The following is a 56,564-nucleotide window of genomic DNA, read 5'->3' on the forward strand; positions in this document are numbered from 1 at the left end:
TCCGGCGCCGGCTCGGGTTCGCCCTGCTGTTCATCGTCATCGGCGGCATCTTCGGCTGGATCTGGTTCGAACAGCACCTCGGTCCGATCCCGTCGCTCGGCCAGATCATGAACGGGCCGTACTGCGCCATCCCGGCCTCGCAGCGGCTGGGTGGCGACCAGACCGGCTGCCGGCTGCTGGCCACACAGCCGTTCGAGATCTTCATGGTCCGCCTGAAGGTCGGCGTCGCCGCGGGCGCTGTGCTCCTCTCGCCGTTCTGGCTGTACCAGTTCTGGGCCTTCATCGCCCCCGGTCTGTACTCGAAGGAGCGCAAGTACGCGCTCACCTTCGTAGGCTTCGCATCGTTGCTGTTCGCCGCGGGCGCCGTGCTGGCCTACTTCCTCGTGCCGCACGCGCTGGCCCTGCTCGCCGGCTTCGGCCAGGATCAGTTCGTCACCGCACTGACGGCCGACAAGTACATCTCGTTCATCTTGTCGCTGCTGATCATCTTCGGCGTCAGTTTCGAGCTCCCGCTCATCGTGGTGATGCTCAACCTCGTGGGCGTCGTGAAATACCAGCAGCTGCGGCGCTGGCGCCGCGGCATCCTGTTCGCGCTGTTCGTGTTCGCCGCGTTCGCGACCCCCGGGTCGGACCCGTTCTCGATGCTCGGCCTCGCCGCCGCACTCACCGTGCTGTTCGAGATCGCCATCCAGATCACGCGTTTCCACGACCGCAAGCGCGACAAGATCCGCGAAGACGAGGGCTGGGACAAGCTCGACGACGACGAAGCCGCGCCGTTCGACTACACGCCCAGCACCGTCGAGGAAGACGAGCCCGCGACCGCGCCGCGCGGCCACTCGACCGACGACATCACCTAGACCCCAGCGGATGGGGCTCAACGCGGCACTCGCCGTCCACCCGGCCTCCGGCCACGGAGCGGCCGCCCGGATCGCGGACACCGTGGCCGAGCGGCTGCGCCCCGCCGTGGACCGGCTGGACGTCCTCGTCGCCACCAGCGTCGACGAATCCCGTGCCCTCATGCGGTCGGCCCACGCCGACGGCCTCGACGTGCTCATCGTCCTCGGCGGCGACGGCGCCGCCCACCAAGGCGTGCAGTTCTGCGCCGAGCACGACGTCGCCCTCGGCCTCGTCCCCTGCGGCACCGGCAACGACTTCGCCCGCGCCCTCGGCACCCCACCCGACGCCCTCGCCTCCGCCGACACCCTCGCCGAAGCCCTGCGCGCCGGCACCCGCCGCCGCCTCGACCTCGGCCGCATCGACGGCGGCACGGCGGCCGGCGCCTGGTTCGCCACCGTCCTGTGCTCCGGCTTCGACGCCGCCGTCAACGCCCGCGCCAACCGCCTCCGCCGGCCGTCGGGACCCCGCCGCTACGACGTCGCGATCCTCGCCGAACTCGCCGCCTTCCGCCCCCGCCCCGTCACCCTCCACACCGACGAAGGCACCGTCGAGCTCGACGCCACCCTCGTCGCCGTCGGCAACACCCCCTACTACGGCGGCGGCGTCCCCATCTGCCCCCGGGCCACCCCGGACGACGGGCTCTTCGACGTCACCGTGATCGGCGCCGCCGGCCGCCTGCAACTGCTGCGCCTGCTGCCCGGCCTGCGTACCGGCGCCCACCTCGACCACCCCGCCGTCCGCACCCTCCGCACCCGGAAGCTGAGCATCGAAACGGGCAGCGAAACCGGCACAGCACCGGGCTGGCCCGCCTACGCCGACGGCGAATCCCAAGGCACGACCCCCGTCACCGCCACCTGCGTGCCCGGCGCGCTCACCGTCGTCGCCCCGTAACCCCACGGCCACACCCCGGTCGGCACGCCGCGTGCGGACTGTCGGTGCCGTGTGGAACCCTGACGGGGTGGCCACTAGCCCTTCACCTTCCCCGGCCGAGGCCTATGCGGTCTCACGCCGCCGCGGCAAGTACCCCCAGCTGACGCGTTTCGCCGGCGAGGTGTCGTTCGAGTTCGACGACTTCCAGGTCCGCGGCTGCGAGGCACTCGAAGACGGCCACGGCGTGCTCGTGTGCGCGCCCACCGGCGCCGGCAAGACCGTGGTCGGCGAGTTCGCCGTGCACCTGGCGCTCGCCGAAGGCCGTAAATGCTTCTACACCACGCCCATCAAGGCACTGTCCAACCAGAAGTACGCCGATCTCGTCGCCCGCTACGGCAGCGACGCCGTCGGCCTGCTCACCGGCGACACCTCCATCAACGGCAACGCGCAGGTGGTCGTGATGACCACCGAGGTCCTGCGCAACATGCTCTACGCCGGCAGCTCCGCCATCCCCGAGCTCGGCTACGTCGTGATGGACGAGGTCCACTACCTCGCCGACCGCTTCCGCGGCGCCGTCTGGGAGGAAGTGATCCTCCACCTGCCCGAACACGTCCGCGTCGTCGGGCTGTCGGCCACCGTGAGCAACGCCGAGGAGTTCGGCGAATGGCTCGTCGAGGTCCGCGGCGACACCACCGTCGTCGTCGACGAGCACCGGCCCGTGCCGCTGTGGCAGCACATGCTCATCGGCAACCGCCTGATGGACCTGTTCGCCGGCCAGGACGAAGCCGACCCCAACGCCGAGCTGAGCATCAACCCCGGCCTGCTGCGCCGTGCCGAAGAGCTCGGCCGCTTCGCCCCCGCGTCGCTGCGCGGCAACCGCGGAGGACGCCGCGGCGCGCCCCGCCCGCAACGCTTCCGCCCGCCCTCGCGCGTCGAGGTCGTCGAACGCCTCGACGCGGCCGGGCTGCTGCCCGCGATCGTGTTCATCTTCTCCCGCGCTGGCTGCGACGCCGCCGTCGCCCAGTGCGTGCGCTCCGGCCTGCGGCTCAACGGACCCGAACAGGTGGAGGAGATCCGCCGCATCGTCGCCGAGCGCACCGCCGACCTGCCCGAGGGCGACCTGAGCGTGCTCGGCTACTGGGAGTGGCGCGAAGCGCTCGAACGCGGCTTCGCCGGCCACCACGCGGGCCTGCTGCCCGCGTTCAAGGAAACCGTCGAGGAACTGTTCCTGCGCGGCCTGGTGAAGGCCGTGTTCGCCACCGAGACCCTCGCGCTCGGCATCAACATGCCCGCCCGCACCGTGGTCCTCGAGCGGCTGGTCAAGTACAACGGCGAAGCCCACGTCGACCTCACCCCCGGCGAATACACGCAGCTCACCGGCCGCGCCGGGCGCCGCGGCATCGACGTCGAGGGCCACGCCGTGGTCGCGTGGCAGCCCGGCGTGGACCCCAAGCAGGTCGCCGGCCTCGCCTCCACGCGCACCTATCCGCTGCGCTCGTCGTTCCGGCCCGGCTACAACATGGCCGTGAACCTCGTCGCCCAGGTCGGCGCCGACTCCGCCCGTGAGCTGCTCGAACAGTCGTTCGCCCAGTTCCAGGCCGACCGGTCCGTGGTCGGCACCGCCCGGCGCATCGAGCGCAACAAGGAAGCCCTCAAGGGCTACGCGAAGGCCGTCACCGGCGAGTTCGACGAGATGCTCGAATACGTCGAGCTGCGCGCCAAGATCTCCGCCCGCGAGAAAACGCTGTCCCGGCAGAACACCGCCACCCGCCGCGCCGGCACCGCGGAGTCGCTGGAGAAGCTGCGCAAGGGCGACGTGATCGCCGTGCCCGCCGGGCGCCGCGCGGGCCTGGCCGTGGTCGTCGACCCGGGGCTGGACCCGATTCGCGAGCCGCGGCCCGTGGTCGTCACCGAGGACCGCTGGTCCGGGCCGCTGTCGGTCGCCGACTTCCCGGCCCCGGTCGAGCCGCTCGGCCGCATCCGCCTGCCCAAGCACGTCGAGCTGCGGTCGCCCAAGATCCGCCGCGACATCGCCTCGGCCCTGCGCGACTCCGGCATCTCGCTGCCCGGGCGTCAGCGCCGCCGCACCAGCCAGGGCGACGACGCCGAGCTCAACGCCCTGCAGCGCGCCCTGCGCGCCCACCCCTGCCACGGGCTGGCCGAACGCGAGGCCAACCTGCGCTGGGTCGAGCGCTACCAGCGCCTGCAGACCGAGACCGAGCAGCTGGAACGCAAGGTCGCCGCCACCACCCACTCCCTCGCCCGCGCGTTCGACCGGATCCTCGCGCTGCTCGGCGAACGCGGCTACCTCGGCCCCGGCACCGGCGAGGACCGCGTCACCGAACACGGCCACCGCCTCGCCCGCCTCTACAGCGAGTCCGACCTGCTCGCCGCCGAGTGCATCCGTCACGGCGTGTGGGAAGGCCTCGGCGCGGCCGAGCTCGCCGCCGTCGTCTCCACGCTCGTGTTCGAGGCCCGCCGCGACACGGCGGGGGAGCCGCGCCTGCCCGGCGGCTCCGTGCCCAATGCCTGGGAAGAGACCACGAAGCTGTGGGTCGACCTCACCGAGGACGAACGCCGCCACCACCTCGACCGCACCCGCGAACCCGACGCCGGCTTCGCGTGGCCGGTCTACCGGTGGGCCCGCGGCGAATCGCTCGAGAAGGTCCTCACCGCCGCCGAGACCAACGGCCAGGAACTGTCCGCCGGCGACTTCGTCCGCTGGTCACGCCAGGTGATCGACCTGCTCGACCAGATCCGTGACGTCCTCGGCAAAGCCGACCCGGTCGGCGCCGCCGCCGCGGAAGCCGTGCGTGCCCTGCGCCGCGGCGTCGTCGCGGCCGGCGGGGCGTGACTGTTTTGCCTGAACCACAGGTCTCGGCCACAGGGCGTTCGCGGGCAGGCCGAGGTTACCGCTCGGACAGGGTGCGCGTGGACGCGTGTGCTCGGCCCGGACCTGTGGTTGGATCGCGCTCGACACCGTGGGCAGCGACCCCTCACCAGGAGGGCGCTGCCCCAGGCAATCAAGGCGGAGGCGAACGATGAGCACGCCGTATGGCGGCAACGACCCGCAGCAGCAGCCCCAGTACGGGCAGCAGCCGCAATACGGGCAACAGCCGGGCGGCGCCTACCCGCCGAGCGGGCCGCAGGAGCAGCAACAGCAGCCCTACAACCCGCAGCAGTACGGCCAGCAGCCCCAGCAGCCCTACGACTCGCAGCCGACGCAGTGGGTCCAGCCCCAGCAGCAGCCCCAATACGGCCAGCAGCCCGGCGGCTACCCCCAGCAGCCGCCGCAGCAGCCCCAAGCGCCGCAGCAGCCTCAGTGGGGCCAGCAGCCGCCGCCTCAGCAGTACGGCCAGCCGTACGACCCGAACCGGCAGCAGCCGCCCCAGCAGTACGGGCAGCCCGGCGGCGGGTACCCGCAGAGCGGCCCGCAGCAGCAGCCGCTGTACGGCCAGCCGCAGACCGGCCCGCAGGCCCAGCAGCCCTACGGCCAGCCCGCCGGCAACCAGTACGACTACGGCCAGGCCACCGCCGTCACCCAGACCGTCGGCGACCCCGGTGACGAGCCGAAGTCCAAGCGCGGCCTGTTCATCGGCATCGGCGCGCTCATCGTCGTGGTGGCCGTGGTCGCGATCCTCGGGTTCGTCGCCCCCGGCTTCTTCAAGACCGAGGTCTTCAACAACACCCAGATGCAGACCGACGTCGCGAAGCTGCTGACCGACACCTACAAGATCGAAGGCGTCAGCGGCGTCACCTGCCCGGCCGAGCAGAAGGTCGAGGACGGCGCCAAGTTCGAGTGCACCGCGACCATCAACGGCAAGCCGCAGCAGGTCCCGATCACCGTCAAGGGCAGCGACGGCAACTACGAGGTCTCGCCGCCCGCCGCCCAGTGACCGGGTGTGCACCGTGACGCCGGGTAAATCAGTGGCCCGCACCCGGCGGGCCGCAGGATGATCCCCGGCATGAGCGACCACACCGTACGGCTCCTGTCCTCCGCCGACGAGCAGCGCGCCGCCTGGAACCTGTTCCGGGGCGCGCTGCACGTCAAGGCCGGCAGCGACGAGGAGTGGGAACGGATCAGCAAGGCGCTGCAGGAGTCACGCGTGTTCGCCGCGTTCGACCCCGAGCTGATCGGCACCGTGCGCGCCGCCGACCACGAGGTGCTCCTCCCCGGCGGCGCGCGCGTGCCGCTCGCGGCCGTCACCGGTGTCGGCGTCCGCGCCGGCCGCACCCGCCGCGGTGTGCTCAGCGCGCTGCAGACCGCGCAGCTGCAGGACTTCGCCGAGCGCGGTGTCGTGCTGGCGTCCCTGCACGCCACCGAAGGCGCGATCTACGGCCGCTACGGCTACGGCGTCTCGACCCTCAGCCGCAATCTCGTGGTCGACCGCCACCACGCGCGGCTGCGCCCGGAAGCACCGGCCGGCGGCGAGATCACCGTCTTCGGCCTCGACCAGGCCGTGCTGCACTGGCCCGACCTCTACGGCGCCACCGGCACCGTCCGCCCCGGCATGATCACGCGGCCCGCGCACTACTGGCCCATGAACGAGAACCAGGCCCGCCGCTCCGACAGCCCCGTCGAAACCGCCGTGCACCGCGGCCCGGACGGCGTCGACGGCTACCTCGTCTACCACGTCGAACGCGGCGACGCCGACCGGCAGAAACTCACCGTGTTCGAGTTCCACTACACCAACCCCGCCGCCTTCGCCGGGCTGTGGCGGTTCCTGCTGTCGGTGGACCTCGTCGACGACATCTCCGTGATCGCCCGCCCGCTCGACGAACCCGTCGAGCTGCTCTTCACCGACCCGCGCGCCGTGAAGGTCAAGGGCGTCGAGGACGAGACCTGGCTGCGCGTGATCGACGCGTCCGCCGCACTCGCCGCCCGCACCTACGGCCCCGGCGAACCGGTCGTGCTCGAAGTGACCGACCCGCTGCTGCCCGCCAACGACGGCCGCTACCGCATCAGCCCCGACGGCGCCGAGCGCACCGACGCCGCCCCCGCCCTGCGTCTCGACGTCACCTCGCTCGCGATGCTCTACTTCGGAGCGTGGCGTGCCTCGGCCCTGGCCGACACCGGCCGCGTCGAAGTCCTCGACGACGCCGCGGTGTCGCACGTGGACACCTTGTTCGGCACGCGCCGGGCGTCGTGGTGCGGTACTTTCTTCTGACCTTGACCAAGGGCCCTGAACCGGGCATCGGGGGACAGGAGCGGGAATGCGCGCCGTGCTGATGCTGGTGCTGGGGCTGTGCGGTCTCGGAATGCTGCTCGCCACCGGCTGCTCGACCAAGCCCGACCCGGCCGCGCCCGTCAAGACCGTCACGGTCACACCGTCCGCCACGGCACCCTCCGGCACCTCGCCGGGGAGCTCGGGTGCGACGCCGGCGTCGGCCACCGGGCCCGGCCGCGTGTTCGACGCGAAAGCCATGGACGCCGCCGTCGCCAAGATCCTCGCCGACACCTACAAGATCGACGGTGTCGGCGAGGTCAGCTGCCCCGACCGCCAGGCCGTGACCGACGGCTCCACCTTCCAGTGCGTCGTCGACATCGCGGGCGAGCAGAAACACGTGCCCATCACCGTCACCGGCACCGCGGGCGACTACACCGTCGACGCCCCGAAATAAAACGCGTGGCACCCGCGGCGCGGGCTTGGTTGGATCGCGCCATGACCGACTTCGTGGTACGCCCGATCACCGACGACGAGCGCCGGCCCACCTTCGACCTGCTCGGGCAAGCACTGCACAGCCCCGTGGTCTCGGACGAGACGTGGGCGCAGATCGGCGATTCCTGGGCCGGGCCCGGCAAGTTCGCTGCGTTCGCCGACGACCGTCCGATCGGGATCACCAGCGGGTTCGCCACCACGATCGCCGTCCCCGGCGGCGCGGTCCTGCCCGCCACGGCGGTCGACGGCGTCGGCGTGCGCGCCGACTGGACCCGCCGCGGCGTCGTCACCGCACTCATGACCGCGCAGCTGAACGACCTCGCCGAACGCGGCACCACGCTGGCCTGCCTGCACGCCAGCGAAGCCGTGATCTACGGCCGCTTCGGCTACGGCATCGCCACCTCCGGAGCCACCGTCCGAATCGACCACCCCGCGCGGCTGCGCGAAGGCGCCGAAGCCGGCGGCGCCGTCCGGCTGCTCGACGCCGACGAGGCCCGCGCGCAGCTTCCCGCGCTGTACCAACGGATCGGGCTGCACCGGCCGGGCATGATCGCCCGCCCCGACGTCTGGTGGCCCGTCGTCCTCAACCGCCGTCTGAGCCGCGAAGGCGGGTACCGCGTGGCCGTCCACACCGGACCGAACGGTGCGGACGACGCGTTCGCGATGTTCAAGAGCGTGGACCAGTCCACTGCCGCCGACCCCGAACACGGTGTGCTGCTGGAGGTCCGCGACCTGCACGGCGCGACCCCGGAGGCGATCAACGCGCTGTGGCGGTTCCTGCTCTCCATCGACCTCGTCGCCACCGTCACCTCCCGCTTCCGTCCGGTCGACGAGCCGCTGTCCGTGCTGCTCACCGACCCGCGCCGCGCCCGCACCACCGAGATCGAAGACGACCTGTGGCTGCGGCTGGTCGACGTCGCCGGCGCGCTCACCGCCCGCACCTACGGCCCGAGTGAACCCGTCGTGTTCGAAGTGGACGATCGGCTGCTGCCGGCGAACCGCGGCCGCTACCGCGTCGGTCCGGACGGCGCCGAGCGCACCGAAGCCGACGCGGACCTGCGCCTCGACGCCGACAGCCTGGCGATGCTCTACCTCGGCGAGTGGCGGGCCTCGACGCTCGCGCAGGCCGGCCGGATCACCGCGGTCGACCCGGCGGCACTCGACCGCGCCGACATGCTCTTCGCCACCGACACGCGGCCGTGGTGCGGCACGTACTTCTGAGCCGCGCTCACGCCTTCGGCAGCGCCGCCAGCAGCCGTTCGACCGAGCGGCCCAGGTTCCACTGCTCGGCGAGCTCCGCGACCCGGTCCGGGTCGGCGGGGCTCACCGGCACGGCGTCCGAACCGGACTGCACCACCGGCGCGTCCACGGCCACCCGCACCACGGTGGGGGCCACGGCGAGGTAGTCGGCCGCGTCCTTGAGGCGCAGCCGCGTCTTCAGCGGCAGCCGCGAGTCACCCGACTGCGAGGCCGCGATCAGCTCCTCCAGCGACCCGAACTGCGTGATGAGCTTCGCCGCAGTCTTCTCACCGATCCCGGCGACGCCCGGCAGCCCGTCGGACGGGTCACCCCGCAGCGCGGACATGTCGGCGTAGGCGGGGCCCGCGTGGTCGGCCGGCACGCCGTACCGCTCGGCGATCTCGGCCTGCCCCAGCACCTCGGCCTTCGCCCAGCCCTTGCCCACGTACACCACCGACGTCGGCGTCGGCGTCGCACGCACGAGCTGGAAAAGGTCACGGTCACCGGTGATGACCTCGACCGGCGCGTCCTGCTCGTGGGTGGCCAGCGCGCCGATCACGTCGTCGGCCTCGTAGCCTGCCGCCTCCGCTGTGGCGAACCCGAATGCCGCCAGTACGTCGAGGATCATCGGCACCTGCGGCGTGAGCGTGTCGGGCACCTCCTCCACGTCGGCCTCACCCTCGCCGTGCCCCGGCACGGCGACCCGGTGCGCCTTGTAGCTGGGCAGCAGGTCGGTGCGGAACTTCGGCCGCCAGTCCGCGTCCAGGCACGCCACCAGCCGTGACGGGCGCCGGTCGGTGAGGATGCGCGCGAGCGTGTCGGTGAACCCGCGCACGGCGTTGACCGGCGTCCCGTCGGGCGCGGTCATCGAGTCGGGCAGCGCGTAGTACGAGCGGAAGTACAGGCTCGCGGAGTCGAGGAGGGCGAGTGGTCCGGTCACGCGCCCAGCCTGCCACGTCCACCCGCACACCACCCCGCCTGACGCGCCGCCCGGTTTCCACCGGCCCGTCCCGGGTACCCCCGCGGGAAACAGGGAGAAGGGGGAGTGCCGCGTGCGGGTACTGGTCACCGGGGCGTCCGGGTTCGTCGGGAGCCGTCTCGCCGAGGCGCTGGCCGAAGGGGGCCACGACGTGCGGGCGATGACCCGCAACCCGGCGAACTACCACGGGGCGGGCACCGCCGTGCACGGCGACGTCGAGGACAGCCGCTCCCTGGCAACGGCCCTCGCGGAGGTCGACGCCGCCTACTACCTGGTGCACGCCCTCGACGCCCGCGATTTCGAACGCCGCGACGCCGCCGCGGCCCGCGCCTTCGCCCTCGCCGCGCGCGCCGCCGGGACCGGCCGCATCGTCTACCTCGGCGGCCTCGGCGACGACTCCGACGACCTGTCCGCCCACCTGCGCAGCCGCCGTCAGGTCGAGTACCTGCTCGCCGGCACCGGCGTGCCCGTGACCGTGCTGCGCGCCGGCATCGTGGTCGGCCACGGCGGCATCTCGTGGGAGATCACCCGCCAGCTCGTGGAGCACCTGCCCGCGATGATCACCCCGCGCTGGGCCGCCACCCGCGCCCAGCCGATCGCGATCGCCGACGTCGTGCGCTACCTCGTCGGCGTGCTCGACGCGCCGGCCGCGGAAGGCCGCACCTTCGAGATCGGCGGCAGCGAACAGCTGGCCTACCTGGACATGCTCCGCCGGCTGGCCCGCATCGAGGGGCGCCGCCCGCTGATCGTGCCCGTGCCGCTGCTCTCACCGCGCCTGTCGTCGTACTGGCTCGCGCTGGTGACCGACGTCGACGTGGCCACCGGCCGCACGCTCATCGACTCCATGGCCAACGAGGTGGTCGTGCGCGACCCGGCGATCCGCGAAGTCGTACCGTTCGAACCCATGGACTTCGACTCCGCGGCGCTGGCGGCGCTGGCCGAACGCGTGCGGGCGGCGTGATGCGGCGCTCGCTGCTCGGGCTGGTCACCGCGGCCGGCACCGGCCTGCTCGGCTGGTCGCTCTCGACGCCACCCGGTTCGGCCCGCTTCCACGGCCGCACGGGCGCCGTCGCCGCCACCTGGATCGCGGGTGGCCTGGCGGCGGGACCGCCCCCGCGGGGCACCTCGTGCCATCCGGTCGCGGGGCCGGTGGCGGTCGCCGTGGGCGCGTTCGGCGTGTTCTACGGCGGCGCGCTCGTCGCCCGGCGCATCCCGCCGTTGTCGCGGGCGATCGCCGGTGTGCTCGCCTACGCCCACCGCGGTTCCGGGCCCGCCGTCTACGCGACGACGCTGATCACCGGCGCCGCCGAGGAGGTCTTCTTCCGCGGCTCCCTGCAGAGCTCCGTGACCCGTGCGCCGGTGGCGACCTCGACGGCGGTCTACGCACTGTCCACCGTGGCCACCCGCAACCCGGCGCTGGTGCTGGCGTCGATCGTGATGGGGACCCTGTTCGGGCTGCAACGGCGCGCCACCGGTGGCATCCAGGCGCCGCTGCTGACCCATGTGGTCTGGTCCGCGTTGATGCTCACGGCGTTGCCGCCGCTGTTCGAAACTCCGGCCCCGCCCGGGTGACGGGTGCCCGCGCGGGCCGGTACTAGGCTCAGCCGCATGTCGCGCCGATCCCTCCACACGCCCGCCCCGGACGCCGCCGCGCTTCGCGCCCGCCTCGACCGCGCAGCGAAAGCGGCCGCCGCCGCGGACACCGACGCCCTGCTCATCGCCCCCGGCTCCGACCTGCGCTACCTGCTCGGCCAGGCGGGCGGCTCGTTCGAGCGCCTCACCACTCTCGTGGTGCCCGCCGACGGCGTGCCCGCGCTCGTCGTGCCCAAGCTGGAGGCCCCCGGTTACGCCGACGTGCCCACCGCCGAGCTCGGTGTCGAGGTCCTCACCTGGGTCGACGGCGACGACGCCTACCGGCTCGTGGCCGACCGGCTCGGCAAGGCCCGCCGTGTCGCCGTCAGCGACTTCACCCCGGCGCTGCACGTGCTCGCCCTGCGCGCCGCGCTCGGCGACGCCGAGCAGACCCTGGCCGGTCCCGTCGTGCGCGAGCTGCGGATGCGCAAGGATGCCGCCGAGATCGCCGCGCTGCGCGCCGCGGGTGCCGCGATCGACCGCGTGCACGCCCGCGTGGGCGAGTGGCTGCGCGCCGGCCGCACCGAGGCCGAGGTGGGCGCCGACATCGCCGCCGCGATCGTCGAGGAAGGCCACACGATGGCCGACTTCGTGATCGTCGGCTCCGGCCCCAACGGCGCCAGCCCCCACCACGACGTCTCCGACCGCGTGATCGAACGCGGCGACGTGGTCGTGGTCGACATCGGCGGCCCGCTGCCCGAGGGCTACAACTCCGACTCCACCCGCACCTACGCGGTCGGCGAACCCCGCGACGCCGACGTGGCCGCCACCTACGCGGTGCTGCAGCAGGCCCAGCAGGCCGCGGTCGACGCCGTGCGCCCCGGCGCCACCGCCGAGTCCATCGACGCCGCCGCGCGCGAGGTGATCGACGCCGCGGGCTTCGGCGAGTTCTTCATCCACCGCACCGGCCACGGCATCGGCCTCGACGTGCACGAGGAGCCCTACATCATCGCCGGCAACACCCTGGCGCTGGAGCCGGGCATGGCGTTCAGCGTCGAGCCGGGCATCTACCAGCCGGGCCGCTGGGGCGCCCGCATCGAGGACATCGTCGTGGTCACCGAGACCGGCGTCGAGGCCGTGAACACGCGGCCGCACGACCTCGTCGTGCTCGACGCATGAGCGGCCCCCTCGAGCCACTCGACCAGGCCATCGTGCAGGAGCTCGCCGCCGACGGCCGGCGCAGCTTCACCGACCTCGCCGAACGCGTGGGGCTGTCCGTGTCGGCCGTGCACCAGCGCGTGCGGCGGCTCGAACAGCGCGGCGTGATCCTCGGCTACACCGCCCGCCTCGACGGCGAGCAGATCGGCCTCCCGCTCACCGCGCTGATCTCGCTCACCCCCAACGACCCGGCCGCCCCCGACGACTACCCGCAGCGCATCCAGCACATCACGGAGATCGAGTCCTGCTACTCGGTCGCCGGCGACGAGTCGTACATCCTGCTCGTGCGGGTCGCCTCCCCGCTCGGGCTGGAGGACCTGCTGCGCCGCATCCGGGAGGCGGCCAAGGTCTCGACCCGCACGACGGTGGTGCTGTCGACGCCGTTCGAGGGGCGTTCACCGACGTTGTGATCCCCGAGTGGTGGTGCCCCGCCGCTGTGACGGCGGGGCAGCACCACTCACCGGGCGGTCTGGTCTCGGCCCAGGGGGAACACCGCGATCGTGTCGAGCATCGTGCGGACCGCGGCCGGCTCGCCGGCCAGCGAAACGCCGTCGAACCCGCCTTCACGGGCCGCGGGCGGACCGGTCAGGAACTTCGCCAGGGCCTCCCGGGTGGCCGTTACGGTGACGTCCGGGCCGGCGGTTTCGCCTCGGTTCAACGTCCAGCGCACGCCGTCGAAGGCGAGCACGAAACTCTCGTCCACGCGCACCAGCCAGCGCGCGGGCTCGATCACGGCACCGACGTCGTCGAGCATGATCCGCACGGCCCACAGCAGGTGCTCCGGATGCGTCGGCTCACCAGGTGCCGGCGGTCGCGCCGCGTTGCGCAGGCCCCACAGCGCCAGCTGCTCCAGCGTCGGCACGAGGTCCTGCCCGGCCGCGGTCAGGCGGTACCAGACCTCGCGCCGGCCCGGTTCGCGATCGGCGGTGACAATGCCGTCGCGGTCCAGCTCCTTCAGCCGCCGGGTCAGCGTGGTGGGGGTGATGCCACCGAGCGCGGCCACGAGATCGGTGAAGCGGCGCGGGCCGTGCACCAGATCGCGCACGATCAGCAGCGTCCAGCGATCACCGAGCCGGTCCAGGCTCTGGGCGAGCAGGCAGTAGTGGCCGTAGGTCCGGCTTTCCGTCTCCACGTAAGCTATCTTACAGATACTATCTTTGAGATACTGTTGCTGGGGAAGGCGGGCTCATGACCGACATCGACACCCACTACGCGACCGGCCTGTCCCGAGCCGCCATCGAGCAGGCGCTCGTGGCCGCAGGCAAGGACCTCGACCACCTCGCGCCCGCGGACCTCGCCACGCTCGAGGACTTCCACACCATGGGCCGTCTCGCCACGGGTGCGCTGGCCGACTTGGCGGCCGTGACCGCGGCCGATGCGGTACTCGACGCCGGCAGTGGCATCGGCGGCACGTCCCGCTTCCTCGCCGACCGCCACGGCTGCCGCGTCAGCACCGTCGATCTGACCGCCGAGTACTGCGCCACCGCGCGGTGGCTCGACGACCTCGTCGGCCTGCCCGCGATCGACGTCCGCCACGGCGACGTCACCGACCTGCCCTTTCCCGACGCCGCGTTCACGGTGGTGTTCAGCCAGCACGTCCAGATGAACGTCGCCGACAAACCCGCGCTCTACCGTGAAGCCCACCGCGTTCTCGCCCCAGGCGGGCGCCTGGCGATCTGGGACGTCACCGCGGGCACCGCCGAGCCGCTCGACTACCCGCTGCCCTGGGCCGACGAACCCGCCCACAGCCACCTCGCCGGCCCCGACGCGCTGCGTGAGATGGTGGCATCGGCCGGCTTCACCGTGGCGCACTGGACCGACCTCACCGAGACCGCCGCCGGGGTCATGCGGGCCGTGCTGGCGCAGCCGCCGAACCCGCTCGGCCTGCACATCTTCGTGCCAGGCTTCGCGGCGAAGGCCGCCAACCTCACCCGGGGCCTGGCCGACGGCAGGCTGCGGGTGGTGCAGGCCGTCGCGATCGCGTGAACCACCTGCGGGCCCGACCACTGGTACGATAAAAGGTATGGCAACACGTAAGGTCACCCTTTCTCTCGACAGTGGTGCGCTCGAGTTCGCCGAACGAGCTGCGAAAGCGCACGGGATCTCGGTCTCGTCCTGGTTGTCCAAGGCGGCCCGGCGGGAGGCGGTGCGCACGGGCTACACCCCGCAGCAGGCGCCGACCGCGCCGGCGGCCGAGGCGGACGAGGTGGAACGGACGGCGGCGGAAAAGGACATGCGTGCGCAGGGGTGAAGTCTGGACGTACCACCCCCCGACCGAACCGGCGCGGGAACGCACCGTGGTGCTCCTGTCGTCGGACGGGGTGAACGAGTCCGAGCGGCCCTGGCTGCTCGGCACCGAACTGCTCGACCGCGACCCGCAGGACATCCTGGGCGTCGCGATCGACGCGCGGTACTGGGTGTCCACGCTCAACCTGACGCGGCTGTACCGGCCGTGGTTCGACGAGCGGATCGCCGAGATCGACCAGGAAGTGCAGGAACAGATCGACGTCGCACTGCGGGCCGCGCTCGACCTCTAGAGCGGGGCCGGGTCAGCGGTTGGCGACCTCGGGCACGGCGTGGAGCTTGCCGTCGGGCCCGGACAGGCACGCGGCGTTGCCGTCGCGCCCGGCAAGGAACTCCGACAGGCAGTCGGCGATCGCGGCGTGCCCCGCGGCGTTGGGGTGGAACGACTCCTGCAGTGCGTGCTGTGCCCGGTCCGCCTGGCCCAGATCGCTCAGGTGCAGCGTGAGACGCGTGAACCACTCCGAAGCCGGGTTCGCCCCGCCGCTGCACGCCTCGTGGTGCTCACCCGCGCGCGCCAGGTCCAGGAACCGCGCGCCGGACTGCACGGCGGCCTGTTTCAGACCCGCCGAGAGCGTGGTGATGCCCGTGGTCGAGATCCACTGCAGGTCGTCGGTGCGGAACGGGCAGCCGTTGAGGTTCTGCAACCCCGGCGGGACGTCGGTGGCCACGGGCGTGGCGTAGGACTGCAGCACGAGCTGGTAGTCGGCCGGCACGTAACCCGCCTGCGCCAGCACCTTCTTCACATCACCGACGGCGTTGACCACCTTCGGCACCATCGCGTCCACTTTGGACTTCCACGTCTGCCGCAGCGCCACGTTGCACGACGGCGCGCCCACTGTGAACCACGCCTTGAAGCAGTCGGACACCTGCGTGGAGAACTTCGGGTCGTCGTTGGCGCCGATCGCGATCACCACGGCGGCCACCCGGTGGTTCTTCACCACCGCGGCCAGCTGCTGCGCCTGCGACGGCTCACCCCATTGCTTCACGCCACCCAGCGACACCTGCTCCGCCGGCGCCCCCGAACACGCCAGGTTCACCCGCGCCGTGACGTCCGGAATGCGGACCTTCTGCACGAACGCGTTGGCCGACCGGTGGCACCAGTCGCCGTTGCGGCCGTCGGTGTCGGGGGTGTACGCGCCGGCGCCTTCACCGGACACGGTGCTGTCGCCGATCGCGACCACCGTCAGCGGGCCCGTGCCGGGCGGCCCTTTGCGCGGCAGCGGCTGGCCGGGTTTGAGCCCGGGGCCGGAGAACGCGAAGAAGCCCGCGAGCACAGCCACGCAGGCGAGCACCAGGGCTCCCCACCACCACCGGAATCGTCGCATCGCCGCCCGAGTCTAGCGAGCGCACCCGGCTCTGGGGTTTTCCCCGGTCCCGCACTGGGACATTGGTCACCACCCGGAAGGGAGCGGATGCCATGAACGGGCACGAGAAGGACGGACAGCGGCCGCACGAGGCCTTGACCCGCGACGCGGACAAGCGCGCCCGCTACGCGGCCGACACCTACTTCCAGGAGTCGCTCGAGCACCTGCGCGCCCTCACCGGCGACGTCGGACGCTTCGCGAGCGGCCACGGCCTGCTGCTGCTCAAACCCGACGCGATCGCCGCCCGCCGCATCATGTCCACAATGGACTGGCTCGCCGACAACGGCTTCCGCGTCGTCGGCGCCCGCCGCGTGCGGCTCACCCCGGTGACGCTGCGGGCGCTGTGGTACTTCCAGTGGAACACGGCCACCCCGCAGCTGCGCCGCATCGCCGACCACTGCGCCGGCTGCACCGACTCGCTGCTGCTGGTCGTCGCTCCCGCCGGGGACCAGGGCCCGCTCGCGGACCTGCCGGTGCCGGTCCGCCTCACCGAGCTCGTCGGCCCGAGCGACCCCGCCGCCCGCGAACCGGGGCGCCTGCGCACCGAACTCGGTCGCTACGCGCTGCTCAACCTCGTCCACCCCGCAGGAGACCCCGCCGACGTGGTGCGCGACCTCGGCATCTACTGCACCGCCGACGCCCGCGCCGAGCTCGTCGAACAGGTCCTCGCCGGCGCCGACCGCCAGGCCCTCGTGCGCGACCTCGCCCGCGACGTCTACGCCGACAGCCCCGCCCACGACCTCTCCGTCCCGGCCGCGAAAACCCGCCTCCGCCGCGAAGCCGAACGCCTCCTCGCCGGTCACACCCTCACCCCCGCCGCCCGCGCGGCCCTGGCCCCGGCGCTGACGACCGGCGGCGACGAGGCCATCCGCACCATCGTCGAGGCCACCTGGGCCCACCAGCTCGCCCTGCCGGCCTGGGACATCACGGTCGCCGCGGCCGACCTCTACCCGATGACGGTGCCGGGCGCCCGCCCGCTCGTGGCCCCGATGACGGCCGCGGTCTGGCGCCGAGCCGCCCTGCATGCGGTCCGCCACGCCTAGCGAACCGGAAGCGCTCGGTCGCACCGGCGCGGTCGGTACCGCTCATGCGGTGCGCGCTCCGGCCGCTGAGCAGCGTCGACTTCGGTGCTGCGCTGTGGACTCGATCTGAAGCCGTCCGCCGGTATCGGCGCGACCGGAGCGCTCGTCGACCCGCCGCGGTCGGCGTTGGCGTGCGCCTAGTTCTCGGCGACGCCGGCTCGTTTGCGTTCCAGCAGGGCCCGTTCGGCGGCGTTCTCCGTGAGCTCCACTGCCCGGTCGTACGCGGCCACCGCCTCGCCGCGACGGCCCGCGCGTGCCAGCAGGTCGGCCCGGACGGCGTGCCGCAGGTGGTAGCCGTCCAGATCCAGGGCGTCCACCAGAGCCAGTGCCGGCTCGGGCCCGTCGACCTCCGCGACGGCCACCGCACGATGCAGCGCCACCACGGGCGTCGGCGTCAGGAGCAGCAGGTGGTCGTACAGCTGCACGATCTGCCCCCAGTCGGTCTCGCCGGCGGTGGCCGCGTCGCTGTGGACGGCGTTGATCGCGGCCTGCAGCTGGTACGGTCCGGGCCGGTCGCGGCGCAGGCAGCGGCGCACGAGGTCCTGCCCCTCGGAAACCAGCGCACGATCCCACCGGCCCCGGTCCTGCTCGGGCAGCAGCACCACCGCGCCGCCGGGACCCGTGCGGGCAGGACGGCGTGCCTCGACCAGCAGCATCAGCGCCAGCAACCCCAGCACCTCGGGCTCGTCGGGCATCAGCGAAGCCAGCACTCGTCCCAGCCGGATCGCCTCCGCCGCGAGGTCGGGGCGGTCCAGCGACGCACCGGACGTCGCCGTGTGGCCCTCGGTGAAAACCAGGTACACCACGGCCAGCACGGCGCCGAGACGGGCGGGCAGGTCGGCGTCGGCGGGAACGCGGTAGGGGATGCCGGCGTCGCGGATCTTGGCCTTGGCGCGGGAGATGCGCTGCGCCATCGTGGGTTCCGGCACGAGGAACGCGTGGGCGATCTCGGCCGTCGTCAGGCCGCCCAGCAGCCGCAGGGTGAGCGCGACGCGGGCGTGCTGGGCGAGCGCCGGGTGGCAGCAGGTGAAAACGAGGCGGAGCCGTTCGTCACGCACCGGGCCCTCCTCGACCGGTTCCGGGCCGGCGTGCAGAAGGGCGGCTTGCGCGTGCCGGTCGGCGCGCGAGGCCTCGCGGCGCAGGCGATCCAGCGCCCGGCGGCGAGCCGTGGTCACGAGCCAGCCCGCGGGACTCGGCGGCAGCCCGTCGGCCGGCCAGCGGCTCGCGGCCACCGCGAAGGCCTCCTGCACCGCTTCCTCGGCGACGTCGACGTCGCCGAACACCTTCACCAGCACCGCCACGGTCCGCCCGTACTCGGCGCGGAACACCCGGTCCAGCGCGTCCACAGTGGACACGCTCAGGCCTCGCCCTGGAACGGCCGGACCTCCACCGGCAGCGTGGTGATCTCCGCGAGCCGCCCGGCCCAGCCGAGCGCGGCGTCGAGGTCCGGCGCGCGCACGATCGTGAACCCGCCCAGGTGCTCCTTGCCCTCGGTGAACGGGCCGTCGGTCATCAGCAGGTCACCGTCCTTGGCGCGGACGACCGTCGCCGAACCCGGCGCGTGCAGGCCACCGGAGAAGACCCACGCGCCGGCGGCCTTCATCTCGGCGTTGAGCGCGTCCAGCCGGTCCACGATCCGGTCGAGCTGTGCGGCCGACGGCGTGGGTCCGTCGGGCTGGTAGACGCTGAGCAGGTACTGCTTCATGGCTCGATCCTTCCCTCTCGTCACCCGTTACACGAACGGCCGAAGGGCGTTTCGACACCGCCGGCATCTGCCGACGACAAAGGGCTCTTCGCCGGAGCGACGCCGGCGAAGAGCCCTCGTACCCGTCGCGCGCCGCTACGGGTAGCTGACCACGTTCACCGGCACCGTGCCGGACGGAGTCGCCGCGCCGGTGTCGTTGACGACGTGCGTGATGCTGCCCCGGGTGTTCAGCGACACCGTGAGCAGGCTGTGCAACCGCACGCCGGGCGCGGTCGGCACCTCGAACGCGTGGTAGCTCGACACGGCGGGGTTGGTGTCGAAGAAGCAGTAGCTGCCCAGGCCCCACGCCTCGTGCGAGGTCACGTTCGCCCCGACCTTGTAGGCCGCGTACCCGGCGACGCCCGAGGGCGCGTTCCACGACGCCTGGTCCGGCACGTCGTAGGGCATCTCGTTCTGGAAGAAGATCGTCCGCCCGCGCTGGCCGTTCCAGATCACCTGGTACTTCTGGTAGTGCTCCACGAACAGGCCGGTCGCGAGCACGTCGTCGCCGTTGACGAGCACACCGGTATCAGCGGTGTTCGTGGTCCAGCCGACCGTTCCGGGGTTGCCGTGGTCGGCGCGCCAGGCCCACGTGTGGTCGACGATCGTGTCGTCGCTGTTCACGACCAGGCTCGTGGTGGCCTTGCCGGCGAGCTCACCGCCGACGCGGAAGAACACGTCCTGCAGCGTCGTCGGGTCCGCCGAGTGGTCGACGTGCGACCCGGCCGTGCCGACGGTCAGCAGCGACTGCGAGTTCGTGGTGCCCGCGTCGAAGAGCAGGCCCTTCACCCGCACGCCGTCGACGTCGGCGACGTGCATGGCGTCGACCCCGTTGTCGGGCACCAGCGTCGGGTAACCGATGCCGAGCACGACGGTGTCGGCGCGCGTGACGTTCAGCGTCTGGTCGAGGTGGTACCCGCCGGGGGTGAAGAACAGGTTGCAGCCGGCGGCCAGGGAGCTGTTGATCGATGCCGCGGTGTCACCGGGCTTGACCACGCGGAACTGGCTCATCGGCAGCGACGTCCCCGGCGTGGAGCCGCCGGCCCAGCTCGGGCCCGACGCGTTGGTGCGCAGGGCGGGCAGGAACACGCGGTAGTTGTCACCGTCGAGGTAGAGATAGGGCACGTCGCGCGAGACGGGCGTGGTGGCCAGCGTCGTCTCAGGCGGGTTCGGGAACGTGTTCGCCGGCGCGCCGGTGGTGCCGGAGAAGACCATGTTCCACACGCCGCCGTCCCAGCTGCCGAACGCGGAGTCGCGGGTGTACCACTGCTGCTGCGAGATCGACGCGGTCTGCCCGGACACGCGCGTGTCGGCCACGTAGCCGCCGCTGGCGAAGCCGAAGCCGGCCGGGTAGAGCTGCAGCCCGCCGCGGATGTCCATCCGCCGGAACGGTGCGGCCTGCGCCACGGCCCACCGGTCGTTGCCGCTGGAGGGGTTCACGGCCATGTTCTCGGCCGAGCGCCAGAAGTTCTGCAGCGCCACGCCCTGGTCGGAGGCGTTGAACGCGTCGACGGTGATGTCGCCGTTGATCGTCACGTCGTCGGGGTTGCGCCCGAGCCCGGCAACGGAGGTGTAGAAGCCGACGTCGTCGTGCACGGCGTAGGTGCCGGGCTTGAACAGGTGTGCCACGCGGCGGTCGGCGAACTGCGCGGTCTGCGTGTCCTTCTGGGCGTTGAAATCGGCGTCGAGCTGCGCCTGGATCGACGCGGCGGACATGCCCGGGTCGAAGATCCGCACGTTCGGCCCGAAGTCGGGGACGTCGGGCTGCGCCGGGCAGCCGGCCTGCGTGCCGCCGCCCTGGGTGAACGTGAAGTGCGGGGTGTCGAACTGGGGTCCGTTCTTTTCGTAGGTGAACCAGTAGTCGAGCACGCTGCCGCTGCCGAGCCCGCCGACGGTGGTGCGCCAGGTGCCGCCGCCCTCGGTCATGCGCACGTTCTGCTGCCCGGCGCCGGGCACACCGGTGTAGTGCACGTCGACGTAGCGCGCCGGGCTCGCCGGGGTGAAGGTGAGCTGCACCTGCTGCGCGCCGGCCGACGCCGCGGCCTGGGTGTAGTCACCGGCGGCCGAGGCCGGGGGAGCGGCGACCAGCCCGGCCCCCGCCAGGAGCGCGGCGGTGGCCAGTGCCCGGCGCCATCGCGAGGTGCGGGATGGGGAGCTGCGGTCCAAGGTCCGGTTCACGCCGCGACACCTCCGTCGGTGATTCACAGACACGGATTTGTTGCAAGTCACGACAAAGTAACCGCCGGTCGGTGACCCGGACGTCACGCCTTGGTAACAGTTGTCTGGACCAATACGGCCGGGGGCGGGCCAGGCGGAAACAACGGTGTGGAACTTTCCCTCATTCGGACGGGTGACCCGGAACGAGTTACATGCGACCATTCGCGCTGTCTCAGCGTGATCGAGGGAGGCCGTTGTGTCGCGACTCAGGAACTTGGCCCGGGTGCTCGTGGCGGTGGCGCTGGCCGTTCCGCTGGCGGCTTCCACCACGACCGCGGCGAACGCCGCTCCGCTGCTGGCCGGCGGCTTCGTCGACTTCGGGTGCGCGCAGGCCCGCCTGCACTGCCTGGGCAAGGCGATCAAGTCGCCGGACGGGCCGGGACCGTTGGTCGCGTCGACGCCGGTCGGCTACGGACCGGCCGAGATCCAGGCCGCCTACGGCCTCGGCGGCCGGCACGCGAACGGCCGCACCGTCGCCATCGTCGACGCCATGGACGCACCGACCGCCGAGAGCGACCTCGCGACCTACCGCGCCGCGCGGGGGCTGGCGCCGTGCACGTCGGCCGACGGCTGCTTCCGCAAGGTGAACCAGCACGGGGCGGCGAGCCCGCTGCCGGCGCCGGACTACGGCTGGGCGGAGGAGATCAGCCTCGATCTCGACGCCGTCTCCGCGACCTGCCCGGACTGCCGCATCCTGTTGGTGGAGGCCGATTCCCCGGACACCGACCCGCTGATGACGGCCGTCGACACGGCCGCCGCGACGCCCGGCGTCGTGGCGATCTCCAACAGCTACGGCGGCGTCGAGGACCCGACGATCACCGCCGCCGACACCCACCTCGACCACCCCGGCATCGCCATCACCGCGTCGTCCGGCGATGCCGGCTACGGCGTGAGCTGGCCCGCGTCCTCCCCGTATGTCACCGCGGTCGGCGGCACGACCCTGACCAAGGCCGCCGGCACTTCACGTGGCTGGGCGGAAACGGCGTGGTCGGGCAGCGGCAGCGGGTGCTCCGCGCTCGAGCCGAAACCGGAGTGGCAGCACGACACCGCGTGCGCGAAGCGGACCGTCGCCGACGTGGCCGCGGTGGCCGACCCGAAGACCGGGCTCGGCGTGTACGACACGTACAACAGCTGCGGCGGCGGGGCGTTGTGCGACCTGCTGCTCACGCTCGGGCTCGCGCAGGGCGCCGACGGCTGGGTGCAGGTCGGCGGCACGAGCCTGTCCTCGCCCGTCGTCGCGTCGGTGTACGCGCTGGCCGGCAGCGGCGTCACGGCCGGCGCGCGGCCGTACGCCCACCCCGGCGGCCTGTTCGACGTGACCTCCGGCAGCAACGGCTCGTGCGGTGGTTCGTACCTCTGCACCGCCGGCTCGGGCTACGACGGCCCGACCGGTCTCGGCACGCCGAACGGCACGGCCGCTTTCTGACCGGGGCGCCGTGAAATTCGTGGCGTTGTGACCCGCCGCGCCCAGGGGGAGGGTGGGGGGACCGGTGGCGTCACCGGGGCGCCGCCACGACCGGCGGGAGGTGGATCGTGTTCGCTCGCACCACGACGATCCAGCTGAAGCCGGCGTCGCTGGACGACGCGGTCGCGCACGTGCGTGACAACGTGATGCCCGCGGCGCTGGCGACCGAGGGCAACGTGGGACTGTCGATGCTCGTGGGCCGCAAGGACAGCCGCACGATCGTGACCACGGCGTGGCGCTCGGCCGAGTTCATGCACGAGAGCGCGCAGGCGATGAGCGTGCTCCGGCAGCAGGTCGCCGAGATGTTCGGCGGGCCGCCGCAGGTGGAGGAGTGGGAGATCGCGCTGCTGCACCGTGATCACCATTCCGGTGCCGGGGCCGCGGTGCGGGGCACGTGGATGAAGGTGGATCCCGGGAACGTGGACGCCGCCGTCGACGTGTTCAAGATGACCACGCTGCCCGCGCTCGCCGAGTTCGACGGGTTCTGCAGCGCGAGCCTGCTGGTCGACCGCACGAGCGGCCGGTGCGTGGCCTCGATCGGCTACGACAGCGCCGAGGCGCTCGGCCGTACCGCCGAGAAGGCCAACTCGCTGCGCGCGGCCACTTTGCGGGAAGCGGGCGCCGAACGGCTCGACGTCCGCGAGTTCGACCTCGCCATCGCGCACCTGAACGTGCCCGAGATGGCGTGAGCGGTGTCCGGGCCGCCGGTGCGCGGGGAAGCGCACCGCCGGCCCGGCCCGTGATTCACCGCCGGTGAAGTGAATGCGCGGAATGCGCACCGGCGGATGGGGGAACGATTCTCCGTCGTGCCCATTTCCGGGCGACGAAGAAACGTTAGGGCTGCGCATTTCCCGCGGTTACCGTGGTGCGATGGTGATGTCCAGGCGCGCGATTCTCGCCCAAGCCACCCTCGCCGCCGCGGGCGGTCTCGTGTGGACGGCCGGCCCGGCCACGGCCACCGGGCGCCCCCGCGTGGAGGACTCGCTGCGCGCGGCGATCCGGCGGTTGCACGAGAGCCCGCACGGGCCGCCGGCCGTCGTCGTCGCGATCGGCCGCGGGTCAGGTACTTCCCTCTACACGGCGGGAGTTCCCCGGCTCGGCGCCCGCCGCTCCCCACGCGCGGACGACCACATGCGGGTCGCGAGCGTGGCCAAGGCGTTCAGCGGCGCGACAGCGCTCTCCCTCGTGAGCAGCGGCCGGCTCTCGCTCGACACCGCCGTGGGCCGGACCGTGCGCGGGATGCCCCGCCAGTGGTCGGCGGTGACGTTGCGGCAGCTGCTCGGGCACACCAGCGGCATCCCCGATTTCAGCGGCACCACCGAATTCCGCGACGTGCTGGTCGCGAATCTGCAGAATCCGCCGCCGCCGCGGGAATTGCTGTCGTACGCCGTGGATCCCGATCTGCTGTTCCGCCCGGGCAGCCGCTACGCGTATTCGAACTCCGACAACATCCTCGTCGCGCTGATGTGCGAAGCCGTCACCGGCCGCCGCTACGAGGACGTGCTCCGGCAGCGTGTGCTGCAGCCGCTGGGCCTGCGCGACACGACCCTCCCTTCTGGTCCGGACCTGCCGGAACCCGCGCTGCACGGCTACGACACCACCGTCGCGGGCCCGCCCGAAGACGTGACGACCGCCGTCGCCGCCGGCTGGAGCTGGGCCTCCGGCGGCGTGGTCTCCACCCCCGCCGACCTGGTCCGCTTCATCCGCGGCTACGTCGGCACCACCCTGCCCGACCGCGACGCCCGGCTCGCCTTCCGCCCGGGCGGCTCCGAACCACCCGGCCCGGGCACCAACGCGGCCGGCCTGGCCCTCTTCCGCTACGACACCCGCTACGGCCGCGTCTACGGCCACACCGGCAACACCCTCGGCTACACCCAGTTCACCGCCGCCACCCCGGACGCCCGCGGCGGCGTCGCGGTCTCCACCACGGCCCAGATCACCCCGACGACCGGCCCACCACTGTTCGGACAGCTGCGCGAGGTGTTCGAACTGGCTGTCGGGGTGCTGCTCGCGGAGGGGTAGCGGCGGGTCGGGCGTCATCCGGATTGCCGGTGGCACGTGGGCCAGGTGATGGTCTAGAACAGACGCCATGGTCGCGCCCGCGTTCGACGCCTACGGCTACAGCCTTGACGCGCACGGCCCGGGCGCCGACCGGTTCGTGGTGCTCAACGACGCGCCACTGGGCGAAGGTGACGGCGCCGACCTGCTGGAGACGACCCAGGTCGCGCGCGGCCTGGCCGACCTCGTCGTCGCGTCGCGTGCCGCCGCGCCTTTCGCGCTCGCCGTGGACGCAGCCTGGGGTATGGGCAAGAGCAGTCTGATGCGCGAGCTGGAGTCGACGCTGGCCGCCGAGCCCGCGGTGTCGGTGGTGTGGTTCAACGCGTGGACCTCGGGGCGGGCCAGCGCGCTCGAAGGGTTGATCAAGTCCGTGCTGCTGCGCTTCGACCGCAACCTCGTGCGGCGGGCCGTGCGGTCCATCCAGCGGCAGACGCACCTGCTCGGGGTGCTGCGCGCGGCCGCGCTGGTGTCGGGCAGCGTGTTCGGCCTCGGCCGGCTCGTTGACGAGATCTGGCGGGCGCTGTCGGTGGACGCCCGGTCCCGCAACCAGATGAAAGGCGTGTTGCGTGATCTGTTCGCCGCCTGGCTGGCCAAGGGTGAGCGAGCGGGCGACCGCCGCCTGCTGGTGGTGTTCGTCGACGACCTCGACCGGTGCGCGGCCGAGCGCATCGTCGAAGTGTGCGAGGCGATCAAGCTGTACCTCGACGTGCCGGGTGTCGTGTTCGTGCTGGCCTGCGACCAGGCGGTGCTGTCGAAGGCCGTGCAGGGCTCGGCAGCCGAAGGCGAGCCGGCGGGCGCGGTGGAATACCTGGAGAAGATCATCCAGATCAACTACCGGATTCCGCCGCCGAGCACCGCGTCCGCGCTGCGGCTCGTTGACGGCTACTTGGAGATGTCGCGCACCGCGGGGTTGTTCGACGAGTCGATGAAGAGCGTGATCATCGAACGGTCCGGGCGGAACCCGCGACGGATCAAACGGCTCATCAACAGTTTCGTGCTGGAGTACCACCTGAACCGGTCGTGGGACGAGTTCGGCGGCGCGAACCTCGTCCGGGTCGTGCTGCTGCAGCACTTCTACCCGGCGTTCTACGGCATTCTGGTCAACCCGCGCGAGGCGGACCCGATCCGGGATTTCCTGCGCTACCACGAGTTCCGCGGCCGGGTGCGCCACGGCGAGGCCGAGGACCGGCACGATTGGCGAGAACTGTTCACCGACAAGCGACTCCGGCAACCGGACCCCGAGCAGAGGCCGCTCACGGAGTCGCTCGCCGAGCTGGAACGCGAGCTGCCGGCCCAATTCCCCCTGCTGGCCGCGGACCACGACTTCGTCGCCCTGCTCGAAAGCCTCGACGGCCCCGTCAACTCGGATCAGTTCCGCCGGCTCCTGCGCAAGCCGTTGACCGGTGGTCCCGCGCTTTCCCCGCCGGACCCGGCATACCTGGCGCCATTGTCACAACCGCGGCAACCCTTGGCGGCGACCGGCCGCGACGTCGATCTCGCGGGTCTGCGGGTGCTCTGGATCGACGACAACCCGGTCAGCAACCGCCGGGTGATCGAGCGGCTGTCGAACGCCGGGGCCGTCGTGACGACCGCGACGGACCGCACCTCGGCCTTCGCGGCGGCACTGCGTGAGGGTGAACCCGACGTCGTCCTCTCCGACTTCACCCGCGCCGGCGACCCGTTCAGGGGCGTCGACGACCTGGCCTACATCCGCGAGCGCGGCCTCTACCACGGGCCGGTGATCTTCTGCTCCGGTCAGCGGCTCCCGCAGCTGCTGCGCCGCGTCGAGGAGCTCGATGCGATCGGCCCGACCAACGACGAGAACGAGATCGTCCGCTGGGTGGAGCGCATCGCGGAGGTGAAGGCCTCGGCACGCCCACCCAGCTAACCGGTGGGCCACACCACGCGAAGGTGTGGCCCACCAACGCCGGGCGACGATCGTCGTTTACGGCTGACGCCCGGCCGTGGCCGGCGCCCCGACCTCGGTCAGCCGCGCCAGCGCCTCCGGCAACGGGCCGCGATGCAGGACACCGAGGCGCTGCGTCGCGCGGGTGAGCGCCACGTACAGCTCAGCAGCGCCCCGGGGACCATCCTCGAGAATGCGGTCCGGGTCCACCACCAGGACGGCGTCGAACTCCAGCCCCTTCGTCTCCGCGGCCGGGACCGCGCCGGGCACGTCCGGGGGGCCGATGACGACGCTGGTGCCCTCGCGGGCGGCTTCCGTGCGCTCGAACTCCGCCACCGCGGCGGGCAGGTCGGCGTCGGTGACGGGCCGGGACCACGGCTGGACCCCGTTGGCGCGCACCGACTCCGGCGGCCGGATGCCCGGGGCGAACCCGGCGAGCACCGCGGCCGCGACGCTCATGATCTCCGCCGGCGTGCGGTAGTTGACCGTCAGCGACCGGTACACCCAGCGATCGCTGACATACCGCTCCAGCATCGAGGACCACGACGTCGCCCCGGCGGCCGAGCGGCGTTGCGCGAGGTCGCCGACGACGGTGAAGGAGCGGCCGGGGCAGCGGCGCATCAGGACGCGCCAGTCCATTTCAGACAGTTCCTGGGCCTCGTCGACCACCACGTGGCGGTAGGTCCAGTCGCGGTCGGCGGTGGCGCGTTCGACGAGGTCGCGGGTGTCGCGTTCGGTGAACCGGTCGGCGAGGTCCTCGGCGTAGAGGAGGTCCTTGGCGAGCAGGCCGACGTCGTCGTTGAGGTCCTCGCGTTCGATGAGCGAGTCGAGCACGTGGGCGGCGTAGGCGGCTTGGGTCTTGCGCTCCCGTTCCGCCGCCAGCGAGGCTTTCGCGTCGGCGGCCTTGTCGCGGCCCAGCAGGTCGACGAGCTCGTCGAGCAGCGGGACGTCCGACACCGTCCACGCTTCGCCGTCTTCACGCAGCAGCGACGCGTCGGCGCCGGCCGCGCGCAGCCGTTCCGGCGACTCGTACAGCGACGCGAGCAGGCCCTGCGGCGTGAGGATCGGCCACAGCTCGTCGACGGCGGCGGCGAACCGCCGATTGCCGGCGAGGTCAGCGAGCAGGGTGCGTTTGAGGTCGGCGCGTTCCTCGCGGTCGTCGCGGCCCAGCCAGCCGCGGCCGATGCGGGTGATCGCGCGTTCGGTGAGCACGTAGCCGACGATCTCGGTGAACACGTCGCGCGCCTCGTTGTGCGGCAGCCCGCTCGCGCGCGCCTCTTCGACGGCCCACTGCGCGGTCTCGGCGTCGATGCGCACGGTGACGTCGCCGAGCGTGATCGGCACCGGCTCCTCCGGCGTCCGCTGCCGGTCGGCGATCGCGGCCGCCAGCACGTCGAGGATCTTCAGCTCACCCTTCAGCCGCGCCGCCTCCGGCCCGTCCTCGGCCGTGACGTGCAGGCCGGGCACGAAACCGCCGGTGGTCGTGAACACCACGTCCGTCTCGCCCAGCGACGGCAGCACGCGCCCGATGTGGTTCAGGAACGCCGGGTTCGGCCCGACGACCAGCGCGCCGTGGCGTTCCATCCGTTCCCGTTGCGTGTAGAGCAGATAGGCGACGCGGTGCAACGCCACCACGGTCTTCCCGGTCCCCGGGCCGCCCTCGATCACCAGCACGCCGGGGTGGTCGAGCCGGATGATCTCGTCCTGCTCGGCCTGGATCGTCGCCACGATGTCGCGCATGCCCTCACCGCGCGGCGCGTTGACGGCCGCCAGCAGCGCGGCGTCGGCGTCACTGTGCTCGCCGGTACCGGGCCGGCCCAGCACCTCGTCGGTGAACTCGACGACCCGCCGCCCGCGCGTGTGGAACTGACGGCGCCGGCCCACGTTCTCCGGGTTCGCCCCGGTCGCGGTGTAGAACGGGCGCGCCGCCGGCGCCCGCCAGTCCAGCAGCACAGGCCGGTACTCGTCCTCCTCGTCGAACAACCCGATGCGCCCGACGTAGGACACGTCGCCGTCGAGCGTGTCCAGGCGGCCGAAGCACAGGCCGTTGTCCGCCACGTCCAGCCGCCGCACCTCCCGACCCAGCGCACGCACGCGCACGTCGCGCTCCATGGGCGTCCCGCCGTTTTCCCCCAGCGCCGCCTCGTACTCGCCCTTCACCCGCGCCCGCTCCCCGTCGAGCCGCGCGTAAAGCCCGGCGACGTAGGTGCGCTCGGACTGCAATTCCTGTTCGTACCCCTCAGCCGACACAGATCCCCTTCACCATTTCCGCCGCGTTTTCGCAGGTCGCAGCTTCAGGGTGGTGATTGTGCGGCATCACCCGGGTCTTGCCGCAAGCCCCGGGGTGCGTTATAAGTTGATAGTGGCGGGGGAGTGTTTTCCCGTCCCGCCGTTTTCCGGCCTCAGGAACTCCCTCGAATCGCGTCGTTCACGGTGGCCGACGCCCACCACCGCCACGAACGACTCAGCCGTTCTGCTCAGCCCACCACTTCCGCCCACTTTCCGGCAGCGTTGAAATCGGGTCGTAGTACGGGTACTTCCGCTGCAGCGCTTCAGGATCGGCGTGCTCGATGCCCGTGCGGTAGTTCTTCGTCCAGTACGAGATGCCCAGGTCGCGGTCGTAGTCGGCGAGCTGGTGGACCCAGCGCTTCCCGACGTACGGCACGTCGCAGACGATGCGGGGCGTGGCGTAGCCCGGGAGGTAGCCCATGATGGCGTGCTGGAGGTCCTGGGCTTCCCACACGGCGACGCGCCAGTGTTCGGCGTTGGGGATCATGTCGCACATGTAGAAGTAGTACGGCAGGATGTTCGCCTCGCCCTGCAGGGCGAAGCACAGGTCCAGCAGCGCGGCGGGGGTGGCGTTGACGCCGCGCATGAGCACGCCCTGGTTGCGGACGTCGCGGACGCCGACCTCCAGCGCCGTGCGCGCGGCTTCGGCGACCAGGGGCGTGACGGACTGCGCGTGGTTGACGTGGGTGTGGATGGCGAGGTTCACGCCGCGCCGCTGGGCGGTGACGGCGACGCGTTCGAGGCCTTCGACGACCTTGGGCTGCAGCCAGTGCTGCGGCAGCGCCGCCAGGGCCTTCGTCGCAAGGCGCACGTCGCGGACGGTCTCGATGTCCATCAGGCGCATGAGGAACGCCTCGAGCTGCGGCCACGGCACGTTGGCGACGTCCCCGCCGGACACCACGACGTCGCGCACGCCCGGGGTGCGCTTGAGGTAGCCGATCATCGCGTCCTGGCGGTCGACCGGCTTGAGTGCGAGCTTGTGCTTCTCGACCTGCTCGGTGGAGTTCCCGACGAGGTCCATGCGGGTGCAGTGCCCGCAGTACTGGGGACACGTCGAGATCATCTCCGCGAGCACCTTGGTCGGGTACCGGTGCGTGAGCCCCTCGACGACCCACATCTCCGCCTCGTGCAGCGAGTCGCGCTCCGAGTGCGGGTGGCTGGGCCACGCGAGGTCGCGGTCGCTGCGCACGGGCAGCATGTAGCGGCGGATCGGGTCGGCGTAGAACGCCTCGGTGACCTTCGCCGGGTCGCTGCCGGCGGAGGCGGCCATCGTGTTGAGCATCTGCGGGGGCAGCAGCATCGACATCGTGGCCATTTCACGCTGGTCGGCGAGCAGGTCCTCGTAGAACCGCTCCTGCAGCAGATCACCCATCAGCGCGCGGAGCTGCTTGACGTTGCGCACGCAATGCACCCGCTGCCACTGGGCGTCGCGCCACTCGGCGTCGGTCACGTCGTGCCAGCCGGGGAAGCGGCGCCAGTCCGGTTCCACCAGCTCGGTGCGGGCGTACTCGTACGGCTGGTCGTGGGCGGCAGGCGGCACAGGTTCCTGGATCGCAGTCATCTGTACTCCAGTCATTCGTGCTTCAAGTCGTCGGGAACGCGTTAAATTATCCTGCCATAACGTTCCCACGGCGTAAATCTTCTTGCACGGTGACTGTGTGTGCCGCGGCGGTCGTGACCGCCGCGGCACGCGGGGTCAGGCGGCCGGACGGATGTTGTGGTTCACGCGGAAGAGGTTGCCCGGGTCGTAGACCTGCTTCACCGCGGCGAGCCGGTCGTAGCGTTCCGGCCCGTAGATGGCGCGCACCGCGGCGGCCGAGGAGCCCTCGTCGGCGGAGAGGAAGTTCGGTGACTGGCGCTCGGCCGTCCACGGCTCCAGCGCGCCGACAACGTTGTCGAGAGCCGCGCGCAGCTCCTCGGCACGCTCGGGGCCGCCGACGCCGAGCGCGAACAGCAGGAACGGCACCCCGCGCACGGGCACCGCGTTCGGCGCGGCGGGCTCGCGGTCCAGCGCCCCGCCGAGGGCGCGCAGCTCCACGCCCAGCAGCGGGCAGTCCGAGCCCGGCCCGGTGAGCTCGATCAGCGCGTCGATCGTCTCCGCGGTGACCTCGCGCAGGCTGGTGGTGCGGTCGTAGTAGGGGATCGGGTCGGCCGGGTCGAGGTGGATCTCGCCGATGGAGCTGAACGGCTTGTCCTCGACCAGGTCCAGCAGCACGGGGGCGATGTCGCGCAGCGGCGCGAGGAGCCGTTCGGCGTCGGCGGGCGAGCCGAGGTGGGCGTAGCGCAGGTGCACCACGAACGCGCCGCGCAGCACCTCGGGCAGCTCGGGCGCCGGCGGCAGCCGCTGCACCATCACCGACGTCGTGGCCTCCTCCGGCAGCAGCGGCACCCACTGGCGCCACGCGTGCAGCACCACGGCCAGGTCCTCGCCCGCGTAGTAGAGGCCGCCGCCGTAGAAGCGGGTGACGGGGAACAGGTCGAACTCCAGCGCGGTGACCACGCCGAAGTTGCCTTTGCCGCCGCGCAGCGCCCAGAACAGGTCGCGTTCGGTCTCGGCCGTCACGGTCCGGTGCGTGCCGTCGGCGGTCACGACCTCGATGAGCCTCACGTGGTCGGCGGCGTAACCGCGGGTCCGCCCGATCACGGGGCTGAGGCCGCCGCCGAGCGTGTAGCCGACGACGCCGACACCCGGCGCGGACCCGGCCAGCGGCGCCAGCCCGTGCTCGGCCGCGGCGTCGAGGACCTGCTGCCAGCGGGCGCCGGCCTCGACGCGGGCGGTGCGCCGGCGCGGGTCCACGGTCACGCCGGTCATGCGGCTCGTGGTGATCAGCACCGCGCCGTGGGCCGGAACCACGACCTGGTGGGCCGTGGCCTTGATCGCTACGGGCAGTGATCGGCGCCGCGCGAACCGGACGGCGTTCTGCACGTCGGCGGCCGAGGCCGCGGCGACGACGAGCGCGGGTTCGAGCGGGTTGTTGACGTTGAACGCGGCGCACTCGGCGGCGTATCCGCGCTCGCCGGGCAGCAGCACCTCGCCTTCGGTCACCGCGACGAGGTCGGTGATGTCTTCGGCCTGGATGAGCCCGGTCACCGGGCTCGCGACGATCTGGTGCATCGAAGTCCCCTGTCTCCCACACGGCCGGTCGCCCGCACCGCGCGTCCCCTTCGGCGGCCACCTGGCGGCGGCGCTCCCTACGGACCAAGCACGTGCCGATCCGCCCGACCCGTTCAGGTGACCTGGCTCACAGGGGTGGAACCGTGTTCACGCGGAGTGAGGAAAACCGACCCCCGACGGCCGGCGCCGGGGACGCGGGGGAGACTCGACACCGTGACGAACGACAGCACGACGCTCCTGCTCGGCGGCAGGATCTACACCCCGTCTTCCCCCGACGCGACAGCCCTCGCCGTCTCCGGCGGCACCGTGGTCTGGGTGGGCCAGGACGCCCCCGCCCGCGCGCTGCACCCGGACGCGACGGTGGTCGACCTCGACGGCGCGTTCGTCGCCCCCGCGTTCGTCGACGCCCATGTGCACGCCACCGCCACCGGCCTGCACCTGACCGGTCTCGACCTCACGCGCGTGCGCAGCGCCGGCGAGCTGCTGGCCGCCGTCCGCACCGCCGTCGCCGCCGCACCGGAGCAGGTGCTCCTCGCGCACGGCTGGGACGAGTCGGCCTGGACCGACCCGCGCCTGCCCAGCCGCGCCGAGCTGGACGACGCCGCCGGCCCGGCGCCGGTGTACCTCAGCCGCGTCGACGTGCACTCCGCGCTCGTGTCCAGCGCCCTGATCGATCTCGCCCCCGGGGCCCGCGCCGCCGCGGGCTTCTCCGCCGACGGACCGCTCACCCGCGACGCCCACCACCAGGTCCGCGCGGCCGCGCGCGCCGCGATCACGCCGCAGCAGCGCACCGCCGCGCAGCGCGCGTTCCTCGCCGAGGCCGCCGCGCGCGGGATCGTCGGCGTGCACGAGTGCGGCGGCCCCGACATCGCCGGCCGGGACGACTTCGCGGGCCTGCTCACCCTCGCCGCCGAACCAGGCCTGCCCGAGATCGTCGGCTACTGGGGCGAGCTCCGCGGCCTCGACACCGCCCGGGCCCTCGGTGCGCACGGCGTGGCGGGCGACCTGTTCGTCGACGGCGCGCTCGGCTCCCGCACCGCCGCGCTGAGCAGCCCGTACGCCGACGAGCCGGGCACGTCCGGCGCCCTCTACACCGACGCCGCCGGCATCGGCGAGCACCTCGCCGCGTGCACCGAGGCCGGGCTGCAGGCCGGGTTCCACGTGATCGGCGACGCCGCCGTCGCGGAGGTCGTCGAAGGCTTCCGGCTCGCCGAGAAGGAGGTGGGCCAGCGCGCGCTCGCGGCCCGCCACCACCGGCTCGAGCACCTGGAGATGGTCACCGCCGAACAGGCCCGCGCCCTCGCCGGCTGGGGTGTGGTCGCCTCGGCGCAACCGCTGTTCGACGACGCCTGGGGCGGCGAGACCGGCATGTACGCCGAGCGCCTCGGCGCCGAGCGTGCCGCCGGGCTCAACCCGTTCGCGACGCTCGCCGCCGAGGGGGTGGTGCTCGCCTTCGGCTCCGACTCCCCGGTGACGGCACTCGACCCGTGGGCCGCCGTCCGGGCGGCCGTGCACCACCACACCCCGGCCGCCCGGCTCTCGGCGCGCGCCGCGTTCACCGCCCACACGCGTGCGGGCCACCGCGCCGCGGGCGTCAACGACGGGGTGACCGGCAGCCTCGTGCCTGGCGCGCCGGCGCACTACGCGATCTGGGACGCCACCGACCTCGTCGTCGCGACGGCCGACACCCGCGTGCAGCGCTGGTCCACCGATCCGCGCTCCGGGGTGCCGCCGCTGCCGCGCCTCGACCCGGGCGCGCCGCTGCCGAAGTGCCTGCGGACCGTGCGCGGGGGCACGGTCATCTACGACCAGTTCACCTCCGCCTCCTAGAGTTCGAGGCGTGGCAGTGACTGTCGCGGACCCCGAACCGGGCGCTCCGCACGAAACGACCTCCAAGCGGCGGAAACGACCGCGGTTCTCGCGCGCGTGGCTGGTGCGGCTCGTCGCCGCCGGCGCCACGGGGTACCTGTACTACCTCAGCTTCGCGCCGAGACCGCTGTGGTGGCTGGCGCCGATCGCGTTCGCCGGCTTCGCGCTCGTCCTTCGTGGACGGTCGCTGCGCGGCGCGTTCGGCTACGGCTTCGTCTACGGCGTCGTGTTCTTCCTCGCGTTGCTGGTGTGGCTGCAGGACTTCCTGGGCCGCGAGTTCGGCCCGTGGCCGTGGCTGGGGCTGTCGTGCGCGCTGTCGCTCTACTTCGGACTCGCCGGGGTCTTGATCCGGGTCGTGTCCCGGCTGCCGCTGGCACCGCTGTGGGGGGCGCTGGTGTTCGTCGCGCTGGAGACGCCGCGGGCGTGGTTCCCGCTCGGCGGCTTCCCGTGGGGCCGCGTCGCGTTCAGCCAGCCCGAAGGCGCGTACCTGTCACTGGCGTCGGTGGGCGGCGCGCCGCTCGTCGGGCTCGCCGTGGTGCTCAGCGGCTTCGGCCTCGCGGCGCTGGCCGCCCGCTGGTGGGAACAGCGCAAGCTGCGCGACCGCAAGCTCATCGCGCCGCTGGTGCTGACGTTCCTTCCGGTCGTCGCCGGGCTCGCGGTGTGGCCGACGGTCGGCACCGACGCGCAGGACGGCTCGCTCACCGTCGCCGCCGTGCAGGGCAACGCACCCGACATCGGCATCGCCCTCGAAGGCCAGCGGGACGTGCTGCGCCAGAACCACCTCGAGGAGAGCGCAAAACTGCTCGCGCAGATCCAGGCCGGCAAGGTGCCCAAGCCCGACCTGCTGGTGTGGCCCGAGACCGCCACCGCGGTCGACGGCGACGACCCGGCCGTGGACCAGATGGTGAACTCCTACGGCGTGCCCGCCATCATCGGCGCGCTCTACCGGCTGCCCGACGGCACCGCCCAGAATTCCGCGATCGTGTGGGACCCGAAGACCGGGCAGGGCCAGCGCTACGCCAAACAGCAGCTCGTGCCCTTCGGCGAGTACGTGCCCGCTCGCGACATCGCGCGGCTGGTCACCCCGTTCGTCGACGACACCGCCGACATGCGCACGGGCGACGGCAGCAACGCCGCCCTGTCGGTCGCGGGCACCAAGGTCGGCGTGTTCATCTGCTACGAGACCGCGTTCGACTACCCCGCCCGCGAAGCGACCGACGACGGCGGCGAGCTGCTGGTCGTGCCGACCAACAACGCGTGGTACGGACCGGGGGAGATGAGCTACCAGCAGCTGGCGATGTCGCGGCTGCGCGCGGTCGAGCACGGGCGCGCCGTGGTGGTCTCGGCCACCTCCGGGGTGAGCGCCCTGGTGGCCCCCGACGGGACGATCACCAGCTCAACCAGCCTTTTCACCGCAGACGCCCTGGTCGGCCGCATGCCGCTGCGGACGCAGACTACGCTGTCGGATCGACTCGGTGCGTGGACGGAGTACGGACTGCTGGCACTGGCGATCGCCGGTGTCGCCGGCGGGTTCGTACTCCGTTTTCGCACTCGGCGCGCGAGCGCCGGCACGACAGCAGGGGACGCGGCGGACTGAACCGCCGGATTCGGAGGAGACGGATGGCGCAGGCGCCGCGGGGGGCCGAAGGAATCGAGCCGGTGCTGGTGGTGATCCCGACCTACAACGAGCGGGAGAACCTGGGCCCGGTTCTGGACCGGCTCCACAAGGCACTCCCGGACGTCCACGTGCTCGTCGTCGACGACGGCAGCCCGGACGGCACCGGTGAGCTCGCCGACGAGCGGGCCGCCGCCGACGAGCGCGTCCACGTGCTCCACCGCACGGAGAAGGCGGGGCTGGGCAAGGCCTACATCGCCGGGTTCCGCTGGGGCCTGGCGCAGGGCTACGCCACGTTCGTCGAGATGGACGCCGACGGCTCGCACGCCCCGGAGGACCTGCCGCGGATCCTGGACGCCGTCGCGGACACCGACCTGTCCATCGGCTCGCGCTACGTGCCCGGCGGCAGCACGGTCAACTGGCCGCTGAGCCGGCAGCTGCTCTCGCGCGGCGCGAACCTGTACTCGCGCATCGCCCTGGGCCTCAAGGTCTCCGACATGACGGCCGGCTTCCGCGCCTACCGCCGTCCGGTGCTGGAGAAGCTCGAGCTCGACGAGATCGCCTCCCACGGCTACTGCTTCCAGATCGACCTCACCCGCCGCACCGCCGACGCGGGCTTCGACATCGTCGAGGTCCCCATCACCTTCACCGACCGCGAGATCGGCCAGTCGAAGATGAGCGGCGACATCATGCGCGAAGCCTTCTTCCGCGTCGCAGAGTGGGGCGTGAAGCGGCGCCTGGAGCAGGTCAAGCGCCTGCTCGGCCGCCACTGACGCACCCGAGAACCACGAACGTCGGCCGTCCCGATCCGGGGTGGCCGACGTTCGCATGTTCGGCGGAACCTGTACTGGAACCGGCCTTCTCCGGCCAGTCACGCAGGCCTCCGGCTCGCAGTGAAGCGGCGCTTCGGGTGACGGGTCAGCGTGCGCCGGGTTTGGGGAGCCGGACGCCGGCGGCCAGGAGGCGGGCTTCGAGGAGCGCGGTGAGGCGGGCCGCGGCCGATTCGTGTTGTTCGCGGTGGTGGGCGACCAGCCGGTAGCGCGTGGCGGCTTCGGTGCGGGCTTGCAGGCCGGTGACGATCCTGAGCTGCGCGGGGTTGGCGAGGTAGTGCTCGGCGAGGTCGGCGGCCAGTTCGGCGACGCGGGGGTCGTCCGGTGCCCAGGCGGCCAGCTCGGCGGTGCGCCGGGTCAGCTCGACGAAACGCGGGTCCTGCAGTGCGTGTTCGATGTCGGTGAGGTAGTCGTCGAAGCCTTCGGGGACCAGGGCCTTGGCCAGGACGAAGGACTCGCGGGCGGTTTGCACGTCGTACGGGGTGAAGCCGAGGGTGGGCATTCCCTCCAGCATGGCCACGGCGCGGTCGGGCAGCAGGGTCCGGTCGCCGGAGGCGAGCCGGTGGAGGGTGTCCCGGCGCTCGGTCAGCTCGGCGATCCGGTCGGTGAGGTGCTGCTCGACGTCGACGAGGGCGGCGGCGAAGGACTCGGCGTCCGAGGCGAGCAACGGGCCGATGTCGGCCAGCGGCACCCCGGCGGCGGCCAGCGTCTTGACCTGCACCAGCCGCAACAGCTCGGCCGAGCCGTATCGCCGGTAGCCCGAGCTGTCGCGCGCGGGCTCGTCGACCAGGCCGAGCTTGTGGTAGTGCCGCACCGTTTTGATCGTGATGCCGGCGAACGCGGCCGCCTGGCCGATGGTCACCCCGTCCGTCATCGCGCCTGGTGGCCGTGTGCGTCGGCGGTCTCCCGCACGGCGGCGGCGACCGCCCGGAAGTCCTTGCGCAGGATCTGCGTGTGGTTGCTCCCGACCTTCGCGCTGACCCGCAGGTTCGGGTTCCGGCGCAGGACCGGGTCGAGCGAGGCCCGCATCTGCTCCATCTCCTCCGCGCCACCACCGAGGTTCGCGCCCGTGGCGAGAACGTAGCGCACCGGGCAGGCCAGCCGGTCCGGGACGGGTTCGAGGGCCGCGCAGACCTCGTTGATCTCGATGTTGACCTCCGCGTGCTGAGCGGCACTCATCGAGGCGGCCAGCCCGAACGGACGTGCGAGCGGCAGAACCAGCCGCATCTTCCGGAAGATGCGCCGGACCTGCTCCCGGCCTTCCTCGCCGGTGTGCCCCCACGGAACCGCGCCGTCGACCGAGACCACGCCGGTGACCCGGTCCGGGTGCCGGTCGGCCCAGTGCACGGCGAGCGCCGCGCTGTAGGACCAGCCGACCAGGAGGGGCCGGTCGACCCCGGTCGCCTCGACTACCGCGTCGACGTCGCGAAGGCACCCCTCGAAGGAGTAGTCCGCCGAGCGCTTCGAGCGGCCACGCGCCCGTTCGTCGTAGGTGATGTGTCTCCAGCCGGGGCCGCGCTCGGCGATCACGCGCCGCCAGGACCGCTGGGCTGCGAAGGAGCCGTTGAGGAAAACGACGGGACGGCCGGGGCCGTGGCTGTCGGTCACGAACAGCGCGGTGTCGTCGACCGGGACCAGGCCCGACCACGGTGAAGGAGGAGTCATGCACGCACCATCCACGTTGACCTCGGGTCAAGGTCGAGGTCAAGGGATGACACCGGGGGTGTCGGCCACCCGGACATGCGAAAGGCCCCCGTGGAGGGAGGTCACGGGGGCCGATCGATCGGGGGATGGGTGGGAGCCAGCTACTGGCCGAAACTCACGCGGACCGGCTGGTCCGGCGTCCCTTGAGTTCGGCGAGACGTTCGTTCAGCAGGTCCTCGAGCTCGGGAATGGAGCGGCGCTCCAGAAGCATGTCCCAGTGCGTCCTGGGGGGCTTGGTCTTCTTCTGCTCGGGCTGCCCGCCGTCGACGATCTCGCTCTCGCTGCCGTGCAGGCGGCACTCCCAGACGGTCGGGATCTCGGCGTCGTCGGAGAACGGCACCTCGAACTCGTGGTTCTTGGGGCACGCGTAGCGCACGGTTCGGCGCGGGGCGAGGTCGTGGTTGCGGTCGGTCTCGTAGCTGACCGCTCCCAGCCGGCTTCCACGGAGAACACGGTCGGCCATGATGGGGTCCTTTCAGTCAGCTCCGGGTGGAGCCAGGGTGTTGCTCACCCTATGCAACGAACGCGGCGTCCGGGGGATTCCCCGGTAACCATGTCGTTGCTCACGATGAGCTGTGTCACCCTTCGGCATCAGCTTCCTCTACTGGGACAGGTTTCGCGCTCCGGCGTGACGCAGACACCGCCTTCCAAGTGCGGATATCCCCCAGTTGGGCTACTGACGCTCCGTTCACGACAACCGTAACTGACCGTGGTGGGCCGTTGCGGGACCCAAGTCACCCAACCGGAAGTGTCGGCGGCACAATACCTGATAACGGACCGTAGTGGATTCGGCATCGGAACGTGCCGAAGCTGAAGATTCAACTACAGACGGTTCGGTATCTGCTACCACAACGGTGTCACCCTCACGGAGTATTTCGTCGTCCCGAACGCGCGCGTTGAACCGGCCCGGCAGCCCGCACCAGCACAGCACCTCGACCTGCACCGGCTGCAGCTCGTCGGCCAGTTCGAACAGCCGGCCCGCGCCCGGGAACAGGCGGCTGCGGAAGTCGGTGGCGATGCCGAAGCAGTACACGTCGATGCCGGCCTCGTCGGCCAGCTCCGCCAGCTGGTCGACCTGCGCGGGGGAGAGGAACTGCGCCTCGTCGACGATGATGTAGTCCACGTGCTGCCCGTCGGCCCAGCGCTCGCGCACCAGGTCCCGCACGTCCGTGGTCGTGCCGACCTCCGTGGCGCGGCGCGTGATCCCGATCCGGCTGCTGATCTGCGGTTCCCCGGACCGGTCGTGGCGCACCAGCACCAGCCCGCGCCGGCCCTGCCGCGCGTGGTTGTGGTCGATCTGCAGGGCCAGCGTCGACTTCCCGCAGTCCATCGGGCCGTAGCAGAACTTCAGGCGGCCGCCCCGGGCGCGCGCGGCGGGGACCGGGGACAGCGCGTCGGTGGGATCGTCGGGAACGGCTTCTTCGAGGGCAGTCACGACGATCGACCCTATCCGGCCCCGGCCCGCCCGCTCACAGCACGGCGGGCGGACGGTTCCCGGCAGCCACGATCGCGCGCCGCACCGGCACCAGCGCCACGAACACGAACCCGAGCACGAAGAAGACCACCAGCGCCACGATCGCCAGCCGGAACGACCCCGTCGCCTGCCCGACGCCCGCGAACACCAGCGGACCCAGCCACGACGTGCCCTTCTCGCCCACGACGTAGAGCGAGTAGTACTGCGCGTCCTTCCCGGCCGGGATCATCTGGCTGAACAGCGACCGCGACAACGCGTTCGTGCCACCCAGCACCAGTCCGATCCCCACCGCGACCGCGTAGAACTGCAGCGGCTGCTGCGGCTGGATGAAGTACGCGCCCACCAGCACCACGACCCACAGCACCAGGCTGCCCAGGATCGTCCGCTTCGCACCCAGCCGGCGCGCCACGAGCCCGTGCAGCACCCCGCCCACGTAGGCGAGGAACTGGATCACCAGCACCGTGACGATCAGCACCTCGTCGGAGAAGCGCAGCTCGTCCTTCCCGTACTGCGCCGACACCGCCACCACCGTGGAGATCCCGTCGGCGAAGATCAGGTAGCTGCCCAGGAACGCCAGCGTCAGCGGGAACGCCTTCGCCTCCACCGCCGTCCGCCGCAGTTCCCGGAACCCGGCCCGCAGCACCGACACCCCGCGCTCGACCGCCACCGGCGTGTGGACGCGGGGGAGCGCCCGCAGCACCGGGATCGTGAACACCGCCCACCACAGGCCCGAGGTCAGGAAGCAGATCCGCACCGCAGTGCCCGTGTCCACGCCCAGCGCGTCGCGGCTGAGGTAGAACGCCAGCTGCAACGCGAGCGCGAGCCCACCGCCCAGGTAACCGAACGCCCAGCCCTTCGCGGACACGTCGTCGCGCTCGTCGGGCTCGGCGATGTCGACCAGGAACGAGTAGTACACGACCAGCGAACCGCCGTAGCCGATGTTCGCGACGATGAACAGCGCCGCCCCCAGCTGCCAGTCGGAGCCGGCCATGAAGAACATCAGCGCCGACGCCAGCGCGCCCAGCCACGCGAACCAGCCCAGGATCCGCCGCTTGTTCCGGCTCCGGTCGGCCACCGCGCCCGCGATCGGCAGCACCAGCACCTGCACCACCGTCGCCACCGACAGCAGGTAACCCCACGTCGAACCGGCGGGAAAATGCAATCCGAACAACGACACGTCGCAGTTGTGGAGCTTGTCGTCCACACCGGACGCGTCGAGGCACGCCTTGTCCCCGTTAAGGGTGATGTTCTGCTTCGCGTCCGCCGCCGCGACAGTGCTCATGTAGAGCGCCCCGAACACGGTCGTGACCGATGAATAGAACGGCGAATTGGCCCAGTCGTAGAAGTACCAGCCCCACCGTTCCCGCTTCTTGTCACGGGTCTCGGCCAGCGTCATCCACGGCTCCTCAGCGGTCGCGAATCTCCAGGTCAGGCGGCAGACTACTGGGGCGGCCGCGTGCGACACCGCCGAACGGGTAAACCGTGTCCGGTTCGTCGCCCGCCGATCATCCGCGCTGAGCCGAACGGCTCTCGAAATGGCACGCGAGGCGTGTCGCTCACCCGATTCTTCGCCGTTTTGTGTGAGGCTGGTGTGCGTGGTGTGACTCTTGTGGTCAATGGGTCGCGTGCTTACTGTGCACCCATGACCAACCGCGTTCGCACTGCTCACCGCGGTGCCGTGAGGATCGTGCTCCTCGCGGCCGCCGTCCTGGGGCTGCAGCTCGCCGTCGCCGGCGCCGCGTCCGCGGACCCCGCCTCCAGCTCCTGGGCCAAGCTCCGCATGTGCGAGGCCAGCGGCCGCTACACGATCAACACCGGAAACGGCTACTACGGCGCCTACCAGTTCGACCTGCCCACCTGGCGCAGCGTCGGCGGCCAAGGCCGCCCCGACCAGGCCAGCCCCCGCGAACAGGACTACCGCGCGCTCTACCTCTACCGGATGCGCGGCTGGCAGCCCTGGCAGTGCGCCGGGATGCTCAAGCTCACCGGCGACGCCGACGCACGCAGCAAGCGCATCCCGTCCTACGACGAATCCGCCTACATGGGCGGCACCGGCCTGCCCGCACCGCCGGCCCCGAAACCCCAGCCCGCACCACCCGCGCCGCCCGGCGCCATGCCCACCTGGCCCGGCGTCGTCTACGCCTACGGCGACTGCGCACCCGCGCTCAAGACCTTCCAGCTGCGCATGAACGCCTTCGGCTACGGCTTCACCGGCACCGGCTGCTACTACGACAAGACCAAAACCGCCGTCCTCGACCTGCAGCGCGCCAACGGCATCAACGACTCCGGCCGCCTCGGCCCCCTCACGTGGAAGGCCGCCTGGCAGGGCAAACGCCCCCGCTAGAACCGCGGCTCAGCCGGCCTGCTGCCACACACCCCGCTCGACGAGCACATCGCGCAGCAGGTCCGGCCGATCCGTCACGAGCCCGTGCACACCCAGGTCCAGCAGCTCCCGCATCTGCGCCGGCTCGTCGATCGTCCACACGTGAACCTCGAACCCCGCCCGCTCCGCTGCCTTCACGAACGAACGGTCCACCACCGTCAGCGGCCCCTGCTTCACCGGCACCTGAGCCAGATACCCGCCCGCCAACCGGCTCAACGGCAACGGCGGCACCCACCCGTTGGCCCACACCATCAGCACCGACCGCGGCCCCATCGCCGTGCACAGCTTCGGCCCCGCAAGCCGCCGCAACCGCGCCAGCCGCGAGTCCGAAAAGGACGCAGCCGCCACCCGGTCGAACGCACCCGTGCGCTCCAGCACCCGCACGAACGGCTCCACCGCGCCGTTCGCCTTCACGTCCACGTTGAACCGCGCCTGTGGCAGCTCCTCCAGCACGTCCTCCAGCCGCGACAACGTCGCCCGCCCGCCGACCTTCACCCCCTTCAGCTGCTCCCACGTCTGCGCCGCGATCGACCCACCACCGTCGGTCGTCCGGTCCAGCGTGTCGTCGTGGTGCACCACCACCACACCGTCCGACGTCGCGTGCACATCCGTCTCGACGTACCGGTACCCCTCCTCGACCGCACGCTTGAACGCCGGCAGCGAGTTCTCCATCCCCTCCAGCTCGTCCAGGTGCCACCCGCGGTGGGCGAACGCACGGGGGAGCGGGTCGGCCAGGTACGCAAACGGTGGGCGCATGCCCACAGTGTGCGCCACCGGCATGGCCTCGGCATGAGAACACGATGGCCAGCTAGGGTCTGGCGGGTGAGGGAACTGGCCGAGCACCCGATGACCGGCGACGAACTGGTCGTACCACGCCGCAGCAACGCACCCAAGCACTGCGGCTGGTGCGGCCGCCGCCTGCCCGAAGGCGGCAACGTCGGCCGCCGCCGCCGCTACTGCGGGCAATCCTGCCGCCAGCGCGCCTACGAACGCCGCACCGCCCTGCAACGCAGCGGCCTGCCCGAAGACGCCGTCGTGCTCTCCGACACCGAGATCGCCGCCCTGCAGGACCGCCTCTTCCAGCTGCGCTGCGCTGCCGAGGACATCGCCACCGCCACCCACGACGGCGCCGACGCCGACGAACTGCGCCGCCTCGCCGAAGAAATCGTGCACGCCGCGAAGGACCTCGAGCAGCTCCGCTGAGAAGCCACCCCGGCCCACGGAGAACTCCAACGGCTCCGCGGTGAATTCAACCGGCTCCGCCGGCCCGCCGAGCGGACTAGAGTCCGGAATGTCGCCGGGGGACTTGCCGGCAGCGAAGCCGCGCGCCGGCCGAGCAAGGGAGACGCCCGTGACGAAGGCCGCGTTCACACCCGCCACCGAACTCGACGCCGTCCGCGAACTCACCGTCGGCGACCTGCTCCGCGAAGCCGCACGCCAAGCCCCGGACGCACCCGCCCTCGTCGAAGGCCTGCCCGACCCCGCGACGCGTCGACGCTGGACCTACGGCGAGCTGCTCGGCGAAGCCGAAGACGCCGCCCGCGCCCTGCTCGGCCGCTTCGAACCCGGCGAACGCGTCGCCGCCTGGGCCAACAACATCCCCGAATGGGTCCTGCTCGAGATGGCCGCCGCCCTCGCCGGCCTGACCCTCGTCACCGTCAACCCCGCCCTGCGCGAAGCCGAACTCCGCCACGTCCTCGGCCAGTCCGGCGCCTGCGGCGTCTTCCTCGTCAGCGAGTACCGCGGCACCCCCATGGCCGCCATCCTCGACCACGTCCGCCCCGACCTGCCCCACCTGCGCGAAACCATCCGGTTCGAAGACTGGCGCGCCTTCCGCGCCTCCGGGCTGCCCACCCAGGCCCTGCCCGGCGTCGAACCCGGCGACCCCGCCCAGATCCAATACACCTCCGGCACCACCGGCACCCCCAAAGGCGCCGTGCTCCACCACCGGGGCATCACCAACAACGCCCTGCTCTCCTACGCCCGCACGCTGGACATGCGCCCCGGCGAGAACTTCGTCAACCCCATGCCCCTGTTCCACACCGCCGGCTGCGTACTCGCCACCCTCGCCCCGATCGCCACCCTCGGCACCCAGGTCCTCATGCCCTGGTTCGACCCCGCACTGCAGCTCGCCCTCCTCGAACAGGAGAGGGGAGTCGTCTTCGGCGGCGTGCCCACCATGCTGCTCGCCCTGCTCGGCCACCCCGACTTCCCCAAGACCGACCTCAGCTCCGTCCGCTACGCCCTCAGCGGCGGCGCCACCGTGCCACCCGCCCTCGTCCGCCGCATCGAAGCCACCCTCGACGTCCCCATGTGCATCGTCTACGCCCAGACCGAAGCCTCGCCCTGCATCACCATGACCACCCCCGACGACAGCGCCGACGACCGCGCCGAAACCCTCGGCCGCGCCCTGCCCGCCTGCGCCGTCAAGATCGTCGACCCCCTCACCGGAGAAATCGCCGCCACGGGGGAGACCGGCGAACTCTGCACCCGCGGCTACCACGTGATGACCGGCTACTACGCCATGCCCGAACAGACCGCCGCCGCCATCGACCCCGAAGGCTGGCTCCACACCGGCGACCTCGCCCGCATGGACGACCGCGGCTACCTCACCATCGAAGGCCGCGTCAAAGAGATGATCATCCGCGGGGGAGAGAACATCTACCCCCGGGAGATCGAACACGTCCTGCTCGACCACCCTGCCGTCGCCGACGTCGCCGTGGTCGGCATCCCCGACCCGGAGTGGGGCGAACAAGTCGGCGCCTTCGTGCTCCTGCGCCCCGGCGCCGACACCGGCGAGGAAGAACTGTTCGCCCACGTCCGCAAACACCTCGCACCGCACAAGACACCCAAGGTGTGGCAGTTCGTGACCGAGTTCCCGCTCACCGGCTCCGGCAAGATCCGCAAACACGTGCTCCGCGACCAGTACATGGCCCACCACTGAACCTCAGCCCGCCTCACCCGCGCCCAGCCCGTCCAACGCCCGGTACGTCCGGTTGCTCGCGGCCGCGGCCCGCTGCTCCCGCCCCGTCGCCTCGATGTAGTTCTGGCTCGTGGCCAGGCTCGCGTGCCCCAGCAACGTCATGATCTCCGACGCCGTCGCCCCGTCCTCCGCCAGCCGCGTCGCGAACGTGTGCCGCAACGCGTGCAGGTTCGCCCCCGTCGGCACCCGGTCGTGCAACCCCGCCCACCGGTAACACGACTTGACCAGGTACTCCAGCGCCCCGCGACCGATCGGCTCACCCGCCCGGTCGCGCAGCAACGGCTCCGACGCCGGGAACCGCAGCTGTGGAAACCGCCGCCGGCACGACTTCCCGTAGTCCTCGATCAGCTTCGCCAGCACCGGCTGCACCGGGATCGACCGGTCCCGGCTGCCCTTGCCCGACACGTGCAACCGCAGCTCACCGTCCCGGCCCACCACTGAACGCGGTGTCAGCGCCCGCATCTCCGCCGCCCGCAACCCCGCCACCAGCCCGAGCGCCAGCACCAGCACATCGCGCTCCGGCCACGGATCCCGCGCGCGCCGCGCACCGTCGGCCGCCGCGGCGAGCAACCGCTCCGGAGTTTCCTCACCCCGCAACGGTTTCGGCACCAGCGGGGGAGTCTTGGGCCGGGCGACCGCGCCCATCGGGTTGCCCGCCAGCAGCCCGTCGGACACGCAGAAGGTGAGGAACTGGTTCCACGTCGACCACGCCCGCAGCACCGAGCTCTTCGCGTGCCCGTCGGCGAACGCGCCGAACGCCGTGCGCAGCGCCGGCGCCGTCAGGTGCCCGACGTCCAGCTCTTCGGGCGCACGGCCGAGCTCCTGGAGCAGGAGAGTGGTGATCCCGGCCAGGTCACGACGGTAGGCGGCAGTGGTGTGCGGCGAGTCCTTGCGCGGCCGCCGTGCCGCGAAGAACGCTTGCTGTGCCTCGGAAACCAGCATGTGGATCTTGTACAGCACAGCACCGACAGTTTCGACGTCCGGATGGTCATCCGGTATGCTGCATAATGGCGATTATGCATGAAACGTGGCTGCGGAAGGGCTGAATCCCCTTGGGGGACAACGGTTCTCTCGGTCTCGCGCCCTCGGCTCGCCTGGCCGGTTTCGTGCGTCTACAGCTCTGTTGTCCGGCGTTGCCGAGGGATCGTTCATCTGTTCGAGTGGTCGCCTGGGACCGCCTCGGGCGGCTCGCCGTGGGCTGATCGACTGTCAGCGCTCCAGTGCGCGTGTTGGTTGCGTGCTTTCGATGTCCTGCCAGTCGCGTTCAATTCGTCACGGTGACGAATTGAACGGGTGCTTCGGGCGGTGTCGACGCCTGAACTCGGGGATCTCCGCCGAGGTCTCCGGACGACCTCCGGGAGGCTCGCTCAGGAGCCGTCCTGCGGCAGGCGATCGGGTTGAGTGGATCCGCAACCCCGGCTGGCTTCCCGGGGGTGTGCTCTCGACTGCTGCCCATACCCTCGGATCAGCCTCCGGAAGCCCCTCTCCGGGCTTCCTTCCACAGGTCGGCCAAGTGCCGATAATGTACATTATGTCAAGTAAAGTGGATCGGCACGGCTCCCCACGCCTCAGGTGCCTACGTCCGGCAGGGACAGGCTCGAATCGCGGCCCGGCGCAATACTCGAAGACACGCCATTCCCCATGACCCGGCTTGGGGTCCGGGATTTGACACTGCCGGACAAGGAGCAGTCATGAGCTTCGCTACGGTCAACCCTGCCACGGGTGAACTGGTCAAGGAATTCCCGCTGCAGTCGGACGAAGAAGTCTTCGCCGCACTGGAAACCGCGGACAAGCGGTACCGCGAGGACTGGAAATTCCGCCCCGCGGCCGAACGCGCGCGGATCGTCGCCCGTGCCGCGCAGATCCTGCGCGAGAGGCGGGACGAATACGTCGACCACCTGACTCTGGAAATGGGCAAGGTGACCCGGTTCGGTTACCTGGAAGTCGATTTGGTCGCCGACATCCTGGATTACTACGCGCAGAACGGTGAACGGTTCCTGGCGGCCGAAGAACTGCCCGACGAGCCCGGTGCGACAGTGGTCGCCGAGCCGATCGGGGTCATCCTGGCGATCGAGCCGTGGAACTTCCCCTACTACCAGCTGGCCCGGGTCGTCGCGGCTCAACTGGTGGCGGGGAACGTCGTGCTGCTGAAGCACGCGGAGAGCGTTCCGCAGTCCGCTCTCGCGTTCGCGCGGCTGTTCGAGGAAGCCGGCGCGCCGGAGGGGGTGTACACGAATCTGTTCTGCAGCATCGAGCAGATCGCGGCGCTGATCGAGGATTTCCGGGTGCGCGGGGTGACCTTGACGGGCAGCGAGCGGGCGGGTGCGTCCGTCGGTTCTCGTGCGGGGCGGAACCTGAAGAAGGTGGTTCTGGAACTGGGTGGCAGCGATCCCGCCCTGGTTCTGCCGGGTGCGGATCTCGGATTCGCGGCGGAGCAGATCGTGATGGGCCGGACGTTCAACTCGGCGCAGGGCTGCGTGAACATCAAGCGGGTGATCGTGGTCGGCCGTGCGCGGGGCGAGCAGCTGCTGGCCGATCTGACGGCGCGGTTCGCGGCGTTGAGGGTGGGTGACCCGACGGACGAGACGACGCAGCTGGGCCCGGTGGCGATGGAGCGGGCGCTGGATACGCTGCTCACGCAGATCGCGGACGCCGAGGCTGCGGGAGCGCGGATCGTCGTGGGTGGTCGTCGTCTGGACCGGCCGGGGTTCTTCCTCGAGCCGACGATCGTCACGGACATCGCGCCGGAGAATCCGCTCTACCAGCAGGAGGCGTTCGGTCCGGTGCTGTCGTTCTACGTGGTGGACAGCGAGGAGGAAGCGCTGGCGCTCGCGAATGCGACGAAGTACGGGCTGGGCGGCTACGTCTTCGACGCCGACGTCGAGCACGCGAAGCAGGTGGCCGCGCGCTTGGAGGCCGGCATGGTCTACATCAACTCGTGTTTCTTCGATTCGCCGCGCATGCCGTTCGGCGGGGTGAAGAACTCGGGGTTCGGGCGGGAGCTGTCGGAGCTGGGTATCGGCGAGTTCGTCAACCGCAAGCTGATCCGGGTGGTCGAGCCTGTTTGAGCCACTCCCCTGTGCCCCGGGCCGCGTCCTCGGTCCGGGGCACAGGGCTCAGCCGGCAGTGAGCATTTCGAGGTAGTGCGGGTTGGACATGATGCCGAGGACGTTGCCGAACGGGTCGACGACCGACGCGGTGACGAAGCCGTGGCCGCGTTCGCGGATGCCGTCGTGTTCCTTCGCGCCGAGGGTCAGGAGGCGGTCGAGTGAGCCGGCCAGGTCGTCGACGTGCCAGTAGAGGATGGCGCCGGCGGGGCCGTCGGGGGCCGGGGGCAGGTATTTGCGGTCGACGATGCCGAGCTCGGCTTCGTGGTCGCCGAGGCGGTATTCGATGTAGCCGGGGCGGGAGAAGTAGGGCTCGATGCCGAGGACGTCGGTGTACCAGGCCTGGGCGGCCCGCAGGTCGTCGGCGGAGAAGTTCAGGGTGGCCATTCCTCGCAGCATGAGCTGGTCCTTTCGCGGTGGTGTCCGGTTTGTCGTGCCTTCAGCCAAGCACGGTTAAGTGCTCATCCACCGAGCACTTTTTTTGCGAGGATCGGGTCATGCGAGCGGATCGGCTGGTGGCGGCTCTCCTGGTGTTGCAGGCGCGGGGCCGGGTGACGGCGGCGCGCCTGGCTGAGGAGCTGGAGGTGTCGGTCGCGACGGCGCGGCGGGATCTGGAGGCGCTGGCGGCGGCCGGGGTGCCGGTGTATCCGCAGGCCGGGCGGGGTGGCGGGTGGCAGCTGGTCAGTGGGGCGCGCACGGATCTGAGCGGGTTGACGGCGGCGGAGGCGCAGGCGTTGTTCGTGCTGGTGGGGCCGGCGGGGCGCCTGTCCCCCGACGTCCGGTCGGCGTTGCGGAAGCTGGTGCGGGCGTTGCCGGAGACGTTCCGGGACGATGCCCGGGCGGCGGCGGGCGCGGTGGTGCTGGATCCGTCGGCGTGGGGTCGTGAGCTGCGGGAGCAGCCGGGGTTCGTGGCGGTGCTGCAGCAGGCCGTGGTGGGCAGGCGCAGGGTCGGGCTGGAGTACACCACCTGGGGTGGCGAGCCGGCAGAACGGCTGGTGGATCCGTGGGGGCTCGTGGACAAGGACGGTGTCTGGTACCTCGTCGCGGGGACCGAGCGGGGCCGGCGGACGTTCCGGGTGGACCGGATCTCGGCGGTGACCGTGACCGACGAGCCCGCCGAGCAGCCGGAAGACCTCGGCCGGGAGTGGGCGCAGGTGGTCGCCGAGGTGGAAACCCGGCGGGGCGGGACGACGGCGTCGGTGCTCGTCGAGCGGTCGCTCCTCCCCTGGGTTCGCCGGCAGTTCGGCCGCCAGTGCCGGGTCCTGGGTGAGGAGGGCGACCGGGTGCGGGTGGAGCTGGCGGCGCCGACGGCCGAGCTGCTCGCCCGGCAGGTGGCGGGCTGGGGTGCCCGGGCCGAGGTGCTGGAGCCGCCCGCAGTGCGGGCCGGCCTGGCGCGGCTGGGGCGTGAGCTGGGCGAACGGTACGGTTGACCGAAGTAATGAATCGGTGGTTCACTTCTTGACGTGCCCTACCGCAGGACTCGGAAGGTGCAGGAGCGGCTCGATGCGCTGCGCGACTCGATCGTCGTCGCGGCGGTCGAGCAGCTGGCCGAGCACGGCTACGCGGGCTGTTCCGTCGCGGCGGTGGCGGAGCGGGCCGGGGTGGCCGTCGGCACGGTGTACCGCCACTTCCCCACCAAGGCCGAGCTGGTCGTGCGGGTGTTCCGCCAGGTCGTGACGCGGGAGGTCGAGGCGGTGCGCGAGGCGTCGGCCGGCCCGGGTGAGCCGGCGGAGCGGGTGGCCGCGGTGTTCGAGACGTTCGCGGCGCGCGCGTTGAAGGCGCCGCGGCTGGCGTACGCGCTGCTGGCCGAGCCGGTGGACGCGCTCATCGACGCGGAACGGCTGGAGTTCCGGCGCGCGTTTCGGGATGTGGTGGCCGAGCACGTGGCCGCCGGGGTGCGGTCGGGTGCGTTGCCCGCGCAGGATTCCGTGCTGACCGCGGCGGCGCTGGTGGGCGCCGCGGCGGAGGTGTTGATCGGGCCGCTGCGGGGCGGTGCGGTGAGTGATGTCGTCGAGTTGCGGACGTTCGTCGTCCGGTCTTTGGGAGGTTCCGATGTCCGCCACGCATGAGGTCACCAACCAGGTGCCGCCGTTGGTCTACGACGTCGCGCAGGATCCGGCGCTGCTCGAGGCGCTGGACCGCGCGGACGCGGGCTGGGCGGCCGAGGAGGTCCACGAGCTGGGCCGGCTCGCCGGGAGTGAGCAGGCGCAGGAGTGGGGCCGGATCGTCAACGAGAACGAGCCGGTGCTGCACACGCACGACCGGTACGGGAACCGGATCGACGAGGTCGAGTACCACCCGTACTGGCACGAGCTGATGAGCGTCGCCGTGTCGCACGGGGTGCAGGCCGCGCCGTGGCGTGACGAGCGGGCCGGGGCGCACGCGGCGCGGGCGGCGAAGCTGTACGTGTGGGGTCAGGTGGAGGCCGGGCACACGTGCCCGATTTCGATGACCTACGCGGCGGTTCCGGCGCTGCGCGCCAACCCGGAGCTGGCGGCGCTGTACGAGCCGTTGCTGGCGGCGACGGAGTACGACTTCGGGCTGCGGGAGCCGAGCACCAAGCGCGGGCTGATCGCGGGCATGTCGATGACGGAGAAGCAGGGCGGCTCCGACGTGCGGGCCAACACCACGACCGCGCGTCCGGTCGCCGATGGTTCGTACCGGTTGGTGGGTCACAAGTGGTTCACCTCCGCGCCGATGTCGGACCTGTTCCTCACGCTGGCGCAGGCGCCCGGTGGTCTGTCGTGTTTCCTGCTCCCCCGGGTGCTGCCCGACGGCAGCCGCAACCCGATCCGGCTGCAGCGGCTGAAGGACAAGCTGGGCAACCGGTCGAACGCGTCGTCGGAGATCGAGTACGAGGACGCCGTGGGCTGGCTCGTGGGCGAGGAGGGCCGCGGCGTCCGCACGATCATCGAGATGGTGAACAACACGCGGCTCGACTGCGCGCTCGGCAGTGCGTCGGGGATGCGGCTGGGTGCGGTGCGGGCGGTGCACCACGCGACGCACCGGCACGCGTTCGGCAAGGCGCTGGTGGATCAGCCGTTGATGGCGAACGTGCTGGCCGACCTCGTGGTGGAGTCCGACGCGGCCGCGACGGTGGCGATGCGGCTCGCGGCGGCGGGCGATAGGCCGGACGACGCGCAGGAGCAGGCGTTCCGGCGTCTCGGGCTGGCGGTCACGAAGTACTGGGTGTGCAAGCGGGCGCCGGCGCACGCGGCCGAGGCGCTGGAGTGCTTCGGTGGCAACGGGTACGTCGAGGAGTCCGGGATGCCGCGGCTCTACCGCGAGGCCCCGCTGATGTCCATCTGGGAGGGTTCGGGCAACGTGGCGGCGCTCGACGCGTTGCGCGCGATGGGCCGTCAGCCGGAGTCGGTGGCGGCGTTCTTCACCGAGGTCGAGCTGGCCGCGGGCGCCGACGCGCGGCTGGACGACGCCGTGGACCGGCTGAAGAAGGACCTGTCCGATCTGGACGACGTGGAGTTCCGCGCGCGGCGCGTGGTGGAGTCGATGGCGTTGGTGCTGCAGGGTTCTCTGCTGGTGCGCCACGGTGACCAGGCGGTGGCGGACGCGTTCTGCGCGTCGCGGTTCGCCGGTGACTGGGGCATCGCGTTCGGCACGTTGCCGGCGGGCACGGACACCTCGGCCATCATCGATCGCGCCCGGGTGTAGGCGGCGCGTTCGGCGGACGCGGGGCCGGCCGGCGCGCTAGCGTCCTCGGTCATGACCGCCTCCGAAACCGACTTCGTGTCCGCCACCCGCACCGCCTACGACACCGTCGCGGTGTCCTACGCCGAACTGTTGAAGGACGATCTCGCCGCGAGCCCGTGGGACCGCGCGATGCTGGACACCTTCGCCGAGCTGGTGGGCGCCGGTGCGCGCGTCGGGGATCTCGGGTGCGGTCCGGGCCGGGTCACGGGGTATCTGGCGGGACGGGGGCTGGCCGCGTTCGGGATCGACCTGTCCCCCGGCATGGTCGAGGTCGCGCGCGCGGCGCATCCGGGTCTGGAGTTCGAGGTCGGGTCGCTGGCCGCGTTGCCGCTGCCCGACGCGTCGCTGGCGGGCGCGCTCGCGTGGTACTCGCTGATCCACACGCCGCCGGAGAAGCTGCCGGTCCTGGTCGCCGAGCTCGCTCGCGTGGTCGAGCCGGGCGGACGGCTGCTGACCGCGTTCCAGGTCGGCACCGAGCGCCGGCACCTGACCCACAGCTACGGCCACGACATCTCCCTCTACGCCTACCGGCTCGACCCGGACTTCATCACCGGGCTGCTCACCGACGCCGGCTTCACGATGGAGGCCCGGCTCGTCCGCGCGAGGGGGCCGCGTGAGAAGACGCCGCAGGCTTATCTGTTGGCGCGCAAGGAAAGCTGAGTCATTCGCGCAGCCGGGCCAGGACCGCGTCGAGGGCGTGGCGCACCGAGCCGGGCACGTCGTCGTGGCGCAACGCGGTCATCAGCTGCTCGTTGATCCCGCCCGGCGTGGTGTGTTTCGCGGTCAGCTCGGTGAGCGACGCGGTGCCCAGCGACTGGCCCAGCTGCGCGAACAGATGCGTCACGTAGGCGTCGGCAGCGCCCGGTTCGACACCGTGGGCGGCGAGCCAGCAGGCGATGGTCGCGAGGTAGTCCAGGTGCGCGGCGAAGGTGGCCGTGGCGGCGCTGAAGGCGTCCAGCGTCGGCTCATCCGGCGGGACGACCACCCCGCCGAGCGGCTCGAACAGTTCGCGGGCGACGGGGTGGTCCGGGAACAGCGCGGTGCGGCTCTGCCGGCGGGCGGCCTGCGGCAGCGGAATGGTCCGCACGACGTGCGCGGCCGGCGCCGTCCACTCCCGCAGCGTCGCCAGCGGCACCCCGGCCACGGCGCTGAGCACCACGTGATCCGGCCGGAACTCCAGCTCTGCCACCACTTCCCGGGCCACGGCGGGCCGGACGGCGAGCACGATCACCGAAGCCGCGTCGAGTACGTCCTGGTTGGTCTCGCAAACGCGCACGTTCGGAAACCGCGCCGCCAGCTCCTGACCGGCCTGCCGGCCGCGCGGAGACAGGAACACCGCAGGTCCGTCGGCGCCGAGCCCTTCGACGATCGCCGCCGTGATCTCCCCGGCTCCCACGAACCCGTACGCCCGCATGCCCCGCCCTCCTAGTGTGGACCTCGACGATCGGAGGTCACCCGTGCACGCCATGCACTACGAGATCACCCTGCCCGCCGGCTACGACATGCAGATCATCCACCGCAGGGTGCGCGAGCGGGGACCGTTGCTGGACGAATTCCCCGGGCTGGGACTCAAGGCGTACGGGGTGCGGGAGCGCGGCGTCGACGGCTCGGCGCTCAACCAGTACTCCCCCTTCTACCTCTGGCACGACCCGGCGGGCATGCATTCGTTCCTGTGGGACGGCGGGTTCCGCGGGATCGTCGACGACTTCGGCCGCCCGCCCGTGCAGCACTGGACCGTGCTCGCGTTCGAGGAGGGGCCCGCGTTCGGGACCACACCGCGGGCGGCCGGCAAACGCACGGAAATCCTGCCCCGCGAGGTGCTGCCGGGTGAGGTGATCACGTCGGCGGTCGCAGGCCTGACCGAGCACGCGCGGCGCGCAGGCGCCCACTCGGCCGCGCTCGTGATCGACCCGCGCGGCTGGGAACTGGTGCGCTACACGCTGTGGGCCGGGGACGCACCGGACGAAGACCCCGTGCGGTACCGGATCGGGCACGTGTCGATGCCGGGCCTGGCGAAATTGCGCCGTGGCAGGCAGTGGTGAACTCGGTACGGTGATCGTCGGAGCAACCTGAGGGAGCAGCATGACTCGCTTGCACGATCGCCGGATCCTCGTGACGGGTGCCGGTTCCGGCATCGGCCGCGCCACCACGCTGCGTCTGCTGGAAGAGGGGGCGCGGGTGGTGGCCACCGACGTGTCCGCGGAGACCATCGCCGGCACGGCCGAGCTGGCGGGCGACCCACGGCTCGAAACCTTCGTGATGGACGTCGCCGACGAGCAGTCGGTGGTGAAGGGCACCGCGGCCGCGATCGAGCACCTCGGCGGGCTCGACGTGCTCGTCAACGCCGCCGGCATCCTGCAGGCCTCCCACACGCACGAGACGTCGCTGGAGTTCTGGAACCGGATCGTCGCGGTGAACCTCACGGGCACGTTCCTGGTCACGCGCGAGGCGCTGCCCGCGCTGATCGCCACGGGGAAGAGCGTGGTGATCAACTTCAGTTCCACCTCCGCGGCGTTCGCCCACCCGTACATGGCGGCGTACGCGGCGAGCAAGGGCGGGATCCAGGCATTCACGCACTCGCTGGCGCTGGAGTACAGCAAGCAGGGCGTCCGCGCGGTCAGCGTCGCGCCGGGCAGCGTGAAGAGCGGTATCACCGACAACGCGGGCACCTGGATGCCGCAGGACGTGGACTGGGCGCTGTTCGGCAAGCTCCTGCCGATCCTGCCGACGGACCTCGCGACGCCCGTCGGCAATCCGGTCGGGCGCCCGGAGTCCGTCGCCGGCGTCGTGGCGATGCTGGCGTCGGACGACGGCGAGTTCATCACCGGCACCGAGATCCGCATCGACGGCGGCACCCACGCCTAACGCGGCACCGGCCTGAACTCGGCCAGGTCCGGCAACGGCGGCACCACCCGCGCATACGCGTCGGCGGCCAGGATGCCGTCGGCGGGGCGGGTGGTGCGCTGCCCGAGCTCGTCGAGGACCTCGCGTTCGGTGCGGCCACGGGCGAGCAGCAGCACGAACGGGTCGGCGTCGAGCAGCCACGACACCTGGAACGACAGCGCGGCCGCGTGCCGGCACGGCAGCTCGAAGCCGGGGCAGTCGCACTCCGGGTCCAGGTCGCCGATGCCGGGCAGCAGCGGCACGTCGTCGGCCAGTTCGGTCGGCAGGTGCCGGTCGAGCAGCGCGGCGAGGTTCCCGGCCCGGTCGGCGGCGCGCCCCAGCAGCACGTCCCAGTCCGCTGTGGACAGTTCCGCCAGGCGCACGCTCGTGCGGAACGGACCGCCATCGGTGTCGTCCACCGTCGCGGCGATCCGGCCCGGGCTCACGGTGATCGGCCCGACCAGGCCCGCGACGGCGTACCGGCGGCCGCGCCGCAGCTGCCGCAGATCCAGGGCCGTGTCCTCCATCGCCCGCAGCCACGCGCGGCCCCACCACGTGCGCGCGAACGGCCCTCGGCCTTCGCGCGCGGGGAACGCGGGGAACCCTCGGACGCGGTCGGTCACGCCGGCCTCCTCAGCTGCACGAGCTGGGCGAGCTCGGCGTCGGTCAGCTCGGTGAACGCCGCTTCCCCACCGGCGAGCACGGCGTCGGCGAGCGCCCGTTTCTCCCGCAGCAGTGCGGCGATCCGGTCCTCCACGGTGCCCTCGGCGACGAGCCGGTGCACCTGCACCGGCCGCGTCTGCCCGATCCGGTACGCGCGGTCGGTCGCCTGGTCCTCGACGGCCGGGTTCCACCAGCGGTCGTAGTGCACGACGTGGTCGGCGCGGGTGAGCGTGAGGCCCGTCCCGGCCGCCTTCAGCGACAGCAGGAACACCGGCACGGCGCCGTCCTGGAACCGGCGGACCAGCTCCTCGCGCCGGGCGACGGGAGTACCGCCGTGCAGGAGCTGGCTGGGGATCCCACGGTCCTCGAGGTGGCGTTGCAGCAGCCGCGCCATCACCACGTACTGGGTGAACACGAGCACCGCGCCGTCTTCGGCGAGGATCGTGTCGAGCAGCTCGTCCAGCAGCTCCAGCTTGCCGGACCGGCCGGACAGCGGCGCGTCGTCGCCTTCGGCCAGGTAGTGCGCCGGGTGGTTGCAGATCTGCTTGAGCGCGGTGAGCAGCTTGACGATCCGGCCGCGGCGCGCCATCCCGTCGCTCGCCCCGACTTCGGCCAGCAGCTCCCGCACGGCCGCCTCGTACAGGGCGGCCTGCTCGGCCGTCAGCGCCACGGGCCGGTCGGTCTCGGTCTTCGCGGGCAGCTCGGGCGCGATCCCCGGGTCGGATTTGCGCCGCCGCAGCAGGAACGGCCGCAGCAGCCGGGAAAGCCGTGCCGCCGCGGCGGGATCGGCGCCGGACTCGACGGGTTTCGCCCACCGGGCGCGGAACTCCGCCAGCGTGCCGAGCAGGCCCGGTGTGGTCCAGTCCAGGATCGCCCACAGCTCCGACAGCGTGTTCTCCACCGGCGTGCCCGTCAGTGCCACCCGAGCCGTCGAACGCAGCGTGCGCAGCGCTTTCGCCGTGCCGGAGCGGTGGTTCTTCACGTGCTGGGCCTCGTCGGCCACCAGCAGTTCCCACGCCACGGCGGCCAGCGGCGCCGGGTCCGCGCGCAGCGTGCCGTAGGTGGTGAGGACGAACCCGTCGAGGTCGTCGAGCGAGCGCGCGCCGCCGTGGAACCGCCGCACGGCCACACCCGGGGCGAAGCGGTGGATCTCGGCTTCCCACGTGCCCAGCAGCGATGCCGGGCACACCACCAGTGTCGGGCCGGTGGCGCGGTGCAGGTGCAGGGCGATGAGGGTGAGCGTCTTGCCCAGGCCCATGTCGTCGGCGAGGCAGCCGCCCAGGCCCAGGGAGGTGACGGTGTCGAGCCAGTGCAGGCCGCGCAGCTGGTAGTCACGCAGGGTCGCGGTCAGACCCGGGGGCTGCGG

At 71.9% G+C, this 56,564-nt stretch carries 52 protein-coding genes (2 of these 52 cut by a window edge); 32 read left to right on the plus strand and 20 right to left on the minus strand.

Translation table 11 applies throughout. The annotated features are described in order from the left end of the window. The 7 genes from tatC to ACFY1H_RS08365 all read left to right on the plus strand — a co-directional run. A protein-coding gene (tatC, locus tag ACFY1H_RS08335) for a twin-arginine translocase subunit TatC (protein WP_366576151.1) crosses the window boundary here: on the plus strand, positions 1 to 857 show its 3' portion. It extends 109 nt beyond the left edge of the window; only the last 857 of its 966 coding nucleotides appear in the window; its start codon lies off the left edge, out of view; it ends in the stop codon at positions 855 to 857. Positions 858 to 867: 10 nt separating this feature from the next. Further along, positions 868 to 1,788 carry a YegS/Rv2252/BmrU family lipid kinase gene (locus tag ACFY1H_RS08340; RefSeq protein WP_366576149.1) on the plus strand — a complete coding sequence of 307 codons (921 nt, stop codon included), beginning with the start codon at positions 868 to 870 and terminating at the stop codon, positions 1,786 to 1,788. Positions 1,789 to 1,855: 67 nt separating this feature from the next. Further along, complete coding sequence (locus ACFY1H_RS08345; RefSeq protein ID WP_386945474.1) at positions 1,856 to 4,621, plus strand: DEAD/DEAH box helicase; 2,766 nt, start codon at positions 1,856 to 1,858, stop codon at positions 4,619 to 4,621. A 187-nt stretch (positions 4,622 to 4,808) separates the two neighbouring features. Beyond that, a complete protein-coding gene (locus ACFY1H_RS08350) occupies positions 4,809 to 5,663 on the plus strand; it encodes a DUF4333 domain-containing protein (RefSeq protein WP_366576146.1) in 855 nt (284 codons plus the stop codon). Between the two features lie 69 nt (positions 5,664 to 5,732). Beyond that, entirely contained in the window at positions 5,733 to 6,935 is a 1,203-nt protein-coding gene (locus ACFY1H_RS08355) for a GNAT family N-acetyltransferase (RefSeq protein ID WP_366576144.1), read from the plus strand. Between the two features lie 46 nt (positions 6,936 to 6,981). Further along, the gene (locus tag ACFY1H_RS08360; RefSeq protein WP_366576142.1) at positions 6,982 to 7,389 is read left to right on the plus strand and encodes a DUF4333 domain-containing protein; all 408 of its coding nucleotides are present in this window, start codon (positions 6,982 to 6,984) and stop codon (positions 7,387 to 7,389) included. A gap of 41 nt (positions 7,390 to 7,430) precedes the next feature. Next, positions 7,431 to 8,648, plus strand: a complete 1,218-nt coding sequence (locus ACFY1H_RS08365) for a GNAT family N-acetyltransferase (protein WP_386945476.1) — start codon at positions 7,431 to 7,433, stop codon at positions 8,646 to 8,648. A gap of 7 nt (positions 8,649 to 8,655) precedes the next feature. Here the strand turns inward: ACFY1H_RS08365 and ACFY1H_RS08370 are convergent, their stop codons facing one another. Then, entirely contained in the window at positions 8,656 to 9,606 is a 951-nt protein-coding gene (locus ACFY1H_RS08370; protein ID WP_366576138.1) for a 5'-3' exonuclease, read from the minus strand. 112 nt (positions 9,607 to 9,718) lie between these two features. Here ACFY1H_RS08370 and ACFY1H_RS08375 point away from each other — a divergent pair, with 112 nt between their 5' ends. The 4 genes from ACFY1H_RS08375 to ACFY1H_RS08390 are packed head-to-tail and all read left to right on the plus strand — an operon-like array spanning position 9,719 to position 12,845. Continuing rightward, positions 9,719 to 10,606, plus strand: coding sequence for an NAD(P)H-binding protein (locus ACFY1H_RS08375; RefSeq protein ID WP_366576136.1), 888 nt, complete (start codon positions 9,719 to 9,721; stop codon positions 10,604 to 10,606). Further along, positions 10,606 to 11,217, plus strand: coding sequence for a CPBP family intramembrane glutamic endopeptidase (locus ACFY1H_RS08380; RefSeq protein WP_366576135.1), 612 nt, complete (start codon positions 10,606 to 10,608; stop codon positions 11,215 to 11,217). The genes ACFY1H_RS08375 and ACFY1H_RS08380 overlap by 1 nt, the downstream gene beginning before the upstream one ends. A gap of 36 nt (positions 11,218 to 11,253) precedes the next feature. Beyond that, positions 11,254 to 12,396, plus strand: coding sequence for a Xaa-Pro peptidase family protein (locus ACFY1H_RS08385; protein WP_366576133.1), 1,143 nt, complete (start codon positions 11,254 to 11,256; stop codon positions 12,394 to 12,396). Next, complete coding sequence (locus tag ACFY1H_RS08390) at positions 12,393 to 12,845, plus strand: Lrp/AsnC family transcriptional regulator (protein WP_009078207.1); 453 nt, start codon at positions 12,393 to 12,395, stop codon at positions 12,843 to 12,845. Before ACFY1H_RS08385 ends, ACFY1H_RS08390 begins: the two co-directional genes overlap by 4 nt. Before the next feature lie 47 nt (positions 12,846 to 12,892). Here ACFY1H_RS08390 and ACFY1H_RS08395 read toward each other — a convergent pair whose 3' ends face one another. Beyond that, positions 12,893 to 13,567: a winged helix-turn-helix transcriptional regulator gene (locus tag ACFY1H_RS08395; protein WP_386945480.1), complete on the minus strand. Its 675-nt coding sequence runs from the start codon at positions 13,565 to 13,567 to the stop codon at positions 12,893 to 12,895. A 56-nt stretch (positions 13,568 to 13,623) separates the two neighbouring features. Between ACFY1H_RS08395 and ACFY1H_RS08400 the strand changes: the two genes are divergently transcribed. From ACFY1H_RS08400 to ACFY1H_RS08410, 3 genes are read left to right on the plus strand one after another with little or no spacing between them, the layout of a single operon-like run. Continuing rightward, entirely contained in the window at positions 13,624 to 14,421 is a 798-nt protein-coding gene (locus tag ACFY1H_RS08400) for a class I SAM-dependent methyltransferase (protein WP_366576130.1), read from the plus strand. Between the two features lie 37 nt (positions 14,422 to 14,458). Next, positions 14,459 to 14,686 carry a hypothetical protein gene (locus tag ACFY1H_RS08405; protein ID WP_360601484.1) on the plus strand — a complete coding sequence of 76 codons (228 nt, stop codon included), beginning with the start codon at positions 14,459 to 14,461 and terminating at the stop codon, positions 14,684 to 14,686. Beyond that, complete coding sequence (locus ACFY1H_RS08410; protein WP_360601482.1) at positions 14,673 to 14,972, plus strand: hypothetical protein; 300 nt, start codon at positions 14,673 to 14,675, stop codon at positions 14,970 to 14,972. Before ACFY1H_RS08405 ends, ACFY1H_RS08410 begins: the two co-directional genes overlap by 14 nt. 12 nt (positions 14,973 to 14,984) lie before the next feature. On the opposite strand, the gene ACFY1H_RS08415 is transcribed toward ACFY1H_RS08410, so the two are convergent. Beyond that, positions 14,985 to 16,064, minus strand: a complete 1,080-nt coding sequence (locus ACFY1H_RS08415) for a GDSL-type esterase/lipase family protein (RefSeq protein ID WP_366576127.1) — start codon at positions 16,062 to 16,064, stop codon at positions 14,985 to 14,987. Positions 16,065 to 16,156: 92 nt separating this feature from the next. On the opposite strand from ACFY1H_RS08415, the gene ACFY1H_RS08420 reads away from it, so the two are divergent. Next, entirely contained in the window at positions 16,157 to 17,146 is a 990-nt protein-coding gene (locus tag ACFY1H_RS08420) for a nucleoside-diphosphate kinase (protein WP_366576125.1), read from the plus strand. A 176-nt stretch (positions 17,147 to 17,322) separates the two neighbouring features. On the opposite strand, the gene ACFY1H_RS08425 is transcribed toward ACFY1H_RS08420, so the two are convergent. The 3 genes from ACFY1H_RS08425 to ACFY1H_RS08435 all read right to left on the minus strand — a co-directional run bounded on the left by ACFY1H_RS08425 (position 17,323) and on the right by ACFY1H_RS08435 (position 21,107). After that, the gene (locus ACFY1H_RS08425) at positions 17,323 to 18,540 is read right to left on the minus strand and encodes an RNA polymerase sigma factor (RefSeq protein ID WP_386945482.1); all 1,218 of its coding nucleotides are present in this window, start codon (positions 18,538 to 18,540) and stop codon (positions 17,323 to 17,325) included. A 2-nt stretch (positions 18,541 to 18,542) separates the two neighbouring features. Beyond that, positions 18,543 to 18,890: a YciI family protein gene (locus tag ACFY1H_RS08430; protein WP_366576124.1), complete on the minus strand. Its 348-nt coding sequence runs from the start codon at positions 18,888 to 18,890 to the stop codon at positions 18,543 to 18,545. Between the two features lie 135 nt (positions 18,891 to 19,025). Continuing rightward, positions 19,026 to 21,107: a hypothetical protein gene (locus ACFY1H_RS08435; RefSeq protein ID WP_386945484.1), complete on the minus strand. Its 2,082-nt coding sequence runs from the start codon at positions 21,105 to 21,107 to the stop codon at positions 19,026 to 19,028. Positions 21,108 to 21,342: 235 nt separating this feature from the next. On the opposite strand from ACFY1H_RS08435, the gene ACFY1H_RS08440 reads away from it, so the two are divergent. The 4 genes from ACFY1H_RS08440 (at position 21,343) to ACFY1H_RS08455 (ending at position 26,557) form a co-directional block, all read left to right on the plus strand. Continuing rightward, positions 21,343 to 22,572 (plus strand): peptidase S8, encoded by a 1,230-nt coding sequence (locus tag ACFY1H_RS08440; RefSeq protein ID WP_386945486.1) that lies wholly within the window; start codon positions 21,343 to 21,345, stop codon positions 22,570 to 22,572. 107 nt (positions 22,573 to 22,679) lie between these two features. After that, a complete protein-coding gene (locus ACFY1H_RS08445) occupies positions 22,680 to 23,300 on the plus strand; it encodes a hypothetical protein (protein WP_366576118.1) in 621 nt (206 codons plus the stop codon). A 181-nt stretch (positions 23,301 to 23,481) separates the two neighbouring features. After that, entirely contained in the window at positions 23,482 to 24,633 is a 1,152-nt protein-coding gene (locus tag ACFY1H_RS08450; RefSeq protein ID WP_386945488.1) for a serine hydrolase domain-containing protein, read from the plus strand. Positions 24,634 to 24,700: 67 nt separating this feature from the next. Beyond that, positions 24,701 to 26,557 carry a P-loop NTPase fold protein gene (locus ACFY1H_RS08455; protein WP_386945489.1) on the plus strand — a complete coding sequence of 619 codons (1,857 nt, stop codon included), beginning with the start codon at positions 24,701 to 24,703 and terminating at the stop codon, positions 26,555 to 26,557. A gap of 57 nt (positions 26,558 to 26,614) precedes the next feature. On the opposite strand, the gene helR is transcribed toward ACFY1H_RS08455, so the two are convergent. From helR to ACFY1H_RS08470, 3 genes are all read right to left on the minus strand, one after another. Further along, positions 26,615 to 28,825 (minus strand): RNA polymerase recycling motor ATPase HelR, encoded by a 2,211-nt coding sequence (helR, locus tag ACFY1H_RS08460; RefSeq protein WP_386945491.1) that lies wholly within the window; start codon positions 28,823 to 28,825, stop codon positions 26,615 to 26,617. A 214-nt stretch (positions 28,826 to 29,039) separates the two neighbouring features. Continuing rightward, complete coding sequence (locus ACFY1H_RS08465) at positions 29,040 to 30,425, minus strand: KamA family radical SAM protein (RefSeq protein WP_386945493.1); 1,386 nt, start codon at positions 30,423 to 30,425, stop codon at positions 29,040 to 29,042. 135 nt (positions 30,426 to 30,560) lie between these two features. Next, on the minus strand, positions 30,561 to 31,979 hold the full coding sequence (locus ACFY1H_RS08470) for an FAD-binding oxidoreductase (RefSeq protein ID WP_386945495.1): 1,419 nt from the start codon (positions 31,977 to 31,979) through the stop codon (positions 30,561 to 30,563). 213 nt (positions 31,980 to 32,192) lie between these two features. On the opposite strand from ACFY1H_RS08470, the gene ACFY1H_RS08475 reads away from it, so the two are divergent. The 3 genes from ACFY1H_RS08475 to ACFY1H_RS08485 are packed head-to-tail and all read left to right on the plus strand — an operon-like array spanning position 32,193 to position 36,236. After that, a complete protein-coding gene (locus ACFY1H_RS08475) occupies positions 32,193 to 33,809 on the plus strand; it encodes an amidohydrolase (RefSeq protein ID WP_386945497.1) in 1,617 nt (538 codons plus the stop codon). A 10-nt stretch (positions 33,810 to 33,819) separates the two neighbouring features. Continuing rightward, on the plus strand, positions 33,820 to 35,445 hold the full coding sequence (gene lnt / locus ACFY1H_RS08480) for an apolipoprotein N-acyltransferase (RefSeq protein ID WP_366576107.1): 1,626 nt from the start codon (positions 33,820 to 33,822) through the stop codon (positions 35,443 to 35,445). Positions 35,446 to 35,468: 23 nt separating this feature from the next. Further along, complete coding sequence (locus ACFY1H_RS08485) at positions 35,469 to 36,236, plus strand: polyprenol monophosphomannose synthase (RefSeq protein WP_360601452.1); 768 nt, start codon at positions 35,469 to 35,471, stop codon at positions 36,234 to 36,236. A 145-nt stretch (positions 36,237 to 36,381) separates the two neighbouring features. Here the strand turns inward: ACFY1H_RS08485 and ACFY1H_RS08490 are convergent, their stop codons facing one another. From ACFY1H_RS08490 to ACFY1H_RS08510, 5 genes are all read right to left on the minus strand, one after another. Next, a complete protein-coding gene (locus ACFY1H_RS08490) occupies positions 36,382 to 37,167 on the minus strand; it encodes a MerR family transcriptional regulator (RefSeq protein WP_386945500.1) in 786 nt (261 codons plus the stop codon). Next, on the minus strand, positions 37,164 to 37,958 hold the full coding sequence (locus ACFY1H_RS08495) for an alpha/beta fold hydrolase (RefSeq protein ID WP_386945501.1): 795 nt from the start codon (positions 37,956 to 37,958) through the stop codon (positions 37,164 to 37,166). The genes ACFY1H_RS08490 and ACFY1H_RS08495 overlap by 4 nt, the downstream gene beginning before the upstream one ends. A 154-nt stretch (positions 37,959 to 38,112) precedes the next feature. Further along, entirely contained in the window at positions 38,113 to 38,460 is a 348-nt protein-coding gene (locus tag ACFY1H_RS08500; protein WP_091613651.1) for an RNA polymerase-binding protein RbpA, read from the minus strand. A gap of 225 nt (positions 38,461 to 38,685) precedes the next feature. After that, the gene (locus ACFY1H_RS08505) at positions 38,686 to 39,432 is read right to left on the minus strand and encodes a thymidine kinase (protein ID WP_386945502.1); all 747 of its coding nucleotides are present in this window, start codon (positions 39,430 to 39,432) and stop codon (positions 38,686 to 38,688) included. A gap of 34 nt (positions 39,433 to 39,466) precedes the next feature. Further along, positions 39,467 to 40,867, minus strand: a complete 1,401-nt coding sequence (locus ACFY1H_RS08510) for an MFS transporter (RefSeq protein WP_386945504.1) — start codon at positions 40,865 to 40,867, stop codon at positions 39,467 to 39,469. Positions 40,868 to 41,113: 246 nt separating this feature from the next. Here ACFY1H_RS08510 and ACFY1H_RS08515 point away from each other — a divergent pair, with 246 nt between their 5' ends. Then, positions 41,114 to 41,815, plus strand: coding sequence for a transglycosylase family protein (locus tag ACFY1H_RS08515; RefSeq protein ID WP_386945506.1), 702 nt, complete (start codon positions 41,114 to 41,116; stop codon positions 41,813 to 41,815). Positions 41,816 to 41,824: 9 nt separating this feature from the next. On the opposite strand, the gene ACFY1H_RS08520 is transcribed toward ACFY1H_RS08515, so the two are convergent. Continuing rightward, positions 41,825 to 42,610 carry a glycerophosphodiester phosphodiesterase gene (locus ACFY1H_RS08520; RefSeq protein WP_366576097.1) on the minus strand — a complete coding sequence of 262 codons (786 nt, stop codon included), beginning with the start codon at positions 42,608 to 42,610 and terminating at the stop codon, positions 41,825 to 41,827. Positions 42,611 to 42,700: 90 nt separating this feature from the next. On the opposite strand from ACFY1H_RS08520, the gene ACFY1H_RS08525 reads away from it, so the two are divergent. After that, a complete protein-coding gene (locus ACFY1H_RS08525) occupies positions 42,701 to 43,057 on the plus strand; it encodes a hypothetical protein (protein ID WP_364180209.1) in 357 nt (118 codons plus the stop codon). Between the two features lie 148 nt (positions 43,058 to 43,205). Further along, positions 43,206 to 44,798 (plus strand): AMP-binding protein, encoded by a 1,593-nt coding sequence (locus tag ACFY1H_RS08530; RefSeq protein WP_386945507.1) that lies wholly within the window; start codon positions 43,206 to 43,208, stop codon positions 44,796 to 44,798. Between the two features lie 3 nt (positions 44,799 to 44,801). On the opposite strand, the gene ACFY1H_RS08535 is transcribed toward ACFY1H_RS08530, so the two are convergent. Continuing rightward, positions 44,802 to 45,797 (minus strand): tyrosine-type recombinase/integrase, encoded by a 996-nt coding sequence (locus tag ACFY1H_RS08535; RefSeq protein WP_386945509.1) that lies wholly within the window; start codon positions 45,795 to 45,797, stop codon positions 44,802 to 44,804. A gap of 731 nt (positions 45,798 to 46,528) precedes the next feature. Between ACFY1H_RS08535 and ACFY1H_RS08540 the strand changes: the two genes are divergently transcribed. Then, a complete protein-coding gene (locus tag ACFY1H_RS08540) occupies positions 46,529 to 47,905 on the plus strand; it encodes an NAD-dependent succinate-semialdehyde dehydrogenase (RefSeq protein WP_386945511.1) in 1,377 nt (458 codons plus the stop codon). Positions 47,906 to 47,953: 48 nt separating this feature from the next. On the opposite strand, the gene ACFY1H_RS08545 is transcribed toward ACFY1H_RS08540, so the two are convergent. Further along, positions 47,954 to 48,343 (minus strand): VOC family protein, encoded by a 390-nt coding sequence (locus ACFY1H_RS08545; protein WP_366576091.1) that lies wholly within the window; start codon positions 48,341 to 48,343, stop codon positions 47,954 to 47,956. Between the two features lie 98 nt (positions 48,344 to 48,441). On the opposite strand from ACFY1H_RS08545, the gene ACFY1H_RS08550 reads away from it, so the two are divergent. From ACFY1H_RS08550 to ACFY1H_RS08565, 4 genes are read left to right on the plus strand one after another with little or no spacing between them, the layout of a single operon-like run. After that, positions 48,442 to 49,374 (plus strand): helix-turn-helix transcriptional regulator, encoded by a 933-nt coding sequence (locus tag ACFY1H_RS08550; RefSeq protein ID WP_386945513.1) that lies wholly within the window; start codon positions 48,442 to 48,444, stop codon positions 49,372 to 49,374. A gap of 33 nt (positions 49,375 to 49,407) precedes the next feature. Next, positions 49,408 to 50,013: a TetR/AcrR family transcriptional regulator gene (locus tag ACFY1H_RS08555; protein ID WP_386945514.1), complete on the plus strand. Its 606-nt coding sequence runs from the start codon at positions 49,408 to 49,410 to the stop codon at positions 50,011 to 50,013. Then, positions 49,997 to 51,613 (plus strand): acyl-CoA dehydrogenase family protein, encoded by a 1,617-nt coding sequence (locus ACFY1H_RS08560; RefSeq protein ID WP_366576085.1) that lies wholly within the window; start codon positions 49,997 to 49,999, stop codon positions 51,611 to 51,613. The genes ACFY1H_RS08555 and ACFY1H_RS08560 overlap by 17 nt, the downstream gene beginning before the upstream one ends. A 51-nt stretch (positions 51,614 to 51,664) precedes the next feature. Continuing rightward, complete coding sequence (locus tag ACFY1H_RS08565; RefSeq protein ID WP_366576083.1) at positions 51,665 to 52,312, plus strand: class I SAM-dependent methyltransferase; 648 nt, start codon at positions 51,665 to 51,667, stop codon at positions 52,310 to 52,312. 1 nt (position 52,313) lies between these two features. On the opposite strand, the gene ACFY1H_RS08570 is transcribed toward ACFY1H_RS08565, so the two are convergent. Further along, a complete protein-coding gene (locus ACFY1H_RS08570) occupies positions 52,314 to 53,066 on the minus strand; it encodes an NAD(P)-binding domain-containing protein (protein ID WP_366576081.1) in 753 nt (250 codons plus the stop codon). A 52-nt stretch (positions 53,067 to 53,118) separates the two neighbouring features. Between ACFY1H_RS08570 and ACFY1H_RS08575 the strand changes: the two genes are divergently transcribed. Next, positions 53,119 to 53,694, plus strand: a complete 576-nt coding sequence (locus tag ACFY1H_RS08575) for a DUF4865 family protein (RefSeq protein WP_386945950.1) — start codon at positions 53,119 to 53,121, stop codon at positions 53,692 to 53,694. 40 nt (positions 53,695 to 53,734) lie between these two features. Beyond that, a complete protein-coding gene (locus tag ACFY1H_RS08580) occupies positions 53,735 to 54,517 on the plus strand; it encodes an SDR family oxidoreductase (protein ID WP_366576077.1) in 783 nt (260 codons plus the stop codon). Here ACFY1H_RS08580 and ACFY1H_RS08585 read toward each other — a convergent pair. Together ACFY1H_RS08585 and ACFY1H_RS08590 are read right to left on the minus strand one after the other, a co-directional pair. After that, positions 54,514 to 55,158, minus strand: coding sequence for an SWIM zinc finger family protein (locus tag ACFY1H_RS08585; protein WP_386945518.1), 645 nt, complete (start codon positions 55,156 to 55,158; stop codon positions 54,514 to 54,516). The genes ACFY1H_RS08580 and ACFY1H_RS08585 overlap by 4 nt on opposite strands. Then, positions 55,155 to 56,564 carry the 3' portion of a DEAD/DEAH box helicase gene (locus tag ACFY1H_RS08590; RefSeq protein WP_386945520.1) on the minus strand. It continues 1,113 nt past the right edge of the window, so only the last 1,410 of its 2,523 coding nucleotides appear in the window; its start codon lies off the right edge, out of view; the stop codon is at positions 55,155 to 55,157. The genes ACFY1H_RS08585 and ACFY1H_RS08590 overlap by 4 nt, the downstream gene beginning before the upstream one ends.

Source organism: Amycolatopsis sp. NPDC001319, from assembly GCF_042896185.1.
Lineage (GTDB): Bacteria > Actinomycetota > Actinomycetes > Mycobacteriales > Pseudonocardiaceae > Amycolatopsis.

Bases quoted from the DNA above. Each gene is read 5' to 3' on its own strand.
- ACFY1H_RS08340 (WP_366576149.1), top strand. From the start codon at position 868: ATGGGGCTCAACGCGGCACTCGCCGTCCACCCGGCCTCCGGCCACGGA.
- ACFY1H_RS08350 (WP_366576146.1), top strand. From the start codon at position 4,809: ATGAGCACGCCGTATGGCGGCAACGACCCGCAGCAGCAGCCCCAGTAC.
- ACFY1H_RS08355 (WP_366576144.1), top strand. From the start codon at position 5,733: ATGAGCGACCACACCGTACGGCTCCTGTCCTCCGCCGACGAGCAGCGC.
- ACFY1H_RS08360 (WP_366576142.1), top strand. From the start codon at position 6,982: ATGCGCGCCGTGCTGATGCTGGTGCTGGGGCTGTGCGGTCTCGGAATG.
- ACFY1H_RS08365 (WP_386945476.1), top strand. From the start codon at position 7,431: ATGACCGACTTCGTGGTACGCCCGATCACCGACGACGAGCGCCGGCCC.
- ACFY1H_RS08380 (WP_366576135.1), top strand. From the start codon at position 10,606: ATGCGGCGCTCGCTGCTCGGGCTGGTCACCGCGGCCGGCACCGGCCTG.
- ACFY1H_RS08385 (WP_366576133.1), top strand. From the start codon at position 11,254: ATGTCGCGCCGATCCCTCCACACGCCCGCCCCGGACGCCGCCGCGCTT.
- ACFY1H_RS08390 (WP_009078207.1), top strand. From the start codon at position 12,393: ATGAGCGGCCCCCTCGAGCCACTCGACCAGGCCATCGTGCAGGAGCTC.
- ACFY1H_RS08400 (WP_366576130.1), top strand. From the start codon at position 13,624: ATGACCGACATCGACACCCACTACGCGACCGGCCTGTCCCGAGCCGCC.
- ACFY1H_RS08405 (WP_360601484.1), top strand. From the start codon at position 14,459: ATGGCAACACGTAAGGTCACCCTTTCTCTCGACAGTGGTGCGCTCGAG.
- ACFY1H_RS08415 (WP_366576127.1), bottom strand. From the start codon at position 16,064: ATGCGACGATTCCGGTGGTGGTGGGGAGCCCTGGTGCTCGCCTGCGTG.
- ACFY1H_RS08420 (WP_366576125.1), top strand. From the start codon at position 16,157: ATGAACGGGCACGAGAAGGACGGACAGCGGCCGCACGAGGCCTTGACC.
- ACFY1H_RS08430 (WP_366576124.1), bottom strand. From the start codon at position 18,890: ATGAAGCAGTACCTGCTCAGCGTCTACCAGCCCGACGGACCCACGCCG.
- ACFY1H_RS08450 (WP_386945488.1), top strand. From the start codon at position 23,482: ATGGTGATGTCCAGGCGCGCGATTCTCGCCCAAGCCACCCTCGCCGCC.
- ACFY1H_RS08455 (WP_386945489.1), top strand. From the start codon at position 24,701: ATGGTCGCGCCCGCGTTCGACGCCTACGGCTACAGCCTTGACGCGCAC.
- ACFY1H_RS08465 (WP_386945493.1), bottom strand. From the start codon at position 30,425: ATGACTGCGATCCAGGAACCTGTGCCGCCTGCCGCCCACGACCAGCCG.
- ACFY1H_RS08470 (WP_386945495.1), bottom strand. From the start codon at position 31,979: ATGCACCAGATCGTCGCGAGCCCGGTGACCGGGCTCATCCAGGCCGAA.
- ACFY1H_RS08485 (WP_360601452.1), top strand. From the start codon at position 35,469: ATGGCGCAGGCGCCGCGGGGGGCCGAAGGAATCGAGCCGGTGCTGGTG.
- ACFY1H_RS08490 (WP_386945500.1), bottom strand. From the start codon at position 37,167: ATGACGGACGGGGTGACCATCGGCCAGGCGGCCGCGTTCGCCGGCATC.
- ACFY1H_RS08495 (WP_386945501.1), bottom strand. From the start codon at position 37,958: ATGACTCCTCCTTCACCGTGGTCGGGCCTGGTCCCGGTCGACGACACC.
- ACFY1H_RS08500 (WP_091613651.1), bottom strand. From the start codon at position 38,460: ATGGCCGACCGTGTTCTCCGTGGAAGCCGGCTGGGAGCGGTCAGCTAC.
- ACFY1H_RS08510 (WP_386945504.1), bottom strand. From the start codon at position 40,867: ATGACGCTGGCCGAGACCCGTGACAAGAAGCGGGAACGGTGGGGCTGG.
- ACFY1H_RS08515 (WP_386945506.1), top strand. From the start codon at position 41,114: ATGACCAACCGCGTTCGCACTGCTCACCGCGGTGCCGTGAGGATCGTG.
- ACFY1H_RS08520 (WP_366576097.1), bottom strand. From the start codon at position 42,610: ATGCGCCCACCGTTTGCGTACCTGGCCGACCCGCTCCCCCGTGCGTTC.
- ACFY1H_RS08525 (WP_364180209.1), top strand. From the start codon at position 42,701: ATGACCGGCGACGAACTGGTCGTACCACGCCGCAGCAACGCACCCAAG.
- ACFY1H_RS08540 (WP_386945511.1), top strand. From the start codon at position 46,529: ATGAGCTTCGCTACGGTCAACCCTGCCACGGGTGAACTGGTCAAGGAA.
- ACFY1H_RS08545 (WP_366576091.1), bottom strand. From the start codon at position 48,343: ATGCTGCGAGGAATGGCCACCCTGAACTTCTCCGCCGACGACCTGCGG.
- ACFY1H_RS08550 (WP_386945513.1), top strand. From the start codon at position 48,442: ATGCGAGCGGATCGGCTGGTGGCGGCTCTCCTGGTGTTGCAGGCGCGG.
- ACFY1H_RS08560 (WP_366576085.1), top strand. From the start codon at position 49,997: ATGTCCGCCACGCATGAGGTCACCAACCAGGTGCCGCCGTTGGTCTAC.
- ACFY1H_RS08565 (WP_366576083.1), top strand. From the start codon at position 51,665: ATGACCGCCTCCGAAACCGACTTCGTGTCCGCCACCCGCACCGCCTAC.
- ACFY1H_RS08570 (WP_366576081.1), bottom strand. From the start codon at position 53,066: ATGCGGGCGTACGGGTTCGTGGGAGCCGGGGAGATCACGGCGGCGATC.
- ACFY1H_RS08575 (WP_386945950.1), top strand. From the start codon at position 53,119: ATGCACTACGAGATCACCCTGCCCGCCGGCTACGACATGCAGATCATC.
- ACFY1H_RS08580 (WP_366576077.1), top strand. From the start codon at position 53,735: ATGACTCGCTTGCACGATCGCCGGATCCTCGTGACGGGTGCCGGTTCC.